Origin of the sequence: Haloparvum alkalitolerans, assembly GCF_050122995.1 — an archaeon.
Taxonomy (GTDB): Archaea; Halobacteriota; Halobacteria; order Halobacteriales; family Haloferacaceae; genus Haloparvum; species Haloparvum alkalitolerans.
On record NZ_JBNLIA010000012.1, the window covers coordinates 1 to 54,004 of the forward strand.

Annotated in this window: 56 protein-coding genes (1 of these 56 cut by a window edge); 25 read left to right on the forward strand and 31 right to left on the reverse strand. The window is 70.7% G+C overall.

The window, feature by feature from the left end:
* The first annotated feature begins 603 nt into the window (after positions 1-603).
* Positions 604-1,341: a sugar phosphate isomerase/epimerase family protein gene (locus tag ACQE3L_RS11280; RefSeq protein ID WP_426963898.1), complete on the forward strand. Its 738-nt coding sequence runs from the start codon at positions 604-606 to the stop codon at positions 1,339-1,341.
* A gap of 39 nt (positions 1,342-1,380) precedes the next feature.
* On the opposite strand, the gene ACQE3L_RS11285 is transcribed toward ACQE3L_RS11280, so the two are convergent.
* Entirely contained in the window at positions 1,381-2,406 is a 1,026-nt protein-coding gene (locus ACQE3L_RS11285) for an NAD-dependent epimerase/dehydratase family protein (RefSeq protein ID WP_426963899.1), read from the reverse strand.
* 818 nt (positions 2,407-3,224) lie between these two features.
* Between ACQE3L_RS11285 and glmU the strand changes: the two genes are divergently transcribed.
* The gene (glmU, locus tag ACQE3L_RS11290) at positions 3,225-4,412 is read left to right on the forward strand and encodes a bifunctional sugar-1-phosphate nucleotidylyltransferase/acetyltransferase (RefSeq protein WP_426963900.1); all 1,188 of its coding nucleotides are present in this window, start codon (positions 3,225-3,227) and stop codon (positions 4,410-4,412) included.
* Between the two features lie 99 nt (positions 4,413-4,511).
* Here the strand turns inward: glmU and ACQE3L_RS11295 are convergent, their stop codons facing one another.
* On the reverse strand, positions 4,512-5,684 hold the full coding sequence (locus tag ACQE3L_RS11295) for an MFS transporter (RefSeq protein WP_426963901.1): 1,173 nt from the start codon (positions 5,682-5,684) through the stop codon (positions 4,512-4,514).
* Positions 5,685-5,897: 213 nt separating this feature from the next.
* Between ACQE3L_RS11295 and ACQE3L_RS11300 the strand changes: the two genes are divergently transcribed.
* A complete protein-coding gene (locus ACQE3L_RS11300; protein WP_058366531.1) occupies positions 5,898-6,095 on the forward strand; it encodes a hypothetical protein in 198 nt (65 codons plus the stop codon).
* A gap of 26 nt (positions 6,096-6,121) precedes the next feature.
* Here ACQE3L_RS11300 and ACQE3L_RS11305 read toward each other — a convergent pair whose 3' ends face one another.
* The 4 genes from ACQE3L_RS11305 to ACQE3L_RS11320 all read right to left on the reverse strand — a co-directional run bounded on the left by ACQE3L_RS11305 (position 6,122) and on the right by ACQE3L_RS11320 (position 10,920).
* Positions 6,122-6,532, reverse strand: coding sequence for a RidA family protein (locus tag ACQE3L_RS11305; protein WP_426963903.1), 411 nt, complete (start codon positions 6,530-6,532; stop codon positions 6,122-6,124).
* 100 nt (positions 6,533-6,632) lie between these two features.
* On the reverse strand, positions 6,633-8,684 hold the full coding sequence (locus tag ACQE3L_RS11310; protein WP_426963904.1) for a TRAP transporter permease: 2,052 nt from the start codon (positions 8,682-8,684) through the stop codon (positions 6,633-6,635).
* Between the two features lie 93 nt (positions 8,685-8,777).
* The gene (locus ACQE3L_RS11315) at positions 8,778-9,947 is read right to left on the reverse strand and encodes a TAXI family TRAP transporter solute-binding subunit (protein ID WP_426963905.1); all 1,170 of its coding nucleotides are present in this window, start codon (positions 9,945-9,947) and stop codon (positions 8,778-8,780) included.
* 193 nt (positions 9,948-10,140) lie between these two features.
* Positions 10,141-10,920 (reverse strand): HpcH/HpaI aldolase family protein, encoded by a 780-nt coding sequence (locus ACQE3L_RS11320; protein WP_426963906.1) that lies wholly within the window; start codon positions 10,918-10,920, stop codon positions 10,141-10,143.
* 76 nt (positions 10,921-10,996) lie between these two features.
* Between ACQE3L_RS11320 and ACQE3L_RS11325 the strand changes: the two genes are divergently transcribed.
* Positions 10,997-11,584: a carboxymuconolactone decarboxylase family protein gene (locus tag ACQE3L_RS11325; RefSeq protein ID WP_426963907.1), complete on the forward strand. Its 588-nt coding sequence runs from the start codon at positions 10,997-10,999 to the stop codon at positions 11,582-11,584.
* A 27-nt stretch (positions 11,585-11,611) separates the two neighbouring features.
* Here ACQE3L_RS11325 and ACQE3L_RS11330 read toward each other — a convergent pair whose 3' ends face one another.
* From ACQE3L_RS11330 to ACQE3L_RS11340, 3 genes are all read right to left on the reverse strand, one after another.
* Positions 11,612-11,953, reverse strand: coding sequence for a cupin domain-containing protein (locus tag ACQE3L_RS11330; protein ID WP_426963908.1), 342 nt, complete (start codon positions 11,951-11,953; stop codon positions 11,612-11,614).
* A gap of 132 nt (positions 11,954-12,085) precedes the next feature.
* Positions 12,086-12,634: a thiamine pyrophosphate-dependent enzyme gene (locus tag ACQE3L_RS11335; RefSeq protein ID WP_426963909.1), complete on the reverse strand. Its 549-nt coding sequence runs from the start codon at positions 12,632-12,634 to the stop codon at positions 12,086-12,088.
* Positions 12,634-13,143 (reverse strand): thiamine pyrophosphate-binding protein, encoded by a 510-nt coding sequence (locus ACQE3L_RS11340; RefSeq protein WP_426963910.1) that lies wholly within the window; start codon positions 13,141-13,143, stop codon positions 12,634-12,636. The genes ACQE3L_RS11335 and ACQE3L_RS11340 overlap by 1 nt, the downstream gene beginning before the upstream one ends.
* A gap of 151 nt (positions 13,144-13,294) precedes the next feature.
* On the opposite strand from ACQE3L_RS11340, the gene ACQE3L_RS11345 reads away from it, so the two are divergent.
* The 4 genes from ACQE3L_RS11345 (at position 13,295) to ACQE3L_RS11360 (ending at position 17,166) form a co-directional block, all read left to right on the forward strand.
* Positions 13,295-14,389, forward strand: a complete 1,095-nt coding sequence (locus tag ACQE3L_RS11345; protein ID WP_426963911.1) for an Ldh family oxidoreductase — start codon at positions 13,295-13,297, stop codon at positions 14,387-14,389.
* Between the two features lie 78 nt (positions 14,390-14,467).
* Positions 14,468-15,661, forward strand: coding sequence for an iron-containing alcohol dehydrogenase family protein (locus ACQE3L_RS11350; protein WP_426963912.1), 1,194 nt, complete (start codon positions 14,468-14,470; stop codon positions 15,659-15,661).
* Positions 15,662-15,728: 67 nt separating this feature from the next.
* Entirely contained in the window at positions 15,729-16,682 is a 954-nt protein-coding gene (locus ACQE3L_RS11355) for a D-2-hydroxyacid dehydrogenase (RefSeq protein WP_426963913.1), read from the forward strand.
* Between the two features lie 58 nt (positions 16,683-16,740).
* Positions 16,741-17,166, forward strand: coding sequence for a universal stress protein (locus tag ACQE3L_RS11360; protein ID WP_426963914.1), 426 nt, complete (start codon positions 16,741-16,743; stop codon positions 17,164-17,166).
* A gap of 37 nt (positions 17,167-17,203) precedes the next feature.
* Here ACQE3L_RS11360 and ACQE3L_RS11365 read toward each other — a convergent pair whose 3' ends face one another.
* The 4 genes from ACQE3L_RS11365 to ACQE3L_RS11380 form a co-directional block, all read right to left on the reverse strand.
* On the reverse strand, positions 17,204-17,932 hold the full coding sequence (locus tag ACQE3L_RS11365) for a fumarylacetoacetate hydrolase family protein (RefSeq protein WP_426963915.1): 729 nt from the start codon (positions 17,930-17,932) through the stop codon (positions 17,204-17,206).
* Positions 17,933-18,036: 104 nt separating this feature from the next.
* Positions 18,037-19,503 carry a succinyl-CoA:acetate CoA-transferase ScpC gene (gene scpC, locus ACQE3L_RS11370; RefSeq protein WP_426963916.1) on the reverse strand — a complete coding sequence of 489 codons (1,467 nt, stop codon included), beginning with the start codon at positions 19,501-19,503 and terminating at the stop codon, positions 18,037-18,039.
* Positions 19,500-20,045 carry a MaoC family dehydratase gene (locus ACQE3L_RS11375; protein WP_426963917.1) on the reverse strand — a complete coding sequence of 182 codons (546 nt, stop codon included), beginning with the start codon at positions 20,043-20,045 and terminating at the stop codon, positions 19,500-19,502. Before ACQE3L_RS11375 ends, scpC begins: the two co-directional genes overlap by 4 nt.
* On the reverse strand, positions 20,045-21,247 hold the full coding sequence (locus ACQE3L_RS11380) for an acyl-CoA dehydrogenase family protein (protein WP_426963918.1): 1,203 nt from the start codon (positions 21,245-21,247) through the stop codon (positions 20,045-20,047). The genes ACQE3L_RS11375 and ACQE3L_RS11380 overlap by 1 nt, the downstream gene beginning before the upstream one ends.
* A 135-nt stretch (positions 21,248-21,382) precedes the next feature.
* On the opposite strand from ACQE3L_RS11380, the gene ACQE3L_RS11385 reads away from it, so the two are divergent.
* Complete coding sequence (locus ACQE3L_RS11385) at positions 21,383-22,156, forward strand: IclR family transcriptional regulator (protein WP_426963920.1); 774 nt, start codon at positions 21,383-21,385, stop codon at positions 22,154-22,156.
* A 443-nt stretch (positions 22,157-22,599) separates the two neighbouring features.
* On the opposite strand, the gene ACQE3L_RS11390 is transcribed toward ACQE3L_RS11385, so the two are convergent.
* Positions 22,600-23,586: a DUF7551 domain-containing protein gene (locus ACQE3L_RS11390; RefSeq protein WP_426963921.1), complete on the reverse strand. Its 987-nt coding sequence runs from the start codon at positions 23,584-23,586 to the stop codon at positions 22,600-22,602.
* Positions 23,587-23,798: 212 nt separating this feature from the next.
* Here ACQE3L_RS11390 and ACQE3L_RS11395 point away from each other — a divergent pair, with 212 nt between their 5' ends.
* The 4 genes from ACQE3L_RS11395 (at position 23,799) to glmM (ending at position 27,254) form a co-directional block, all read left to right on the forward strand.
* Positions 23,799-24,218: a TRAM domain-containing protein gene (locus tag ACQE3L_RS11395; RefSeq protein WP_426963922.1), complete on the forward strand. Its 420-nt coding sequence runs from the start codon at positions 23,799-23,801 to the stop codon at positions 24,216-24,218.
* 87 nt (positions 24,219-24,305) lie between these two features.
* Positions 24,306-24,911 (forward strand): helix-turn-helix domain-containing protein, encoded by a 606-nt coding sequence (locus tag ACQE3L_RS11400; RefSeq protein ID WP_426963923.1) that lies wholly within the window; start codon positions 24,306-24,308, stop codon positions 24,909-24,911.
* 77 nt (positions 24,912-24,988) lie between these two features.
* A complete protein-coding gene (locus ACQE3L_RS11405; protein ID WP_426963924.1) occupies positions 24,989-25,168 on the forward strand; it encodes a hypothetical protein in 180 nt (59 codons plus the stop codon).
* A 727-nt stretch (positions 25,169-25,895) separates the two neighbouring features.
* A complete protein-coding gene (gene glmM / locus ACQE3L_RS11410) occupies positions 25,896-27,254 on the forward strand; it encodes a phosphoglucosamine mutase (RefSeq protein ID WP_426963925.1) in 1,359 nt (452 codons plus the stop codon).
* A 19-nt stretch (positions 27,255-27,273) separates the two neighbouring features.
* On the opposite strand, the gene ACQE3L_RS11415 is transcribed toward glmM, so the two are convergent.
* On the reverse strand, positions 27,274-27,720 hold the full coding sequence (locus tag ACQE3L_RS11415) for a pyridoxamine 5'-phosphate oxidase family protein (RefSeq protein ID WP_426963926.1): 447 nt from the start codon (positions 27,718-27,720) through the stop codon (positions 27,274-27,276).
* 131 nt (positions 27,721-27,851) lie between these two features.
* Between ACQE3L_RS11415 and ACQE3L_RS11420 the strand changes: the two genes are divergently transcribed.
* The gene (locus ACQE3L_RS11420; RefSeq protein WP_426963927.1) at positions 27,852-28,799 is read left to right on the forward strand and encodes a TIGR03571 family LLM class oxidoreductase; all 948 of its coding nucleotides are present in this window, start codon (positions 27,852-27,854) and stop codon (positions 28,797-28,799) included.
* Positions 28,800-28,815: 16 nt separating this feature from the next.
* Here ACQE3L_RS11420 and ACQE3L_RS11425 read toward each other — a convergent pair whose 3' ends face one another.
* The 3 genes from ACQE3L_RS11425 to ACQE3L_RS11435 form a co-directional block, all read right to left on the reverse strand.
* Positions 28,816-28,992, reverse strand: a complete 177-nt coding sequence (locus tag ACQE3L_RS11425; RefSeq protein ID WP_426963928.1) for a hypothetical protein — start codon at positions 28,990-28,992, stop codon at positions 28,816-28,818.
* A complete protein-coding gene (locus ACQE3L_RS11430; RefSeq protein WP_426963929.1) occupies positions 28,992-30,212 on the reverse strand; it encodes an ABC transporter substrate-binding protein in 1,221 nt (406 codons plus the stop codon). The genes ACQE3L_RS11425 and ACQE3L_RS11430 overlap by 1 nt, the downstream gene beginning before the upstream one ends.
* Before the next feature lie 62 nt (positions 30,213-30,274).
* A complete protein-coding gene (locus tag ACQE3L_RS11435) occupies positions 30,275-31,387 on the reverse strand; it encodes a HEAT repeat domain-containing protein (RefSeq protein WP_426963930.1) in 1,113 nt (370 codons plus the stop codon).
* 242 nt (positions 31,388-31,629) lie between these two features.
* Between ACQE3L_RS11435 and ACQE3L_RS11440 the strand changes: the two genes are divergently transcribed.
* From ACQE3L_RS11440 to ACQE3L_RS11450, 3 genes are all read left to right on the forward strand, one after another.
* Positions 31,630-32,820: an ABC transporter substrate-binding protein gene (locus ACQE3L_RS11440; RefSeq protein WP_426963931.1), complete on the forward strand. Its 1,191-nt coding sequence runs from the start codon at positions 31,630-31,632 to the stop codon at positions 32,818-32,820.
* A 132-nt stretch (positions 32,821-32,952) separates the two neighbouring features.
* On the forward strand, positions 32,953-33,921 hold the full coding sequence (locus ACQE3L_RS11445; protein WP_426963932.1) for an aldo/keto reductase: 969 nt from the start codon (positions 32,953-32,955) through the stop codon (positions 33,919-33,921).
* 153 nt (positions 33,922-34,074) lie between these two features.
* The gene (locus ACQE3L_RS11450; RefSeq protein ID WP_426963933.1) at positions 34,075-34,605 is read left to right on the forward strand and encodes a hypothetical protein; all 531 of its coding nucleotides are present in this window, start codon (positions 34,075-34,077) and stop codon (positions 34,603-34,605) included.
* A gap of 9 nt (positions 34,606-34,614) precedes the next feature.
* Here the strand turns inward: ACQE3L_RS11450 and ACQE3L_RS11455 are convergent, their stop codons facing one another.
* From ACQE3L_RS11455 to paaA, 5 genes are read right to left on the reverse strand one after another with little or no spacing between them, the layout of a single operon-like run.
* Complete coding sequence (locus ACQE3L_RS11455) at positions 34,615-34,794, reverse strand: PaaD-like zinc ribbon domain-containing protein (RefSeq protein WP_426964104.1); 180 nt, start codon at positions 34,792-34,794, stop codon at positions 34,615-34,617.
* Between the two features lie 2 nt (positions 34,795-34,796).
* A complete protein-coding gene (gene paaD, locus ACQE3L_RS11460) occupies positions 34,797-35,258 on the reverse strand; it encodes a 1,2-phenylacetyl-CoA epoxidase subunit PaaD (RefSeq protein WP_426963934.1) in 462 nt (153 codons plus the stop codon).
* A complete protein-coding gene (gene paaC / locus ACQE3L_RS11465) occupies positions 35,258-36,151 on the reverse strand; it encodes a 1,2-phenylacetyl-CoA epoxidase subunit PaaC (protein ID WP_426963935.1) in 894 nt (297 codons plus the stop codon). Before paaC ends, paaD begins: the two co-directional genes overlap by 1 nt.
* The gene (paaB, locus tag ACQE3L_RS11470) at positions 36,144-36,482 is read right to left on the reverse strand and encodes a 1,2-phenylacetyl-CoA epoxidase subunit PaaB (protein ID WP_426963937.1); all 339 of its coding nucleotides are present in this window, start codon (positions 36,480-36,482) and stop codon (positions 36,144-36,146) included. Before paaB ends, paaC begins: the two co-directional genes overlap by 8 nt.
* Positions 36,483-36,484: 2 nt before the next feature.
* Positions 36,485-37,432 carry a 1,2-phenylacetyl-CoA epoxidase subunit PaaA gene (gene paaA, locus ACQE3L_RS11475; protein ID WP_426963939.1) on the reverse strand — a complete coding sequence of 316 codons (948 nt, stop codon included), beginning with the start codon at positions 37,430-37,432 and terminating at the stop codon, positions 36,485-36,487.
* Positions 37,433-37,518: 86 nt separating this feature from the next.
* Between paaA and ACQE3L_RS11480 the strand changes: the two genes are divergently transcribed.
* The 3 genes from ACQE3L_RS11480 to ACQE3L_RS11490 all read left to right on the forward strand — a co-directional run bounded on the left by ACQE3L_RS11480 (position 37,519) and on the right by ACQE3L_RS11490 (position 38,907).
* Positions 37,519-38,160, forward strand: a complete 642-nt coding sequence (locus ACQE3L_RS11480; RefSeq protein WP_426963940.1) for a helix-turn-helix domain-containing protein — start codon at positions 37,519-37,521, stop codon at positions 38,158-38,160.
* Positions 38,161-38,226: 66 nt separating this feature from the next.
* A complete protein-coding gene (locus ACQE3L_RS11485; RefSeq protein ID WP_426963941.1) occupies positions 38,227-38,472 on the forward strand; it encodes an AbrB/MazE/SpoVT family DNA-binding domain-containing protein in 246 nt (81 codons plus the stop codon).
* Positions 38,473-38,907 (forward strand): type II toxin-antitoxin system VapC family toxin, encoded by a 435-nt coding sequence (locus ACQE3L_RS11490; RefSeq protein WP_426963942.1) that lies wholly within the window; start codon positions 38,473-38,475, stop codon positions 38,905-38,907. It begins immediately after the preceding gene.
* A 45-nt stretch (positions 38,908-38,952) separates the two neighbouring features.
* Here the strand turns inward: ACQE3L_RS11490 and ACQE3L_RS11495 are convergent, their stop codons facing one another.
* The gene (locus ACQE3L_RS11495) at positions 38,953-39,888 is read right to left on the reverse strand and encodes a ring-cleaving dioxygenase (protein WP_426963943.1); all 936 of its coding nucleotides are present in this window, start codon (positions 39,886-39,888) and stop codon (positions 38,953-38,955) included.
* A gap of 92 nt (positions 39,889-39,980) precedes the next feature.
* Entirely contained in the window at positions 39,981-41,483 is a 1,503-nt protein-coding gene (locus ACQE3L_RS11500; RefSeq protein ID WP_426963944.1) for an HTTM domain-containing protein, read from the reverse strand.
* A gap of 142 nt (positions 41,484-41,625) precedes the next feature.
* Here ACQE3L_RS11500 and ACQE3L_RS11505 point away from each other — a divergent pair, with 142 nt between their 5' ends.
* A complete protein-coding gene (locus ACQE3L_RS11505; RefSeq protein ID WP_426963945.1) occupies positions 41,626-41,793 on the forward strand; it encodes a hypothetical protein in 168 nt (55 codons plus the stop codon).
* A gap of 83 nt (positions 41,794-41,876) precedes the next feature.
* Positions 41,877-42,488, forward strand: coding sequence for a (d)CMP kinase (cmk, locus tag ACQE3L_RS11510; protein ID WP_426963946.1), 612 nt, complete (start codon positions 41,877-41,879; stop codon positions 42,486-42,488).
* 33 nt (positions 42,489-42,521) lie between these two features.
* Here cmk and ACQE3L_RS11515 read toward each other — a convergent pair whose 3' ends face one another.
* The gene (locus ACQE3L_RS11515) at positions 42,522-43,676 is read right to left on the reverse strand and encodes an FtsZ/tubulin family protein (RefSeq protein WP_426963948.1); all 1,155 of its coding nucleotides are present in this window, start codon (positions 43,674-43,676) and stop codon (positions 42,522-42,524) included.
* 99 nt (positions 43,677-43,775) lie between these two features.
* Between ACQE3L_RS11515 and ACQE3L_RS11520 the strand changes: the two genes are divergently transcribed.
* On the forward strand, positions 43,776-44,435 hold the full coding sequence (locus ACQE3L_RS11520) for an HAD family hydrolase (RefSeq protein WP_058366872.1): 660 nt from the start codon (positions 43,776-43,778) through the stop codon (positions 44,433-44,435).
* 60 nt (positions 44,436-44,495) lie between these two features.
* On the opposite strand, the gene ACQE3L_RS11525 is transcribed toward ACQE3L_RS11520, so the two are convergent.
* The 4 genes from ACQE3L_RS11525 to ACQE3L_RS11540 form a co-directional block, all read right to left on the reverse strand.
* Positions 44,496-48,173, reverse strand: coding sequence for a UvrD-helicase domain-containing protein (locus tag ACQE3L_RS11525; protein WP_426963949.1), 3,678 nt, complete (start codon positions 48,171-48,173; stop codon positions 44,496-44,498).
* Complete coding sequence (locus ACQE3L_RS11530) at positions 48,166-49,542, reverse strand: hypothetical protein (protein WP_426963951.1); 1,377 nt, start codon at positions 49,540-49,542, stop codon at positions 48,166-48,168. The genes ACQE3L_RS11525 and ACQE3L_RS11530 overlap by 8 nt, the downstream gene beginning before the upstream one ends.
* On the reverse strand, positions 49,539-50,399 hold the full coding sequence (locus ACQE3L_RS11535; RefSeq protein ID WP_426963952.1) for a hypothetical protein: 861 nt from the start codon (positions 50,397-50,399) through the stop codon (positions 49,539-49,541). Before ACQE3L_RS11535 ends, ACQE3L_RS11530 begins: the two co-directional genes overlap by 4 nt.
* Positions 50,400-50,541: 142 nt before the next feature.
* Positions 50,542-51,606 carry a CNNM domain-containing protein gene (locus ACQE3L_RS11540; RefSeq protein ID WP_426963953.1) on the reverse strand — a complete coding sequence of 355 codons (1,065 nt, stop codon included), beginning with the start codon at positions 51,604-51,606 and terminating at the stop codon, positions 50,542-50,544.
* Positions 51,607-51,717: 111 nt separating this feature from the next.
* Here ACQE3L_RS11540 and ACQE3L_RS11545 point away from each other — a divergent pair, with 111 nt between their 5' ends.
* The gene (locus ACQE3L_RS11545; RefSeq protein WP_426963955.1) at positions 51,718-52,953 is read left to right on the forward strand and encodes a DUF7544 domain-containing protein; all 1,236 of its coding nucleotides are present in this window, start codon (positions 51,718-51,720) and stop codon (positions 52,951-52,953) included.
* On the opposite strand, the gene ACQE3L_RS11550 is transcribed toward ACQE3L_RS11545, so the two are convergent.
* Positions 52,954-53,838 (reverse strand): VOC family protein, encoded by an 885-nt coding sequence (locus tag ACQE3L_RS11550; protein WP_426963956.1) that lies wholly within the window; start codon positions 53,836-53,838, stop codon positions 52,954-52,956.
* A gap of 109 nt (positions 53,839-53,947) precedes the next feature.
* Between ACQE3L_RS11550 and ACQE3L_RS11555 the strand changes: the two genes are divergently transcribed.
* Positions 53,948-54,004 carry the start of a profilin-fold protein gene (locus ACQE3L_RS11555; RefSeq protein WP_426963958.1) on the forward strand. It continues 666 nt past the right edge of the window, so 57 of the gene's 723 nt are visible here — the first part of the coding sequence; the start codon lies at positions 53,948-53,950; its stop codon lies beyond the right edge, outside the window.

The window sequence follows — 54,004 nt, forward strand, 5'->3', positions numbered from 1 at the left end:
CGATACTGAGTGTTACAGACCGATTCAGAAGTTTTGTTTTTCTGAAACTCGCGGCGGTGCTGTGCGGTCGCGGAGCGGTGCGGTTGCGGTGCTGTGTTGTCGGCGCGCGCCGCGGCGACCCTGCGTCGCCGCGACCGCGCGAGGGAGGCGGCGGCGCGGCCGCATTGCGGTGCGGTTTCGCGGCCGCGCCACCGCCGAGGCTGGGGAGGTGCGAGGCCTGCGGTGCGGTTGCGGGGCGGGGTGGGGCTGAAAGGGGCAGTCGGCTCGATCCCGCCCGGACGACGCAAGCACCGCAGCGGGCGGTGTCTCCAGCGCGCTACTGCACGCTGGAGGCTCGCGAGACGCGGGTTGTCTCGCCAAGCGGAGAGCGAGGAGCGCAGCGAGGCCCGGCGCGGTCGAGCCGGCTGGGGCTTTCTGGGTGTTACTGTCCCGATCAGCAGGACCCGCAACAGACACAGAAACATCATCTTCTGACAGAAAAATGGAACAACGCACGTAGTAGACCCAGTATCGGTGTTCACGCGGGAACGCACCGGTCGCGTCGGGCTGACCGGCCGATCCAGTGCGGAGGGATTTATTGCGGCTCCGTGCTGCCGTTCGCGTATGGCGCGCACTGCGGTCCAGCTCTACACCCTTCGCGACATCGACGAACCGCTCCCCGCACTGCTCGACCGCGTCGGAGGCACGTCCTTCGAGGGCGTGGAGTTCGCCCACCGCGTCGGCGAGGCCGACCCGGGAACGGTCGCCGACGCGCTGACCCGCAACGACCTCTCGCCGGCGGTGGCACACGTCGGGCTTGCGGCGCTGGAGGAGTCGTACGACGAGACGACCGCGCGATACCGGACGCTCGGCGTCGAGACGCTGGTCGTCCCGTGGCTCGACCCCGAACACTTCGAGAGCGGGGCCGCGGTCGCCGACGCCGCCGAGCGGCTGAACGCCGTCGCGTCCGACCTCGCCGCCGACGGCTTCGCGCTCGCCTACCACAACCACGACCAGGAGTTTGCCGATCTCGACGGCCGGCCCGCGCTGGAGGAACTCCTCGCGCGCACCGACGACCGCGTGGGGCTGGAACTCGACCTCGGGTGGGCCGCCGTCGGCGGCGTCGACCCCGCCGCGTACCTCGAGCGCCACGCCGACCGGATCACGCACGTCCACTTTTCGGACGCCGACGCCGCGTCGGGTACGCCGGTCGAACTCGGCGAGGGCGCCATCGACCTCGACGCGTGCGCCGCTGCCGCTCGCGAGGCCGGCGCCGAATGGTTCGTCTACGAGAACGACGATCCGAGCGACGCCGCAGCGTCGCTGACTCACGGCGCGGCGACGCTCGACCGCCTGCGGTAGCGGGCGGACGCTCGGTTCGGTCTCGTTCGCGTCTCCGCTTCAGTTCAACCAGTTCGCGACGACCTCGGCGGTCCCCTCGCGCCACGCTGCGACGAACGCGTCGTCGTTCTCGGCGTTCCACGGTTCGACGGCGCCGCGGGCGTCCATGTCCGCGACCGTCCGCCGGACGCCCTCCTCGAAGCCGACCTCGTAGCTGAAGCCCAGGTCGCGTTTCGCCTTCGCGTTGTCGAAGACGGTGCTGAACCGGAAGTGGTCGCGGAGCATGTCCGTCCGCTCGGGGAACGCCTCGCGGAGCACGTCGGTCGGGACGTGAACGAGGTCCGGGTCCGGCGCGTCGAGCGCGCGGGCCACCGTGCGGTGGTACTCGTTCCACGTCATGCACTCCTCGCTGGTGACGTGGTAGGCCTCGCCGTGCGCGTCGGGGTTGCCGACCGCGCCGACGAACGCGCCGGCCACGTCGTCGCGGTGACACGGCCCCCAGACCGAGGTGCCGTCGCCGTGGACGATGACTGGCTTCCCCTCGCGGATCCGGTCGACGTAGTAGCTCCCCGTACCGAGCGTGTGCAGGACCGGACCGCCCTCGCCGTAGGTGCTCCACGGTCGGACGATCGTGGTCGCGAAGGCGTCGCCGTGCGCGTCGAGGAAGACGTCCTCGGCGGCCGCCTTGTTCGCCCCGTACGCGCTCACGGGCTCGCCCTCGCGGTCCGACTCGCGGACGGCCTCCGCCTCGGTGACCGGCATGCGGTCGAGCGGACGATGGTAGGCGTCGACCGTCGAGCAGAACACGTACTGGTCGGCGACGCCGCCGAACGCCGCGACCGCGTCCCGGGCCGTCTCCGGGTCGAAACAGACCATGTCTATCACGCAGTCGGGGGACACCTCGCGCGCCGCCCGGTCGAGCACCGCGGGGTCGTTCCTGTCGCCGCGGCGGAACTCGACGCCGCTCGGGAGGTCCGCGCTCGTCTCGCCGCGAGTCAGACAGGTCACGTCGTGGCCGACCGCCGCGAGCCCGCGCGTGACGCCCGTGCTTATGAGTCCCGTGCCGCCGACGAGGAGTACGTCCATGCGCTCCGGTCGTGGTGGGGCGCCGTAAATGCGACGCTAGAGCCGTCGTACGTGCTGGCTCTGCTCGATCCGCGACCGAACTGTTCGAGCGGTTCGATGTTTCCACAATTTCAAGACACTTCACCAACTCCAGAAATTCTGCGTTTGTCGCGTATTTTCATCGCGGCTCCCTCTCCGGGTTCTCGCGACTCACGCAGTCTGCAAACTCGGGACTGTCCACGGTGTCTCCCGATCGTGGGATATTCACAATTTCTACAATTTGCATAAATTTGGAACGGTCTGGACTTCTCACCGTGTTTCCGATGCTCGAACGGGGTACACGATGTCCGTCGGGTGCGCCGTTTCCCGCTGTTCGTCGTGTTCCCGCGCCGGCGTTCACTACCGGTGATGAACTCGGCGTGGCACCCCGCGAGGTTCGCGACCGCTTTCGACGCGATCCCGCGTTCGTCTGGATGAACGATTTCCGAACATTTCAAAATTCAATATAACTGACTATATTTAAAATTCTAAAATTCGCCTTTACATTCGTTGATACTACTTTACCCTCGGCTACTACCGTGGAAATATCCTACTATTTATGACTTCTGTCTGGTTCTCCTACTGTAGACATTTCTAAGTTTGTGAAAATTCTACAATGTTTAAAAGGTCGAAAAAGTGTCAGATCTGTCCACTTCGCGAACCGTTCGCGAGGTGTACGCTTCGTGGACCGTGAGGCCGGTGGCGTAGCCGACCACGACCGCGGTTCGGTCCGTTCCGCTCGCCCGCCGGCGAGCGGTCGCCGTCGCAACCTCTTTGCCGGCGCGGACGGATGCCCGGATATGCAAACCGTCGTGCTCGCGGCCGGACAGGGAACGCGGATGCGTCCGCTCACGGACGCGCTCCCGAAGCCGATGCTCCCGGTCGCCGGCAAGCCCCTCGTCGCGCACACGGTCGAGACCGCCGTCGCGGCCGGTGCGAGCGAGATCGTGCTGGTCGTCGGCTACGAGGCGGCCGCGGTCCGTGACTACTTCGGGAGCCACGACCCGGGCGTTCCGGTGACCTTCGCCGAACAGACCGAACAGCGCGGGACCGCGGACGCGGTCCGTGCGGCGGCGCCACACCTCTCGGACGCCCCGTTCGCGGTGCTCAACGGCGACGCGCTCTACGACGAGGCGTCGCTCGCCGCGCTGTACGACGCGGGGCCGGCGGTCGGCTCGTTCCGGGTCGACGACCCCTCTTCGTACGGCGTACTGGAACTGGACGGTGAGGGGGCCGTCGAGGGCGTCGTCGAGAAGCCCGACGACCCGCCGTCGGACCTGATCAACGCCGGCGCGTACGTCTTTCCGGCGGTCGCGCGGGACTGGCTCGACGTCCCCGAGAGCGAACGCGGCGAGGCCGAGTTGACCGACGTGCTCCAGCGCTGCTGCGAGGCGGCGACCGTCGAGGCCGTCCCCTTCGAGCGGTGGCTCGACGTGGGTCGACCGTGGGAACTGCTGGCCGCCAGCGAGTGGAAGCTCGCGGCGCTCGAGGGCCGGATCGACGGTGCGGTGAGCGAGGACGCGCACCTCTCGGGGACCGTCGTCGTCGAGGCGGGCGCCACCGTGAAGCCCGGCGTCGTGATCGAGGGCCCCGCCTACGTCGACGCGGACGCGACCGTGGGACCGAACGCGTACGTCAGGGGGGCGACCTACGTCGGCGAGGGGGCAAAAGTGGGTCACGCCGTCGAGGTGAAAAACAGCGTGCTGATGAGCGGGGCGAGCCTCGGCCACCTCTCGTACCTCGGCGACAGCGTGCTCGGGCGCGAGACGAACTTCGGCGCGGGGACGAACGTCGCCAACCTCAGACACGACGGAGGGAACGTACGCCTGACGGTCAAGGGCGAGCGCGTCTCCACCGGGCGCCGGAAGTTCGGCGTCGTCACCGGCGACGGGGCCAAGACCGGGATCAACAGCGCGCTCAACGCCGGCGTCACCCTCTCCTCGGGGGCGAGGACGTCCCCGGGCGAGACGGTGACGCGGGACCGGTAGCCCGGTCGGAATCGTGCGCCCGGGGCGTCGGCCCGGGTACGTGCGCTCGGTGCCCCTGGGAGCAGCGGGAGACGCGCCCGTCGACTCCGGAGGCTCGCCTCAGTAGCCGAGCCGGAACAGCGTGTTCGCGCCGATGGCGACCGCCGTCACCGCGAACAGCGCCGCCATGACGCCGAACGACACCGACCACCCGAACAGGTCCGCGAGCAGGCCGACCGTCGCGGAGCCGGTCGATCCGAGCATCGTGTACACCGTTCGGACCAGGCCGAAGCCGGCCCCGCGCTCCGCCTCGGAGAGGTTGTCCATGAACCGCGGGTCGAGCGCGGAGAAGAAGCTCGAGCCGACCCCGGCCAGGACCACGGCGACCGTGACCGCGGCAGTCGGGGGACCGGCGACGAGGAGGGCGACGCCGGCCGCCCCGGCGACCATCGACACGCCGAGCGCGAGGTCCCGCCCGAACGCGTCCGAGAGCTCCCCGAGCGCGATCTGGCCGACAGCACGGACGACGAAGAACGCGGAGAACACCGCTCCCGCGAAGGCGGGCGTCACGTCCCGGAACTCCACGAGGAAGGTGGGCAGGAACGAGAGCAGCCCCTGCGCCACGAACGTCCCGCACGTGGCGATGAGCAGCGTGAACGCGATTGGGGGCCGCGAGACGACGCGCGCCAGCGGTCCGAGCTCCAGCCGGTCGCGCACGGGCTGGTCGGGCCGCCGTGGCTCGGTCGGCCGGACCCGCCGGGCGAACAGGACGAAGACCGGCAGCCCGACGAGCGCGGCGAGCGCGACCGCCGGCCGCCAGCCGTATCGCGTCCCGACCCACGCGGCGGTGACGGGTGCGAGCAGCCCCGCGAGTGGCGCCCCGAGCGAGTGGATCCCGACCGCGCGACCCATGTCCTCGAACGTCCGGGAGAGCAGCGTCGTCGCGACGCTGTAGTGGAGGCCGGCGACGGCGCCGAGCGCGACCGCACAGAGCACGAAGGCGGCGAACACCGGTACGACGGCCAGGAGGAGGCTCGTCGCGGCCGTTCCGCCGACGGCGACGAGGATCACCCGCCGCTCCCCGAACCGGTCGGCGAGGATCCCGCTCGGGAACTGGGCGAGCCCGTAGGCCATCCACATGCCGGTCAGGGCGAGACCGACGCTCGCGTTCGTGACCGCGAAGTCCGCGCGGATGAACGGGATGACCGGGCTGATCGCGAGCCGCGCGAAGAAGGTCACGAAGAACGCCAGCATGCACGCCGCGAGCACGGTGTGTCGGTAGTGCCAGCCCATTCGATAAGCGACCGGTTCGCGGCCGCGGTAAATGAGCCTGTGGGTCCCCGAGATCCGTGCACGGGACGACGCAGTCGCCCGAATTCGGACGCGGTTCGCGCGATTCGCTTTCGGTCGAGTCGGCCGCGTCTCGGGGGCGGTCCCGCCCGGCCCGGGGGGCGGTGTCCCTCGTCTTGGGAAACGTTCACGCCCGTTCGGGTACTACTGCCGGGCATGGATACGGATCACCTGCTGGCGGTCGTGCCGCACTACGTGGCGCTGTTCCTGCTGCTGGCCGGCAGCCTCGCGGTTATCAACGCCCTCGCCGGCCCGATCGGGTTCTGGGCCGAACTCGCCGTCGTCGTCGTGATCGCCTTCCTCTACCGGCCGCTCGTTCTCCGACTCGGCGTCGCGCCCGAGCCCTGGCGCTGAGAGGCGCTCACGCGCCCGCGCCGTCGTCAGTTCGGACCGTCCGACCTCCCCGCGGCCCGGTCCGGCTCGACCGCGACCGCCTCGATCTCCACGTCGGCGTCGACCGCGAGATCCGCCACCGCGACGGCGCTCCGGGCGGGCATCGGCGCGGCAAAGCGGCGACGGTACGCGTCGTTGAACGCGTCGAAGTCGGACAGGTCGGTCAGGAACACGGTCACTTTCACCACGTCCGCGAGCGTCAGCCCCGCGGCCGCGAGCACCGCCTCGAGGTTATCGAGCGTCCGCTCGGTCTGGACGCCGAGGTCGCCGTTCACGATGTCGCCGTCGGCCGTTCGCGGGACCTGCCCGGAGACGTATACGGTGTCGCCGGCCCGGACGGCCTGTGAGATCGGGGAGTCGCTCCGGGGCGCGTCGTCGGTATCGATCGCGGTACGCATGCGTGTCCCTTCGGCACGCGGGGGATAAAGGTGAGCGCCCGGTGCGCCGTGGTGCCGGTGCGCCGCCGGGCCGCTTAGCGGCGGACCGCCGCGCGGTTCCTCACCGCGCCGCGCCCGGGAGCTTCGCCTGCACCGATTCGGGGAGGTACTTCCCCTGCCAGGCGACGAGCCCGATGACGAGCACGCTCGCGATCAGGCGGAGCACGCCCGCGGCGGGCACGAGCGGCGCGAACAGCAGCACCGCAGCGAGCGCGAGCAGCGCCGCCCGCACGGGCAGCGGGACGGACCCTTCGAGGTGGTTGACCAGCGCCACGGCCATCGCCACGAACCCGACGAGCACGACGAGGAACGTGGTCGCCGTCGTCGGGAACTCCCAGAACAGGAGGCTGTCGTTGAGGACGAACACGTACGGGAGGACGAAAAGCGGCGCCGCGAGGATCAGCGAGCGGCGCGCGGTCTCCCAGAAGCTCCCCCCGCTGATCCGCGAGGTGACGAGACACGCGATGGCCACCGGCGGCGTGATCGCGGACAGGATCGCGAAGTAGAACACGAAGAAGTGCGCCGCCAGCAGCGGGATCCCCGCCTCGGCGAGCGCGGGCGCGATCAGCAGCACCGCGGTGATGTACGCCGCGACGGTGGGCATCCCCAGTCCGAACAGCAGCGCGGCGACCATCGTCAGCATGAGGAGGACGACGGTGACGCCGCCGGACAGCGACAGCAGGCTGTTCGCGAACACCTGCGTGAAGCCGGTCAGGTTCAGGACGCCGACGAAGATGTTCATCACGCCGATGGCGACGCCGATCGGGGCCGCGTTCTCGAGCCCGCGGCCGAAGCCGTCGAGCGTGTCGACCCCGAAGTCCTTCAGGTCGTAGTCGTCACGGAGGCCGACGCTCTGGATGAACGCCGCCGGGATCGAGGAGGCGACGGCCCAGAACCCGGCGTACAGCGGGTCCCAAGTGAGGATGATCATCGTGTACAGCAGCACTCCGACCGGGACCCACAGCGAGATCCCCTCGACGACGAGGTTCCGCACCGTGAGGTTATCGAAGGAGATGGAGTCGGTCGACCGGCCGAACAGCTGCGCGACCGCCTCCTCGCGCTGGAGGCTCACCGACTCGAGTTCGAGCTGGGTCGGGTCGACCTCCTCGATCCCCTCCTTCATCGTCGTCAGGTGAACCCCGACCGCGACGGAGAAGTAGAACAGGAGGGCCGGCAGCGCCCCGACCACGATGATGTAGAGGTAGCTGTTGCCCGTGATCTGCGCCATGACGAACGCGGCCGCGCCCATGATCGGCGGCATGATCTGTCCGCCGCTCGATGCGACCGACTCGAAGGCGCCGGCCGTGTCCTCGTCCAGCCCGTGCCGCTTCAGGAGGGGAATGGTGAACGCGCCGGTCGTCGCCGCGTTGGCGGCCGCGCTCCCGTTGATCGACCCCATGCCGAGGCTGGCGACGACGGTCATCTGCGCGAGCCCGGACCTGATACGCCGGCCGACGATCGTCCCCAACTGGAGGAAGTAGTCGAGCGCGCCGTACGCCTCCAGCATTCCGGCGAAGATCATGAAGATGATGATGTACGTCGCCGAGACGCCGGTGATGACGCCGTAGAGCCCGCTTCCGTATTCGATCGTCAGGCCCTGGATCAGCCGGTTGATGCTGACGCCGTTGTGGTTGAGGATGCCCGGGAAGTAGGGTCCCCAGTAGGCGTACGCGAGGCCGCCGACGCCGACCACGGAGAGGATGGGGCCGTAGACGCGCCGCGTCACGTCGAGAACGACGACCATCATCAGCAGGCCGGCGAGCATGTCGGTGGTGGTGTACACGCCGAGCTGTTCGTACACCATCCGCTCGTAGCCGAGCACGAGGTAGAGCGTCGCGCCGACGCCGACGAACCCTTCCAATAGGCCGATGTAGTTCCCGATGCGCTGTTTTGTCGTCTGCGGATCCACGTCGAAGGCGACGACCGCGGCCCCGAGGGTCATCGTCCCGACGTGGATCAGGCGGTGTTGGTTCTGCTCGACGAAGAACGTCCGTACGTAGCTGAGGTGATACCCGGCGATGAGCACCCCGAGCACGATCAACACGCCGTACTTGATCATCCGGCGGCGTGCGGCGGGGCTTTGTTCGGTCTGTGTGTCTGCTGTCTCAGTCATGTGTCGTGATGTGTGTCCGCTCGGGCCACGTCGGGGGAACGAACTACGTGAGGGGTTATCAAAGCGGGGGATCGAGCGTCGGTCGGAGCGGGGTTACTGGTTCGACTCGTACTCTTCGAGCGTCGTCAGCTCGTCGCTCCAGAGGCCCTCCTCCTTCATGAACTGCTCGGCCCCGGGGTGGACGGGGGCTTCGGGCGAGGCGAGCGTGAGCTGCTGGGTCAGCTCCGGCCCCGCACCCTCCAGGACGGCGCTCGCGCTCCGGACCTGGTCGATGTTGTCGTTGACCACCGAGACGAACTCGTACGCGAGCTCCTGGCTGATCTCCGCCGGGAACACCGTCTCGTACCCGACGCCGAGCGACGGGACCTGGTCGACCGAGATCTCCTGTTCCCACACGTCGGCGGGCGACTCGAGGTAGACGTAGGGCATCCCCGACTCGGCGATGTCGGACTCGTCGAACTCCCACTGGACGACGTCGATGTCCGTCGTCGCGTCGACCTCCTGCTCCCAGCCGACCGTCGTCACCTGGCTGACGGTGTACCCCATGCAGATGTCGAGGCGGCCGTCGCGGATCGCGGCGCTCTGGCTGCCCCAGTCCATCGAGCTGATGTTGTACTTCTCCTCGGGGTTCTCGATGCCCGACAGCTCGAACGCGTCGACGCCCGCGAAGTAGTTCGTCCCGCCGCGGTTGCCCCACGCCATGTCGATCGAGCCGTCCTGCGGGATGTCCGAGACGGTCTCGATGTCCGAGAGCTCCTCGACGTCCCGCTTGATGAGGAAGTACTCGATGGACATGAAGGGGAGCACCTGCGTCATCGTCTTCGAGAGCTGCTCGTTGTACGGCGGGTTGCCGGCGTTCCCCTGAACGACGCCCCACGAGGTACTCTGTGCGATGTCGAGTTCGCCGTCCGCGATGAGCGGCAGGTTGGCGGCCGTCCCGCCCGTCGTCTGCGCGCTCATGTCGATGAGGTCGGAGTTCTCCGAGATGACCTGCGACATCGCGACGCCGGACGCGTGCGTCGCGGAGTCCGGACCGGACGTGCCGATCGTCCAGCTGACGGAGTCGCTTCCGCCGTCGCCGCCGCCGCCGTTCTCTTCGGTGTCTCCGCCGCCACCGTTCTCCTCGGTGTCCTCACCGCCGCCGTCGCCGCCGTCGCCACCGCCCGTACAGCCCGCGATGCCGGCGATACCGAGCGCGCCGGTTGCCTTCAGGAACTTTCTCCGATCGCTGCCGTTACCGATAGCCGATCTCCAGTCTTCCATTGTGGTACTGCCTCACATAATTAGAGGGATCCATCACTATTTATTGGTTTCGTAATGATGTACAGTCGCAGGGAAGGAAAAATACATACGGGGACGGATTCCGCGTCGTCGGCTCACGGCCGAGTCGCGGTTATCGTTCCGCGGTCGAGTCGGGTCGAGTTTTCGCGGTCTAGTCGGCGCTCGGGATCGAGGATCAGCGGTCGATGGCGTCGAGCCGATCGGAGAGCACCTGTCGCGCGGCGCTCAGCTCTCCGCCCATGCGGACGATCCGGTAGCCGTCGTCGACCGCCTCCCGGATCGCGTCGGGGTCGTTGTGGATGCCCGCAAGCGCCACGTCCGACGCGGCGATGGCCGTCTCGGCCCGCTCCACGAGCGCCTCGACCTCGGGGTGATCCTTCTGCATCGGACGACCGACGGAGACGGAGAGGTCCGCCGGCCCAAGGAAGGCGAAGCCGAGCCCTGACACGTCGAGGATCTCGTCGAGGTTCTCGACGGCCGTTTCGTTCTCGATCATGACGCCGACGAACGTCTCCGCGTCCTCGCGGGCGGCGTGGTCCGCGAAGTCCGCGCCCCACGTCGAGCCGCGACCGACGCCGATCCCGCGGTCGGCCGGCTCGCCGTCGACCGCGAACCGCGCCGCCGCCACGGCCTCGCGGACCTCCGCGGGGGTCTCGACTCGCGGGATCAGGATCGTTCTGACGCCCGCGTCGAGCACCTTCCGCACGAGCGGCGGGTCGCCGGAGGGAAGCCGGACGAACAGTTCGATGTCCGCCGCCTCCGCGGCGCGCGTCAGGTCCTCGAAGACGGTGCTGTCGTAGGGGCTCGGCCCGGCGTGCTCGAAGTCGAGCCAGACGAAGTCGAGCCCGAGCGCGCCGAACGTCTCGACGGCCGCCGGCGAGAACGTCGCCGCGCTCGCGCCGAAGACCGGGTCGCCGCGCTCCACGCTCCGCCGTAAGGTGTTTGCTCGATCCACGCGTTCGCCTCGTCGCGTCCGCGTATCAACCTTCCGCCGTGCATAAGGCTAAGTGCGGCGGCGAGACTCTGTGGGTATGGCTCGCATACGCCTCGCGGAGCGCTCGGACCTGCCCGAGGAGCACCAGCACCTGATCGCCGCCTTCCGGGAACCGGAGGACCTCGCGCCCGAGTACAGACACCTGATGTCCGGCGCCGAGCGCAACGTGTACGCCGCCTTCGGCCGGAACCCGCCCGCCCTCGTCGCGTTCCGGGAGTTCGCCGGGTCGCTGTGGAACGACGCGGACCTGGACGCGCGAACGCGGGAGCTAGTGATCCTCCGGGTCGCCCGCGAACTGGACTCGCGGTACGTCTGGCACCAGCACGGCCGCATCGCGCTGAGCGCCGGGCTCCCGGCCGACGACGTCAGGGCCGTCGGCGCGAACGCGCTGGAGCGGTTCGACGAGGGCGAGGCCGCGCTGCTTTCGTACGTCCGCGCGTATCTCACCGGCGCGGTCGACGACGACCTCCACGACCGCGTGAGCGCGCACTACGACGACGGAACGATCGTCGCCGTCGGCATGCTCGCCGGCACGTACGCGACCATCGTCCGGTCGATGCAGGCGCTCGACGTGCCGATCGAGGAGGGGTTCATCGGGTGGGACCTCGCGAACGCGCCGGAGTAGCCGCGGTCGTGGGATCCGAGACGGTCCTCACTCCGGGATGTAGTCCTCGCGGACGGGATGGAAGATGTCGAGCACCTCGAGCGGCTCGTCCCCGTCCGCGCGCATCGCGTGCTTCTCGCCGGAGTCGAGCAGGTAGCAGGTACCGGGCGTCAACTCGTACTCCTCGCCGTCGACGATCTGAGTGCCGGTCCCGCTGACGACGTAACCGATCTGCTCGTGAGGGTGGTTGTGGTACGGCGACTCGGCGCCGGGCTCGATGACGTTGTGGGTCAGCATCTGGTTGTAGCTGTACAGCAGGACGTGCTGCTCGAAGCCGTCGTGGTCCGCGGCGTTGTCCGGGACCTCCGTGTACGCGAGGTGTTCTACCATGACGACCGGTAGGACGCGGACCGACAAAAAGGCGTAGCCGGTCGCGGCGGTTTCCGCCGGGAACGGCGCGAGCCGCGCGCGGGCGTCGGCTCGCAGACGACTCGCGGTCAGCCGACTTCGCGATCCCGCGAGCTACTCCGTCAGCGAGTCGCGGACGCGCCGCGGGATGTGCGGGAAGTCGAACGTCGGACGCGCCTCGGGGTCGGTCGGTTCGACGGTGCACTCGATCAGCGAGGGGCCGTCGCGGTCGACGGCGTCGGCGTAGGCCGCAGCGAACTCGTCGTCCGAGTCGACCCGCTCCGCGGGGAGCCCCTGCGCCTCCGCGGCGGCCGCGAAGTCGATGGAGGGGGTCGGCTGGCCGCCGGTCGTCCCGTAGATGCCGTTGTCGAAGCAGACCACGGTGAGGTTCGACTGGTCGGCGGTCGCGACCGTCGAGCAGACGCCGAGCGACATCGTCAGCGACCCGTCGCCCGCCAGCACCGTCACCTGCTCGTCGGTGCCGTGGGCGACGCCGACGCCGGTCGCCGTCGTCGACCCCATGCTCCCCCAGAGGTAGAAGTTGCGCTCGCGGTCGCCGACCTCCGCGAGGACGTAGGAGGCGACGCCGAGGTTCGAGACGACGACCGCGTCCGGCGTCTCCTCGATGACCGCGGCCGTGCAGGCGAACTGGTCGGCCGCCATCACTGCGCCTCCTGTCCGTAGCCGGTGACGGTCGCATCGAGGAACACCACGTACGGCGTCCGCGTCGAGAAGGCGGAGTCGGCCGCCATCCGCACCGTCTTCCGGAGCGTCCCCGGCTCCTCGACCACGGTGTGTCTGACCCCCATCTCGTCCATCATTCCCGGCAGGCCGTAGCCCGCGGGCACCTGCGCGACGTTGAACTCGCCGAGGTCGCCCCGGCGGGTCACCAGCGCGAGGAACGGCAGCCGCGCCGGCGCCGACAGCGAGCCGATGGCGTTGATCGCGTTCGCGAGGCCGCTCGACTGACACATCACGGCCGCGCGCTCGCCGGTCACCCACGCGCCGGAGGCCGCCGCGATCGCGCTCTCCTCGCGCTCGACGCGCAGCGTGTCCACGTCCGACTCCTGTAGCCCCTCCAGGACCGCGCCCATCGCGCCGTCCGGGAGCTGCGTCACGAGGTCGATCTCGGCGTCGAGCAGTCCGTCCACTATCTCCGCTTCCCAACTCATACCCGTCAGTCGGATCGGAGCGGCTTGACTGTTGGGGCTCCGGCCGTTCCCCCCTCCTCGTGCGGCAGCGTGCGCGGCCCGCGCTCCCGGCTCGCACGCTCCACCGCCCCCGCGCCGAAAACGCTTCATTCCCCGCCGCGTATGCGGAGGTATGCCACGGATAGCCCCCGCCCGGCTAGAGGCGGGAGCGACGGTGCTCCTCGAAGCGCTCGGAACGCCCGACCCAGCGGCCGCGAAGGTGGCCGCCTCGCTCGTCGACGCGGACCTCTGCGGGCACGCCTCACACGGCGTCGTCCGCCTCGCGACGATGTACGCGCCGATGGTCGACGAGGGGACCCTCGACCCGGCGGCGAGCCCGACCGTCGACGACGCGGACCCGGGAGCGCTCCGCGTCGACGGTAACCGAGGGTTCGGCCAGCTGACGGGGCGGGCGGCCGTCGACGCGGCGGTCGAGGTCGCCGCGGAGCGCGGCGTCGCGGCCGTCGGGGTCAAAAACGGCGCCCACATGGGCCGGATCGGCGAGTGGGCCGAGCGCGCGGCCGCCGAGGGGTTCGCTCTCCTCGCGTTCGTCAACACCGGACTGGCGGGGCGAACGGTGACGGTTCCGGGCAGCGCCGAGCGCCTGTTCTCGACGAACCCCATCGCCGTCGGCATCCCGACGTTCGGCGCGACCCCGCACCCGGTCGTGCTGGACATCGCCACGAGCCAGGTCGCTCACGGCAAGGTGACCAAGCGGAGCGTCGAGGGCGACCCGCTCCCGCCCGCGTGGACGGTGACCGCGGAGGGCGGTCACGTCGCCGACGCGGACGCGTTCGAGGACGGCGCCGGCGCGCTGCTCCCGCTTGGCGGTCGCTCCGCGGGCCACAAGGGGTTCGGGCTCTCGGTCGTCGCGGAGCTGCTCGCGGGCGTCGTGGGCGGCGGCGAGGTGTTCGGCGAGGGCACGCCGGGGTCGGTGAACAACGCGGCGGCGTTCGTCCTGATCGATCCGGCGCGGTTCACCTCCCGCGAGCGCGTCCGCGAGGCCGTGACCACCCTTGACGACTACCTCGCGGACGCGACGCTCTCTGCGGCGATCGAGCGTCCGGACGCGATGGACGGGGACCGACCGCTACTCCCCGGCGCGCCGGAGCACCGGACGCGATCGGACCGCGAGCGGGAGGGGGTCCCGGTCGGCGACCGCACGCTCGACGCCCTCGCGGCTCTCGCGGCGGACCTCGGCGTGGCCGACGAGTTCCGGCTCGGCTGAGGGCCGCCTCACGGCCACCGGCAGCGCGACGCCTGTGCCCAACCGCACAGTTAAGACCGCTTCGGCCGACGTACGACCGTGTTCCAGCCAGCAGACACCTTCGAGTTCGAGTACCTCGGGAGCGACGTGATATACGGCCGCGGCCGCGTCGCGGAGCTCGGCGACCGGCTCGGTGCCGCCGGGATCGACCGCGCACTCGTGGTCTGTGGGTCGAACGTCGGCGCCAACGAGGCCGTGATGGGGCCGGTGCGCGAGGGGCTCGGCGACCGGCTCGCCGGGGTCTTCGACGAGACGAGTTCGGCCAAGTCCATCGAGACGGCCGCCGACGCCGTCGAGGCGCTCCACGCGGCCGACGCGGACGCCATCGTCGGCGTCGGCGGGGGCAGCAGCCTCAACGTCGCCAGGCAGATGAGCGCGCTCGCGGCGGACGGGCGGTCGGCGGACGAACTGCGCGCGGCGGCCGAGGCCGACGGGACCGTCGCCACCCCTGACCCCGACGGACCGCTCACGCCCGTCGCGGTCGTCCCGACGACGCTGACCGGCGCCGATCTGTCGGCCGGCGGGAGCCTCGTCGTCCTCCCGCGGGAGGCGTCGCCGACGGGCCAGCCGGTCGTCGCCAGTTGGAGCGTCCCGCCGACGCTCGTCGTCGAGGACCCCGCGCTGTTCGAGACGACGCCGCACGGTCCGCTCGCGGGCTCGGCGATGAACGGCTTCAACAAGGGGCTCGAGACGGTCTACGCGGCGGGCGGCTCGCCCGTCACGGACGCGACCGCCACGCACGGCCTCCGCCACCTCGTCGCCGGCCTCCCGGGCCTCGACGGGGAGGGCCCGACCGCGGTCGACCGCGCCGTCGTCGGCATGATCCTGGTGCAGTACGAGAGCCGGATCAACGTGATCCACGCGTTCGGGCAGGCCCTCTCGCGCCGCTATCCGGTCCAGCAGGGCGTCGCACACGCCGTGATGGCCCCGCACGTCCTCCGGTTCGTTCTCGACAACGTCGACGGGCGCCGGCGGCTCCTCGCCGAGGGCCTCGACGTGGAGGCGGAGGGCCGAACGGACGAGGAGGTGGCGGACGCGGTCGTCGCGGCGGTCCGGGAGGTCCGGGACTCGCTCGGTGTGCCGACCCGCCTCCGCGACCTCGGGGGTGTCTCCCACGACGACCTCCGACCGATCGCGGAGTACGTCGCCGACCACGGCGTGCTGGCGGCCGCGCCGCCCGGACTGACGGTGACGGTCGAGGACGCGGAGGCGGTTCTGGAGCGGGCGTGGTAGGACGGCACCGTCGGAGCGAAGGCCTTCCACCCGTGAACATTAGTAATCCGGCGTCGACGGGGACTGCATGGCAGACATCGTCGTTCTGAACCACAGCGTCCACGGGGTCCCGGCCGCGGAGTGTGCCGACGCCCTCCGCGAGCGAGTCGACGACAGGAGCGTCGCGCTGGCGGAATCGGCCGCGGCGGAGCGCGAACTGGTGCCCGAGGCGGAGGTGATCGTCGGGAGCGACCTCGACGCGGACCTGCTCGCGCTCGCCGACGACCTGCGCCTGTTCGCGTGTACCTCCGCCGGCACCGACCGGCTCGACATGGACGCCTTCCGCGAGCGCGGCGTCGCCGTGACCAGCGCCTCGGGCGTCCACGGTCCGAACATCGCCGAGCACGTCATCGGCTGGATCCTGCTGATCACCCGGCGGCTCGACGAGGGGCTCCGCCGGCAGGAGCGCGCCGAGTGGCGCCACTTTCAGGCGTTCGGCGAGCTCCAGGGCTCGCGGGTCTGCGTCGTCGGCCTCGGCGCCATCGGGACCGCCGTCGTGGAGCGCTTGGAGGGGTTCGGCGTCGAGACGGTCGGCGTGCGGTACACGCCCGAGAAGGGCGGCCCGACCGACGAGGTGTACGGGTTCGACGAGCTACTGGAGGCGTTCGTCGGCGTCGACTACGTCGTCGTCGCCTGCCCGCTGACGGAGACGACGCGGGGACTGATCGGCGGCGACGAGCTCGCTGCGGTTCCGGTCGACGCCGTCCTCGTCAACATCGCGCGCGGGCCGGTCGTGGACACCGACGCGCTCGTGACGGCGCTCCGGAAGAACGACCTCCACGCCGCGGCGCTCGACGTGACCGACCCCGAACCGCTGCCCGCGGACCACCCCCTCTGGTCGCTCGGGAACGCCTACGTCACCTCCCACGTCTCGGGCTACACGCCGCGCTACCTGGAGCGCGTCGCGGACATCCTCGCCCGGAACCTCGACCGCGTGGACGAGACGGGGTCGTACGCGGACCTGGAGAACAGGGTCGACTGACCGGTGTTCGGCCCCGCCCGGAGGTGCATTTATGGGGTCGCGCCGCGAGCGGTCACTCATGTATCGCGTACTGGTGGCTGTCGACTCGAACGAAGAGCGTGCGGAAGCCGTCGCGCGGGCGGTCGCGGACCTCCCCGGGGACCCGGGGTCGGTCGAGGCCGTCCTGTTGAACGTGTTCGAGGACTTCCAGGGGACCGACGAGGGACGTCAGATCAGCACCGACGACATCTACGACCCCGAGGAGTTCCCGGAGAGCGTCGACGCGGCGACCGAGATCCTCGCCGGCGCCGGACGCGACCCCGAGCGCCGGCGCGAGCACGGCGACCCCGCGGAGCGGATCACCGAGGCGGCCGACGAGGTCGACGCCGACCTGATCGCCCTCTCGGGACGCAAGCGGTCCCCGGCCGGAAAAGTGCTGTTCGGGAGCGTCACGCAGTCGGTGCTTCTGTCCGCGGAGCGGCCGGTACTGGTCGCGATGGGGTAGCGAGGTCCGAACCGGGGCCTCGCGGCCCCATCCGGCGTCACTCCGCGACGTAGTGCTCCAGCGTGCCGACGCCCTCGACCTCGATCTCGACGCGGTCGCCGTCACCGAGCGGGCCGACGCCCTCGGGCGTCCCCGTCGCGATCACGTCGCCGGGTTCCAGGGTGAGGTACTCCGTGATCTCCTCGATCAGCTCGGGGATCTCGAAGATCATGTGCTCGATGGTCGACTCCTGGCGCGTCTCGCCGTTGACGCGCGCGCTGACGGTCGCGTCCGCGGGGAGTTCGTCGGGCGAGGCCAGCACTGGGCCGAGCGGGGCGGCGTTGTCGAACGCCTTCCCGCGCACCCAGTTCTTCTCCTTGCGCTGGTCGTCGCGGTTCGAGACGTCGTTCATGCAGGTGTAACCCGCGATCACGTCCTCGGCGTCCGCGGCGTCGACGTTCCGGGCCTGCTCGCCGATGACGACGCAGAGCTCGGCCTCGTGTTCGACCTTCTCCTTGCCCTCGGGCAGCGTGACAGTGTCGCCGTGTGCCGACAGCGCGTTCGGCGGCTTGAGGAACAGGAGAGGACGGTCCGGCACGTCGTTGCCGAGCTCCTCGGCGTGTTTCGCGTAGTTGCGGCCGATGCAGACGATCTTCGTCGGCTCACACGGCGGGAGCACCTCGACGTCGTCGACGGCGTACGTCCGCCCCGCGGCGGTGATCGTGCCGTAGTCGTACTCGCCGGTGCGCGTCGTGCCCGCCTCGTCCCGGAAGCGTATCTGTTTCACGTTCGCGTATTGGCGGATCGGCACATATTGGTTGGGAATTCGGCGACCCGCCTCGTCGGCAAAAACCTGCGCCGCAGCGGTCGATCGGTCCGCGCGGTGGACGGTCAGCGGTCGCCGCGCCAGTCGAAGGCGGCGTCGAGGTCGTGGGGGACGTGACCGTCGGCCCGACCGGCCTCCTCGAGGTACGCTCGGAGGTCGGCCGCGTAGTCGGGGTGCGCGCAGGCGTCGACCAGCGCGCTCGCGGTCTCCCGCGGGTCGTTGCCCCGCAGGTCGGCGACGCCGCGCTCGGTCACGACCACGTCGACGTCGTGTTCGGTGTGATCGACGTGGGGGACCATCGGCACGATACGGGAGACGTCGCCCCCCTTCGCGGTCGACGGGAGCGCGAGGACCGACAGCGCCGCGTTGCGGTTGAAGTCCCCGCTCCCGCCGATCCCGTTCAGCATATCCGTCCCGCCGACGTGCGTCGAGTTCACGTGGCCGAACAGGTCGACCTCCAGCGCGCTGTTGACGGCGACGACGCCGAAGCGGTCGATGAGGCTCGGGCCGTTCGAGAGGTCCGCCGGCCGCAGCACCACGTCCTCGGCGTAGCGCTCCACCTCGTCGAACAACCGGTCCTGGCCCTCGGCCGAGAGCGCGAGGGAGGTCGCGCTGGCGGCCGCCAGTTCGCCGTCGTCGATCAGGTCCAACAGGCCGTCCTGGATCACCTCGCCGAAGTAGATCAGGTCCCTGTCGCCCAGCTCCGCCTCTCCGAGCGCCGCCATCAGCGCGTTGCCGAGGCTGCCGACGCCGAACTGGATCCGGAGCGACTCCGCGAACAGGGGGGAGCGCTCGACCTCCGTCTCGATGAACGCGCGGAGGTTCTCGGCGATCGCGCGGTCGTCCGCGGTGGGTTCGCGGAACTCGTAGGGCCGGTCCCGGCGGTTCGTCTCCACGACGGCGACCAGTTTCGCGGGGTCGAACCACACGCGGTCGTCGCCGATGCGGTCGCCCGGCCCCGACAGCGGGACCGGTTCGCGGTTCGGCGGCCGTCCCCGCCGATAGATGTCGTGGAAGCGCCGGACGCCCTCGGGGACGGCGGCGTTCACCTCCACGATCAGTCGGTCCGCGGCCGCGACGAACGCGGGCGTCTGGCCGATGCTCGTCGTGGGGATCAGCCAGTCGCCGCCGACGGCGAGCGCCTCGACGATCGCCACGTCCGGGTCCACGAGCCCGCCGTACTGCACCTCGTCGCCGAGCGAACTGATGTTGCGGTCGTGGAAGGCGACCTCGCCCGCGTTGATCGCCTCCCGGATCGTTCCGCCCGCCTGGTAGGGGAACCGGCGGTCGACCGCCCCCGCCTCCACGAGTTCGCGGTCGATCTCCGGGCCGACGCTGCCGCCGCTGACGACGGTCAGTCCCGGGTCGCGGTCGTCCGCGGCCGCCGCGGACGCGAGCGCGGACGGGACCGCCTTGGGGTAGCCCACGCTCCCGAAGCCGCTGACGAGGACCGCGTCGTCGTCCCCGATCTCGGCCGCGGCCTCGGCGGCCGACGCGATCGGAAGCCCGTCCTCGACCCGGCCGTCGCTCATTCGCAGTCCTCTGGCTGGGTGCCGACGCCCTCCGGCCAGCCGGGCGGCTGCGCCGCCGAGGGCTCGGCGTACGAGCGCTTGAGCACCATCGGCGTGCGCTCCAGCGACAGCACGAGGTCGTCGTCCTGGTTGTACGTCCTGAGCTCGGTCGTGACCATGCCGACGTGGTCGCGGCTCTCGGACTCCCGCTTCGAGAGCACCTCGGACTCCGCGAACAGCGTGTCGCCGTGGAAGACCGGCGCGTGGTGTCTGATGTCGTCGTAGCCGAGGTTCGCGGTCGCGTTCATCGATACGTCGACCACGCTCATCCCCACCGCGAGCGCGATCACGAACGTCCCGTCGACGAGGCGCTCGCCGAACTCCGTCTCGGCGGCGTACGCCTCGTTGAAGTGCATCGGGTTCACGTTCATGGTGATGTTCGTGAACCAGACGTTGTCCGTCTCCGTCACGGTGCGTCCGTAGGGGTGTTTGTACACGTCCCCCACTTCGAAGTCCTCGTAGTATCGTCCCTGCCAGCCGGTCTTGAGTCGTTTGTCGGTCATCAGTAGGATCTCGGTAACCCGAGCACGTTCTCGCCGATGTAGTTCAACGCGAGCTGCTGGGTGATCGGGACCAGCCGCGTGAGCCGCGCCTCCCGGAAGTAGCGCTCCACGTCGTACTCGCGGGCGACACCGAAGCCGCCGTGGGTCTGGACCGCGGCGTCCGCGGCGTCGAAGGCCGCTTCCGCCGCGAGGTACTTCGCCATGTTCGCGCGGGCGCCGACCGCCTTCGCGTCGGCGTCGTCGTCCGCGTCGCTCGCGGCGCCGTACACCATCCCCTTCGCGGCCTGCACGTGAGCGTGCGCCTCCGCGAGGGGGTGCTGGATCGCCTGATTGGCGCCGATGGGGCCGCCGAACACTTCGCGGTCGTTCGCGTAGGAGGCCCCCGCCTCGATGGCGGCCTCGCCGAGGCCGACGCACTCGGCCGCGATGGCGAGCCGCTCCTCGTTGAGGCCGTCGAGCATCTGGTAGAACCCGCGCCCCTCCTCGCCGATCAGGTTCTCCGCGGGGACCCGGAGGTCCTCGAAGAACAGCTCGTAGGAGTGGACGAAGTTGCTCGCGGTCTTGTCGATCTTCTCGATCTCCAGCCCGCCCTGCTCGTAGGCGTCCTCCAGGTCGACGAGCAGCATCGAGAGCCCGCGGGTCCGCTTTTCGACCTCCTCGCGCGGAGTCGTCCGCGCCATCAACACGAGGTAGTCGCTGGCGTCGACCCGGGAGATCCAGATCTTCTGGCCGTTCACGACGTACTCGTCGCCGTCGAGTTCCGCGCTCGTCTGGATCGACGTGGAGTCCGAACCCGCGTTCGGCTCGGTGAGGCCGAACGCCTGGATCGAGGTCTCGCCGCGCGCGACCTTCGGGAGGAGGTCGGCCTTCAGCTCCTCGCTCCCGTACTTCACCAGCGGGACCGAGTTGTAGATCGCGCCGTGGACCGCCTGCGCCGCGCTGAAGCCGCCGCCGGAGGCGGCGATCTCCTCGAGCATCACGACGACCTCGTCGGTGCCCATTCCGGCGCCACCGTGCTCCTCCGGCAGGAGCGCGCCGAACCATCCCCCTTCGGCGAGCGCGTCCACGAACTCCTGCGGGTACTCCCCCTGCGCGTCCTTCTCCCGCCAGTACGCGGCGTCGAAGTCCGCACAGATATCCCGAATCGCGTCGCGGACGAGCTGCTGCTGGTCGGTCAGATTGACCGTGTCTCGCTCTACCATTTGCCGACAGAGCGTTTCGCGGGCGGTCGCATAAAGGTGAGGGTGCGGGCGGTCGCAGGTAGCTCCACGTCGTCCGAGGCCCAGCATGCGTTCGACGACACGAAACACTATATGGGTAAAGCGCATATTGGGTGTATGAACGGCGAGACGGACCACGGCGGGCTCGATACGGTCGGTTCGGTGGAGACGCTGTTCGATATCGTCGAATTCGTTCACGGGAACGAGGGCGTGACGCTCGCGGAGGCGGCCGCGGCGCTCCCGTACGCCAAGAGCACGGTGCACCGCCACCTCGCGACGCTCAAGGAGCGCGGCTACGTCGTCGAGGAGGACGGCTACTACACGGGGCTCCGGTTCCTGGAGCTCGGCGAGCGGGCCCGCAGCCGGCGCCGGGCGTACCGGCTGGCTCGCACGAAGGTCGAGGAACTCGCGGCCGAGACCGGCGAACGCGCCCAGTTCATCGTCGAGGAGCACGGGCAGGCGGTGTACGTCCACCGCGCGCTGGGCGAACACGCCGTCAACACCGACGCGGAGATCGGCAAACGCATCCCGCTGCACGCGACCGCGTCCGGCAAGGCCATCCTCGCCGCCATGGACTCGGCCGAATCGTCCCGCATCATCGAACGCTCGTCGTTCGAACGCGTCACGTCGGAGACCATCACCGACCCAGAATCGCTCGCGGACGAGCTCGACGCGATCGCCGACCGCGGCTACGCGTTCAACCGCGAGGAGAACCTCGACGGCCTCCACGCGGTCGGCGTCCCGATCAGCGGTCCAGAAGACACCGTGATCGGTGCGCTGAGCGTTTCCGGCCCCTCCCACCGGCTCACCGGCCACCGCTTCGAGGAAGAACTCCCGACGCTGCTTCTGGGGACGGCCAACGAACTCGAGTTGAACATCGCCCACGCGTAGCGTTCCGCATCGCGGGACGAACGAAAAACTGCGTTTTCCGTCGCGACTCTTCGACGCTTCGCCATTACGAGCTTAGTTCTGTAACGGAGCAAGCTCCGATCGTCGTCGCTGGCGGCGCCACGCTCCGATCAATATATTTCTTTATTCTGAGCATTCAGCAAAAGCCTATGAAATTCAGTATGTAGACACTGGATCCGAATCGTGGAGTAATCACCTCTACTATTCCTGAAAATTCTATTTTCTGGGTAATTGGGGAGGAATTTGTATAAAATCTCTCTTTATGGATGTTATTGGTAGATCTCAGTGGATACTGATTCCAACATCAGGAACAGTCTCAATACTCTATTCATGATAGTGTCACTATAACTTGTCTATCATTTCTTGACTAGTGTATGATTTTCGGAATGACTGCCAGTTCCGTTTTCGGTTCTGATCGCGGCGGGTCACTCCGACCCGCTCGTCACCGCGGGGCCGGCCGAGACGCGCGTCAGCCCTCGCGGGGGTCGCTCCGCGGTCGGGTGGTCGGTCGCGACCGCGATTCGCCACGCCGGGGACCGACCGTCGGCGGGGTCGAGTCGGGTCGCGGCGGTCACGGAGACGTTCGCGGCCGCGTCCGCGTCGCCGACCCGGCTCAGGAGGGCCAGCGTGAACGGGAGCGTGACGAGCGCGTCCCCACCGTCGTCCGCGCTCGCGTAGCCGCGGAGCGTGACCGACCGCGACCGGCGGTTCGCGGTCGTCTCGGGGTCGGCAGTCGGCCCCGACTCGGGGGCGTGTACCGCGAACGCTTCGAGGAACGCGACCGACCGCAGGTCACACAGCGCGCCTTCCAGGGGATCGGCCGCCGCGGTCGAGGGCGCGGGGAGCCGGGCCGCGGCGTCGCACAGCAGGGCCGCCTGTTCGGTCGGGTCGAGTCGGTCGTCGACCTCCCGGGCCACGTGCTCGAGGAGGTGGAGGCAGAGCTCGTCCGGGTCGCTCACCGACTCGGCCGCCTCCAGGTACGCGTCCATGATCGCCGTCTCGACGCCCCGGTGGGGGGAGTTCTCGATCGCCTCGAACGTCGCGCCGGCGGCGGTGTGACAGAAGTCGACCAGGGTCCGCCGTTCGGCGGTCGACGGCCGGCTTCCGGACTCGGTGCGGGAGCGGTCGCGTCCGTCGTCCCCGGTCGCCTCCCGGCCCCGGGGGCCCTGAAGGCGACGCTGACAGGCGACCACGTCGTGGAAGGGGACCTGCGGATCGTACCGGCGCAACGCCGCTCGGTACTGCTCGGTCGCCTTCGCCGCCGCGCGGGCGGTCGGCCGTGAGGGGAACCGGAGCCCGGTCGTCGGGACCGGCCGGTCGCCGGTCCGGGCACACCGGAGCACGTACTCGCCGTCGGCGGTCGCGAGCGACTCGATGTGGCCCCGCACGTCGTCGAGCGTGGCCCCGATCATCGACGGTCCCTCCCCCGGTCCGCGGCCGCACCTGCGGCACGCGACCGCGGCCGTGTGCGAGTCCGATCGTCCATGTGGTTTAGGCCAACCTAAAGAATCATAATCCCATCGGTTCCGGTCGGTCTCGCGGGTCCGTCGGAGGCGGGGCCAATCGGCAGCCGTTCGCCGTGGGAATCGGGGATTTATCTCCCCCCGGCCCGCAATCGGTCAGTATGGTCGAAATAACTGATTCTCTGAAGTGTCTCTATACGGCCACCGTGGACGACGACGGCGAGGGCGGGTACACCGTCACCGTTCCGGACGCCGAAGTCGGGCACGGAACGCTGGCCGAGGGCGAGACGTACCGCGTCGTGCTGCTGGACCACGACGGCGGTGAGTCGACAGATGCGTCCGCGGCCGCGACCGCGAGCGAGCGCGACCGTGCGTCCGCGACGGAACCGAGCGGGCCGCCGGTCTCCGAGGGTGAGGTGCGCGAGGTCACCATCGAGACGCTCGGCGACCAGGGCGACGGCATCGCCAAGATCGAACGCGGCTACGTGGTCATCGTCCCGGACGCGGACCTGGGCGACGAGGTGACGGTGGAGATCACGGCGGTCCGAGAGAACGTCTCCTTCGCCGAGATCGTCGAGTAGAACGGAGCGGGAACGGTCTCAGTCTTTTGCGACCCCATCCCCCGGTGCGAAGGGCTATACTTCTCCGACCGGTATCCTCGCCAAATCATGTCGTCGAACGCCGGTGACGCGGACGGTGGCTGCCTCCGGGTCGACCTCGACGTCGAACCCGGCAGCGCGTGGGAGTGTCCCATCGTCGACGACCACGACGACGTCCGCGAGGTGACCGTCAACGCGGTCGGCGACGACTGCCGTGTGGACCTGACTCCCGCAGACGAGTCGGGCGTCGTGACCGCCACCGGCTCCGTCGACGAGGACTGCCTCTGTCACGTCTTCCAGCGGCACGACTGCGTTCCCCGCATTCGCGGGGTCGACGCCGGGACGATGCGCGTGACGACGTACGTCGACGACCGCTCCGTCGTCCGCGATCTTGTGAGCGCGCTCCGTGATGCGGTTGGACGCGTCGCGCTCGCCCGCCTCGCGGTCGTGGAGGGCCCCGGCACGACCGAGCGCGCGACGGTCGACCTCTCGGCGCTCACCGACGCCCAACGCGAGGTGCTCGACCTGGCGATCCGCCGCGGCTACTTCGGCGACGGGGCCGACCACGCCGCGCTCGCGGCGGAACTCGACATCTCCGAGTCCGCGCTCTCCCAGCGCCTCAGGGCGGGACAGGCTCGCCTCGTCGCTGAAGTGTTCGACGCGACGGCCGACTGATCGGGGCCCGTTCCGACGGTGCTGGGGGCCTGCCCGCCGGGGGCACTTCAAGCCCTTCACTGTGAAGCAGTGGTGCGATGACCGTTCCGTACCTCCCCTCGCACATGGCGACACAGGCTCACTCCCCGGCCACGACGCGCGACCGCGAACAGAGCACGGTGATGGCTGCGGCGATGCTCGCGTGGCTCGTCATCTGGCTCGGTATCATCGCGTTCCTGTTCGGCTACGGGAACGTTGTCTCCTCGATAGTGGTCTGAGAACCCTCCGCGGATCGGGGTTTTCTGAACGAGAGCGATACTTAGTGGAGCGATGTGTTTTTGTCTGTTTTTTGTTACTAGGCGGTGTTTTTGTGACTGCTGTCGGTGCTGCTTCCGGGGACAGAAACACCCAGAAAGCCCCAGCCGGCTCTCTGGACGCGGTTTTTGTGTCTGTTGCAGATCCTGCTGCGTGGAACAACACCATCCAGAAAGCCCCAGCCGGCTCGACCGCGCCGCGCCTCGCTGCGCTCCTCGCTCTCAGCACCGCCCGCTGCGGTGCTTATCTGGCAAGACGGTCCGGGCGTTCCGTTGCGTCTCTCGGCACAGCCCGACGGACGGGTCCGGGCTGCGACTTGCTGACTCTCGCTCGGCAGGCTCGCGAGAGCGTCGTCGGGGCGGGTTCGAATCGGCTGCCCCTTTCAGTCCCACCCACCGCACCGCAACCGCCCCGCACAGCAGCCTCGTACCTCCCCAACCTCGGCGGCGGCGCGGCCGCGAAACCGCACCGCATGCGGCCGCGCCGCCGCCTCCCTCGCGCGGTCGCGGCGCCACAGGGGCGCCGCGGCGCGCACCGACAGTACGGCACCGCAACCGCACCGCTCCGCGACCGCACAGCACCGCACCGCCGCGAGTTTCAGAAAAGCGATGTGTCTGAATCGGTCTGTAACACTAAGTATCGCCATCGATCGTCGGCCGCTTTTTGACGGTTGCCCGCGTGGGCCGGAGTATGTCTCTGTTCGGAACGAGCGGCGTACGCGGACCGGTCGGCGAGACGGTGACGGCGGGCCTCGCGCTCGACGTGGGGCGCGCGGTCGCGGCGGACGCCGACCGCGTGGTCGTCGGGCGCGATGCCCGCGACTCGGGGCGCGCGCTGGTAGACGCGCTCGCGGCCGGGCTGGTCGAGTGCGGGACCGACGTGGTGGACCTGGGCGTCGCGGCGACGCCGACCGTCGCGCGGGCCGTCGCGGGCGAGGACGCTGCCGCGGGCGTCGTGGTCACCGCCTCCCACAATCCGCCCGCTGACAACGGGATCAAGCTCTGGACGCGCTCGGGGCAGGCGTTCGACGCCGACCACCGGGCGACTGTCGAGTCCCGGATCGAGGAGGGGCAGTTCGAGTTCGCGGCGTGGGACGGCCACGGCGTCCGGCGCGAGGGCGCGGACGCCGACGCCCGCCACCGCGTGGCGCTCGTGGACGCGGGCGAGCGCGCCGTCGCGAGCACCGGGTCGACGTTCGACGACCTCTCCGTTGTCGTGGACCTGGGGAACGGCACGGGACGGGTGACGGCCGACGCGCTTCACGAGCTGGGCGCGGACGTGGCGACGCTCAACGCCCAGCGCGACGGGCGGTTCCCGGGGCGGCCGAGCGAACCGACCGCCGAGACCTGCCGCGGGCTGTGCGCACACGTCGCGGCGACCGACGCCGACCTGGGGATCGCTCACGACGGGGACGCGGACCGGATGATGGCGGTCGCGGGCGACGGCGAGTTCGTCCCGGGCGACCTGCTGCTCGCGCTGTTCGCGCGCCGGGAGGCGGGGGCTGGCGACGAGGTGGCAGCGCCGGTCGACACCAGCTTCGCCGTCGACGACGCGCTCGCCGAGGTCGGCGCGAGCGTGACGCGGACGCGGGTGGGCGACGTGTACGTGGCCGAGCGGACCCGCGAGGAGGGCGTCGTCTTCGGCGGCGAGCCCTCCGGCGCGTGGATCTTCCCGGAGCAGACGCTCTGTCCGGACGGTCCGCTCGCGGCCGTGACGCTGGCGGCGATGGCCGCGGCGGAGCCGCTCGCGGACCGACTCGCGACCGTCGAGCGCCACCCGATCCGACGCGCGAGCGTCGAGGTGGCGGACAAGGCGGCCGTGATGGAACGCGTCGCGGAGCGGCTGACCGCGGAGTACGCGGACACGTCCACGCTCGACGGGGTCCGCGTCGACCTCGACGAGGGCTGGTTCCTCGTGCGCGCGTCCGGCACGCAACCGCTCGTCCGGCTGACCGCGGAGGCGCGCGACCCCGAACTCGCCGACGGCATCCTCGCGGAGGCGCGGTCGGTGCTCGACGAGGCGATCGGGGCGGTCGAGCGGTCCGAGTGACTGCGGCGGTGACGCGGTCTCAGACCGCGGTCGAGGACTCCGTGCGCCCCTCCAGCGTGTCCGGAACGAGCCGGTAGAACTCGAAGTCCACCTGCGACGGCGGTCGCTCGAAGATGTCGACGATCGGGATGTGAACGCGTTCGAGCGCCGCGAGCGTCTCCGTCGCGATGTCGGACTCGCTGGTGTGTTCGAGCGTGCCGGTCGCGACGACGCTCCGTGCACCCTCCTCGCCCCGCTCGTAGGTCACGAACGAGACCGGGCGGTCCACGGCGTCCGCCTTCTCGCTCCCGCCGCCCACCGCGAGCCGGAAGAAGAACGCGGTCGTGTCGGCGTCGTAGCCGTACGAGACCGGCACGGTGTGGGGCGGTTCGTCCGGGTCACCCGCGAAGGAAATCACGCCGGTTCCCCCGACGCCGAGGAACGCGTCCCGCTCCCGCTCGTCCATCGTCGCCGCCTCGTTGACCATGGTTCACGGTACGCCGTCGGGTCGGATAAGTGTACAGTGCGGACCGGGACCGACGGCCGGCCGCACGCCCCGCGTCCGCCTCCGGAGACCGACAGGTCGTTGTGTCGCGGTCGCCTCCGGTCCCGTAACCGATGTCCGCACATCACAACGCCGGCTTCCGTCGACTGTTCGAGACGGACCGCCTCTCGTTCGGCACGGGGTTCCCGCTGACGAACGCGGACGAGTCGGCGCCGGACGTCGACGCGGAGGTCCGACTCGCCCGCCGCGCGGAGGAATTGGGCTACGACGCGCTGTGGGCCCGCGACGTGCCGACCTTCTGGCCGTCGTTCGGCGACGCCGGACAGACGTTCGACGTGTGGCCGTGGCTCACCAGAATGGCGACCGCGACCGACGACGTGGCGCTCGGGACCGCCAGCGTCGTGCTCACGCTCAGACATCCCCTCCACGTCGCGAAGGCCGCCGCCTCCGTGGACCGCCTCTCCGACGGCCGACTCGTCTTGGGCGTCGCCACGGGTGACCGCGACCCGGAGTTCCCCGCGTTCGACGTCGATCCCGACGACCGCGGCCACCTGTTCCGGGAGGCGGTCGGCCTCCTGCGGACGGTGTGGGCCGAGGAGTTCCCGGAGGCGGACACCTCGTGGGGGACGCTCGACGGCGACCTCTCCGTCGTCCCGGAGCCGACGACGGAGACGGTGCCGCTGCTGCCGACCGGGCACGCCCGACAGACCGTCGACTGGATCGGCGACCACGGCGACGGCTGGCTGTTCTACCACCTGCCCGAGTCGACGCTGGAATCGTACCTCGACGACTGGCGCGCCGCGGCGGGAGACAAACCGTTCGCGATGGCGATGCAGGTCGACCTCGCGGACGATCCGACCGCGGACCCCGAGCACGTCCATCAGGGGTTCCGCGCGGGGACGGAGTGGTTCCGGGAGTACGTCCGCGACCTCGAGGACGCGGGCGTCGACCACCTGCTGGTCGGCCTCCGCGGCGACGACCCCGAACGCGAGCTGGAGCGGTTCGCGAGCGAGGTGATGGAGCCGGTGCAAGCGACCGGTACTGACGGAAGCGACCGATAGCGCGGCCGAAGTGCGCTTAGCGGCGGACTCGCATCGGGGTTTCGGCGACGATGAACGGCTCCTCGTCGTCCGCGGCGGCGAGCGCGAGGCCACCGCAGTCGGTCCGGATCGCGTGGAGCGCTGGGAGGTCCGGAAGGTCGTAGTCCGCGGGGTCGCCGTACGCGCCCGCGATGGCCCACTCGCGGGCCCGCATCAGGCCTCTCCCGTGATGACCGCAGCGAGCGCGTCGTGGTCGAACAGCCGCTCGTCCTCGGGTACCTCACCGATCCCGTGCCAGTCGCCGAACGTCTCGGGGTAGAACTGCTTGGCGGCCACCTCGGTCTGGAGCAGGTTGATGACCGGCCCCTGGTAGGAGGTCCCGCCGCGGTAGAGGCGGTCGTTCTGCACGGCCGAGAGCTGGCTGCCCACGTCGTCCTCGCGCATGGTCTCCATCCGGGCCTCGAACTCCTCGGTCGAGACGTGCGAGAGGCCGTACTGGAACAGGAGCACGTCCGGGTCGGCCTCCAGCAGCTGCTCGTAGTCCCACTCGGCGTAGCTCCCCTCGATGAGGTCGTCGAACGCGCCCCGGATCCCGAGGTCGCGGTACTGCTTGTGGCCGTTCCCGTCGTGGACCGGGTACGCGTAGAACGACCCGCCCTCGAAGTCGGAGTTGACGGAGAGCAGCCCCACCGTCGGGCGCTCCTCCGCCGGCGGCAGGTTCTCCGCGATGTCGGTCTGCAGCCCGGCGTGTAACTCGGCGACCGCCTCGTAGCGCTCGCGCTCGCGGAAGACCTCCGCCACCTTCTCGAACGCCTCGTAGAGGTCGTAGTAACGATAATCGTGCCAGTCAGCGCCGCGCCGTCGGATGCTGTTCCCGACGATCGGACCGACGTTCTCGGCCACCTCCGCGAACTCCTCGTCCGTCCAGCCGTCGTCCAGTATCTGGACGAAATTCGGGTCGAAGAGGTGGACGTCGCTGTCGAGTTCGTAGAAGAGCTCCTTGTCGATCCCTCCCTCGCCCATGAGCTGGGTGATCCCCTCGAAGTCGACCTCGACGTCCGGGAGCGAGTTCACCAGCTCCGTCGGCCAGTTGTCGGTGAAGATCAGTCCCGTTGCGTCCTCCCAGCGGCCGAGCGCCAGCGCCATGTCGCCGTACGTGCTGAAGTAGGCCATCCACGACTCCGGCGGTCGCTCGAACGTCACCTCTCCCATCGGCGCCATCGACACCGCGTACTCCTCTCCGTCCCCCTCGGTCGCGGACTCCGTCGTCTCCGCGGTCGCGGTCGCCGGATCGGCGCCCGTCGTGTCGGTCGCCGATCCCGACCCCTCGCCGCCGGTACAGCCCGCGAGGAGCCCGGCCGTCGCGACCGCGCCGCCGTATCGCAGATACTCACGTCTCGTCCGCCCTGCCGAACCGATGTCGGTCGGGTCCATGTGGATTAGGCCCGCCTAAACACTCAAAAGCGCATCGGTTTTTAGGCCACCCTAACTATTCTTCATCTGGGTGCGCCGCAGTGCGGGCACATCGGGAGCTCCCCGTCCGGAAGGGGGGCCGCACAGTGCGGACATTCCCCGTCCTCGGGAGTCACCATCGCCTCGACGACCGCGTCCGTGTGCTCGCGGACCGCCGCGACCGAGGCGACGCCGTCCGGGGCGGACCCCTCCTCGGGACCGCGTTCCTCACCGGCTCTCTCCTCCCCGTCGGCGTCCAGCGCCGCCTCGGCGAACCGGACGCGCGTCCGGAGGAACGCCGCCGCCTCGTCGTCGGCGTCCGCGTTCTCGAGGGCGTCGGCGAGCGCGGCACGGAGGTCGACGCTCGGTGAGGGGTCGTCCCCGGTGGGTCGGGACGCCTCGTCCGCGCGGGCGAGGAGTCCCAGCGCCTCCGCCGCTCGGCCCCGGACGTACGGCTCCTCGTCGGCGAGTCGCGCCGCGAGCGCGTCCGCGGCGGCCGACAGCCGCGCCGGCCGCTCGCAGCCGACCACGACGAGCGCGGTACAGAGGTGATAGCGGACGAGCGGCTCCTCGTCGTCGAGGTGATCGGCCAGCGACGCGATCTGATGGGCCAGCCGCGTCGGGTCGCCGATGGCCACCGCCGCCAGCGCCTTCGCCAGCTTCCGGCGGACCTCCGGTTCGTCGAAGGCGAGGCCGACGCGCAGGTCCGCGAGCAGTTCCGGGGTGGCGACCTCCCCCGGACGCTCGACCGCGGCGTAGCCCAGCGCCTCCGCACAGCGCGCCCGCACGTAGTAGAACTCCCCGTCGTCCGCGAGGCGGTCGGCGAGGGTCGGGACCGCGTCGTCGACCGCGGCCGGCGCCGTCGCCGCCACCCGGACGAACAGCTTCGCGGTCGCCAGCCGCACCGACCGGTCGTCGTCGCGGAGAAATCGGGCGAGGTTCGCCCCGGCACCGTGAGCGAGGGCCGTCTCGCCCGCGTCGGGGCCGGCGTCCCCGGGGTCGTCGAGCGCCTCGCGGACCGCCACGATCGCTCGCTTTCGCTCGGTCGGATCGGCGACCGCGAGGCGCTCGCCCAGCGACGCGCGCGCCTCGTCGTCGCCGTCCTCGAGCGTCTCGACCGCCGCCTCGGGGTCGACGGGAGGGGTCTGGTCGGCCATCGGTGTCGGCTAACCCGTCCCGCCCGACCCACTTAACGACCGCCCGATCGACGCGGCCGGAACCGCCGCTCATCGAAACCGCGACACTTTTTAGGCAATCCTAAAATAACGAGTACGAACGTCCCGGGACCGAAGGTATGCGACGAATCGCCGGTCGGACCGCGGACCTGACCGGCGAAACCCGCGTGGACGGACCCAGGGATCGGAATGGTTATTATGTTTTAGGCTGGCCTAAAAAACACATGCCGAACGACGCTACCGAACGCGAGGCATCGACGCGACGAGAGTACGTGAAGTTCACCGGCGCGGCCGCGACCGCGGGCCTGTTGGCCGGCTGTACCGGCGGCGAGGGGGACGACCCCGAGACGGCACAGGAAGCGACCTCGACCGCCGCGGCCACCGACGACGCCACCGACACCGCGACCGCGGACGACGGCTACGAGGTCTCGATGGAGCCGGTCGGGACGGTCGCGTTCGACGAGGTGCCGGCGTCGATCGCGCCGTTCACCGCCGACTACGTCGACATGCTGGTCGCGCTCGGGCACGCGGACGCCGTCGAGTCGATCTGGTTCCGCGGCCGCTACAAGACCCTCCACTACGACCACCTCGACGGCGTGTCGATCGACCTCGACGACCTCACCCAGCTCTGGAACGACGGCGTCTCCAAGGAGGTCTTCTACGAGATGGACGCGGACCTCCACCTGATGGACCCCAACGCCCTGACGAGCTGGCTCGGGGTCTGGAGCGAGGACGACGTGGCCGAGATCCGCGAGAACGTCGCGCCGTTCCTCGGCAACCTGATCTTCCGGCGCACGGACGACTGGCACGACTACCGCTACTACTCGCTGTACGAGGCGTTCGAGAAGGTCGCCGCGGTCGTGCAGGAGCGCGAGCGGTTCGAGGCGATCCGGTCGGTCCACGACGACCTCGTCGCGGACGTCCAGAACCGGCTCCCGCCGGAGTCGGAGCGGCCGGACGCGGCCCTTATGTTCGCCGGCACCGAGCCGGACGAGTTCACGCCGTACCGGATCGACGGCGGGGGCGCGAACAAGGAGCACTTCCGCACGCTCGGCATCTCGGACGCGTTCGCCGGCACCGGCGTCGAGGGCTACTCGGGGTCCGAGTCGCTCGACTACGAGGCACTCCTGGAGATCGACCCCGACTCGCTGCTGCTCCGCTACCACGAGGAGGGGATGAGCCGCGAGGAGTTCGAGGATACCGTCGTCGCGTACATGAAAGACCACGACGTGGGCAGCCAGCTCACGGCGGTCCAGAACGACCGCGTGTTCCGCGGCGGCCCGATCTACGCCGGCCCGCTCCACAACCTGTTCATGATCGAGCGGTACGCGAAGGCCTACTTCCCCGACGAGTTCACCGAGGACGAACTGTTCGACCACGACGCGCTCGCCGACGTGATCACCGACGGGGTCTGAGACGCCCCACGTCGCCCGCCGCGGCTCGTGGCGGCGACTGCTGGTTTTGGATATCGCGCTGAGTGGTTTATGGCGCCCGACCGCGCGCGACGCCTCGCGTAGGTTTAACAGCCCGGCGTCCGCCCCTCGGACATGGAGTACACGACGCTCGGCTCGACCGGCACGACCGTCTCGCGGCTCTGTCTCGGCTGTATGAGCTTCGGCAGCGGCCACGACTGGATGCTGGACCCGGAGGAGGGCCGCGAACTGGTCGAGCGCGCGATCGACCTCGGCATCAACTTCTTCGACACGGCCAACGTCTACTCGAACGGCGAGAGCGAGGAGATCCTCGGCGACGTGCTGGCGGAGTACGACCGCGACGAGCAGGTCGTCGCGACGAAAGTCCGGTTCCCGGGCGCGAGCGAGCACCCGAACGCGGCGGGCCTCTCCCGGAAGACGATCGAGCAGGAACTGGACAACTCGCTGGACCGACTGGGGATGGACGCGGTCGACCTCTATCAGATCCACCGCTGGGATTACGACACGCCGGTCGAGGAGACGCTGCGCGCGCTCGACGACGCGGTGCGGCGCGGGAAGACGCGGTACGTCGGCGCCTCCTCGATGTGGGCCCACCAGTTCGCGGACGCGCTCCACACGAGCGACCGGCTCGGACTGGAGCGGTTCGCCACCATGCAGAACCTCTACAACCTCGCCTACCGCGAGGAGGAGCGCGAAATGCTCCCGCTGTGCGAGAAGGAGGGCATCGGCGTCATGCCGTGGAGCCCGATGGCGGCCGGCTACCTCACCCGCCCTTACGAGGCGGAGACCGCCACGTCCCGCGGCGAGCACGAGGCGGAAGTCGGTCGACCCTATCGCGAGGGCGGCGGCGAGGAGATAAACGCCCGCGTCGAGGAGCTCGCGGCCGAGAAGGGCGTGGAGATGGCGCAGATCGCGCTCTCGTGGGTGCTCCACAAGGACGTGGTGACGGCGCCCATCGTCGGTACGTCCAGCGTCGAGCACCTGGAGGACGCGGTCGAGGCGCTCGACATCGACCTGTCCGACTCCGACATCGAGTGGCTGGAGGAGCCGTACGAGCCGGTTCGGGTCTCCGGACACGAGTAGGGCGTTCGCCGCAGGCTCGGTCGCTCGCGCCGGAACGTACTTGATCCGGTGGGCACAACCTCCGCGTATGGTCCGCCGCCCTCCTCCACACGACGGCCCTCGAACGCTTCCGGCTCGGACGACTGACGGTCGCGGGACCTCGACGACATAAGGATGCCCGGGACGCCCGATCCGGTGCTCGGGAGCGACGCGGCGACGCTCGTTGCGAGCGTGCTGCTCGCCGTCGCTACGACGGCCGCGGCCGCGTGGCGCGCGTCGGGCACGCAACGCGCGTCGCGACCGCTCCGCACGGCGACCCTGCTCGGCGTCGCCCACGGCGCGGTCCTCGTCGGCGGCTGGGCGCTCGTGCGGACCGTCGCCGGCCGGTTCTGGACCGCGCCGACCGCGGCTCCCGGCGAGTTCCTGCTGGTCGTCGTCGGTGGACTGCTCGTGGTGACGCTGCAGGCGGCGGTGTCGCTCGGCTGGCTCGCGGCTCGGGGCGTCGTGAGCCCCACGGTCGGCCTCGCGGCCGCGACGGCGCTGGTCTGGTTCCTCATCCTGCGCGTCGGCGGCGAGAGTGATCCGCTCGGCCTGTACGCGCTGGCGTTTGGTCCGGTCGTCGTCGCCGCGCTCCTCGGACTGGGAGCCGCGGAGTGGGCGGTTCGGCGAGCACTCGACAGCGTCGAGAACGCCGGCGAAACCTGACGTCTGCCGCTACCCGAACCGCTCGAACGGCTCCTCGCAGTTCTCACAGAAATGCATCGAGCGACAGAGCCCCGGCCCCTTCGGGTGCTCCCTGTGCGTCTCGTCGGACCCGCAGTAGGGACAGACCGCCGGCTCTTCGTCCGCGTCGCCCGCGTCGCCGGCCGTCACGCTGGGGTCGCGGTCGCGCACGGTCACACGCTCAGACCGAACTCGCGGAGGTCCTCGCGACCGTCCGGAGTCACCATGTTCACGTTCCACTCCGGCGTGTAGCGGATCCGGACCTCGGCCTCGTGGACGCCGGGCGCGGTCTCGGCGGCACAGCGCACGTCGTTCGTGAGCATGTCCTTGGCCGGACAGCCGGTGTAGGTCAGCGTCATCTCGACCGTACAGCGGTCGCCCTCGACCGTCACCTCGTAGATCAGGCCCAGGTCCACGACGCTGACGGGCATCTCGGGGTCCTCGACCTCGCGGAGCGCGTCCCACACGTCGGCCGCGACGCCCTCGGCGCCCTCGCCGGTCTTGGGGTAGGAGTCGGGCGCCTCGCCGTCCTCGTAGCTGGTGTAGGCGCACGCCTCGCCGTCGGCCTCGCGCGCGGCGCTCGCCGCGTCCTCGCCGGGGTCCGCGCCGCCGCCGAGCGGGGCGTTCGCGGGCATCAGCTCACTTCCTCCGCACGGAGCCGAGCGGGGCGGTCGAAGTCGATCTCGTCGTGGGTCGCGGTGAACGCCTCGTAGAGCTCCGTCCACGCGTCGGTGTGGCTGCCGTCGCGGCCGCGGGCCGCCGGCCGCGGGGCCGCGTCCGGTTCGGGAACGGTCAGCCCGAGGGACTCGAGGTACGGGACCACGGTGTCGAGCCACTCCGCGCGCATGTCAGCGAGCGTCTCTCGGCGCACGCCGGCGTCGAGGATCGCCTCCTCGTTGGGTCCGGGCGCGAACAGCGAGAGCGCGTGCGGGAACAGCTCGTCGACCGCGGCGTCGAGCCGCTCGCGGGCGGTCTCGTCCTCCGCCAGCCGGTCGAGCCAGTTGGCGGCGTGCTCGCGGTGGTACTCCTCCTCGGAGAGCGCCTTGCCGACGCGGTCCGCGAGCGGCGCGTAGCTCGTCTCCACTAGGGCCTCCAGCCGGATGCGCTCGGCCACGTCGTAGAGGTAGCCGCGGACGACCGCGTTCCCCCACCCGTCGTCGTCGAACGGCCGCTCGGCGAGCGTGCTGTGGGTCCACTCGTCGGCCGGCTTCTCCCAGATGCACTCCGCCTCGGTGTAGCCCAGTTCCTGCAACAGGTCGTACCAGAGGCGGGCGTGGCCGAACTCGTCCTGCGCGACGTTCGCGAGCGCCAGGTCCGACTCCAGCGTCGGCGCGAATATCTGCCACTCGGTGAGCCGCTCGGCGTGGACGAACTCGTCGTCCGCGAGCCGGAACAGCTGCTCCTCGACCGCGATCTGCTGTTCGGCGCTGAGCGTGTCGCGGTCGAGGCTGCCGGCGGCGGGCGTCTCCTCCGGGATCTCGTAGCCGCCGGCCGCGTCGTCCGTGGCACCGCGTGCGTTCTCAGTCATCGGCTTCCTCCATCGCCTCGCGGCGCTTGCGGGCGGCCTCGCGCTGTTCGGCCTCGCTGTCGGCGACCTCCTCCGCGAAGGAGGCGTCGATGTCGTTGTACGTCATCGCCCAGCGGTACGACTTGTCGGTGGTGCCGCCGAAGGCGGCGTCCTCGGCGTCCACTTCACCGATCTCCGGCTGCGGGACGACCCACAGGGAGTTCGTCTGCATCCGGCGAGCGTGCTGGATCTGCGCGAACTGCTTGGCCATCTCGCGGTCCGGCGCGTGGACGTTGCCGACGTGTCTGTGGTAGTCGCCGGGCTCCTCCTGTCTGAACACTTCCCAGATCATGGTCAGTCGGCCGCCTCCCCGGTCGCGACGCCGGTCGCCTCGGACTCCCAGGAGTCGAGCGCGTCACGCACCCACTCGACCGCCTCCTGTCGGCGGCGCCGGGAGCCGATCTGCTCTTTGCTGCCCGGGTACTCGTTCTTGGAGATGGTCCAGAACTCGTCCCAGTCGAGCTCGTCGTAGGCGAGTTCGTAGCGGCCGGACTCCTCGTCGTACTCGATCCGGGGCGTGTCCGGGATCTCCAGGCCGTACTTCTCGGCCTTCGGGATGTACATGTTGAGGAACGACTGGCGGAGCTCGTCGTTCGTCGCGGTCTTGAGCCCCACGTCCTGCGCGAAGTCGTTGTGGTGGCTCTCGTCGTTCGGCGGGCCGAAGAACTGGATGATGCGGGGCCACCACACCTCGAACGTCTCCTGGGTGCGCTCCTGGGTCGCTTTCGAGCCGGACATTAGCTCGCGGAGGATCGACTCGCCGTGTTTGACGTGGAACCCCTCCTCGAAGCAGACCTTGTCCATCGCGTGGGCGTAGGGGGTCCAGGAGGTGGACTTCAGCGTCGCCTGCCGGCGCATCGCGCCGCCGTCGACGAAGAAGTCGATCATCGGCGCCTCGTACCAGGTGTCGACCGGGTAGTGGAAGCAGTTGAGGAACTTCCCCTCCCCGTTCGCCAGTTCGTCGAGCATCTCGTCGCGCGTCTTCACGCCGAGCGTCTCCGCGGCGCGGTAGAGCAGCTGCGCGTGGCCGATCTCGTCTTGCACCTTCGCGGTGTTGGCGAGCTTCCGGTCCAGCGACGGCGCCTTCCGCGTGAACTCCTTGTCGAGGTAGCCGCCCATGACCTCGGAGTTGGCGTGGAACTGGATCATCCGGGTCGCCGCTTTCCGATACTCCTCGGGCATGTCGTCGCCCGGACCGAACTGCCGCGGTCCGGCGCGGTCCTTCACTGTCTCGAGGTCCATAATCATTCTTCGGTACGGAGCCACACCACTTTTCGATTCGGCAGTCCATGAGCGGCTTTTATATACTCGCGGCCGAACGTGTGCCCGTGATCGACGAGTGCCTGATCGCGGAGTTCCGCGTGGAGGGCGACGACTGTCCGCTCGCGCGCGCCTCCGCGACCGCGGACGCCGCGGTGTCCGCGGAGCCGCCACAGCTCCGCTCGGACGGGAACGTCCTCCTGCAGTTCACCGCGCCCGCGGACGCCGGTATCGCCCCCGTCCTCGACGCGGACGACGACATCAGGTACCTCCACGTCGCGAACGCGGGCGACCGCGACAACTTCCGATGTCTGTCGAAACACCCCTGCGTCGTCCACGACCTCGTCGACGAGGGGTTCCTCGTCGAGTCGATGCGCTACGACCGCGGCGCGGCGACGATGACCGGCGCGGTCGTCGGCCACGACGTGTTACAGGGCGTGATGGAGCGCGCCGCGGAGACGGTGGGCGTGACGCTCCGCAAGCTCCAGCCGCTCGCGACCGAGGAGGCCGACGCTATCGGCCGCGGCTACGGGTTGACGCCCGCACAGGAGGCGGCGATCCGGACCGCCCACGAAATGGGCTACTTCGCGATTCCGAAGGCCTGCTCGGCCGCGGACGTGGCCGACGAACTGGGGATCAGCAAGTCCGCGTTTCTGGAGCGTCTGCGGCGCGGACAGGACGCGCTGTTCGAGGCGTTGCTGGCGCGGTGAGGGAGTTCGAGCGCGCCAAGTGTGTCACCACACTAGGCTTATGTCGCTCCGACGCGAAGTGAGGATATGGGCAGCGACAGCGTGGACGCCGAAAGCAAGGTGTCCGGCAACCAGGCGAACATTCCCGCCGCGATCCGGCGGGAGCTGGACATCGACGACGGCGATCACCTCCGCTGGAGCCTCTCGGACGACGGCGCCGTCCGCGTGGAGATCGTCCGCCAGCGGTCGGGAACGTTCGCCGAGTTCGACGGGTACTCGGGCGAATCGGAGACCGACGTCGTCGCAGAGCACGACGCGTGGGGCGTCGAGTGAATGCCGCGAGCGCTCGTCGACACCTCCGTACTGTACGCTGCCGCGTATCGGCGTGACCGACATCACGAGCGTGCGCTGCCGATCCTCCGCGGCATCGACAGCGGAGACCTCCCGGAGGCCGTGATCCTCGACTACGTGCTCGCGGAAACGCTGAACGGATTGACGACGAACGCCGGACACGACGCCGCGGTCGACTTTCTGGACCGACTGGAGGAGAACCGGCGGTTCCACGTCGAGTCCCTCTCGACCGAGGGATTTGCACGGGCGAAGTCGCTGTTCCGCGAGCGTCGGAAGCTCTCGTTGGTGGACGCGAGCCTCGCGGCGTACGCGGACGAACGAAAGACGACGTACCTCTACGCGTTCGACGACGACTTCGACTCCGTCGATCGGTTGTCGCGTCTGGACACGCCGACGAACCCGTACTCGCCCGACTGACTCGCCCTCCTCGGGAGCGAAACGGCGTGCGCATTCCGACGCCGATCAGGTCGACAGCGGCGGCAGCGCCGCCTCGATCTCCTCGCGGCGGTCCTCCAGCCACTCGGGCAGGACGAGTTCCTCGCCGAGCGCGTCGAGGGGTTCGTCGACCGCGTAGCCCGGGGACTTCGTGGCGAACTCGAAGAGGACGCCGCCCTGGGTCCGCGCGTACACCGACCTGAACCACTTGCGGTCGATGATCTCCGTGGGCCGAAGGCCCTGCCCCTGCAGGACCTCGCGCCATTCCGCCTGCTCGTCGTCGTCGACCTGGAACGCGACGTGATGGACCGTCCCCGCGCCGGGGCGACCCTGCGGCGCGTTCGGGTCCGTTTCGAGGTCGACGACGTAGCCGCGGTCGCCGTCCGCCTCGAAGCGCGTGCGGTGCTGGTCGGGGTCCTCGGCGGCCCGCTCGAAGCCCATCTCCTCCAGCAGGGCCGCGGTCGGGTCGACGCTCCCCAGCGCCAGCGTCACGCCGAAGAAGCCGCGGATCGCGTGCTCCTCCGGCACCGGGCTCTCGGGCAGGTTCGGCTCGGGGGCGTCCGCGCGGCCGACGAGTTCCAGCGGGAGGCCGTCGGGGTCCTCAAACGCGACGACGGGGTCGCCGAACCGCTCGAAGGTGGAGACGGCGTCGACCTCGTCGGCCGCCTCGAGCCGGTCGACCCAGAAGTCGACCGCGTCAGCCGGGATCAGGAACGCGACGGTCCGGGCCTGGCCGCTCCCGACGCGGCCGGGACGGGCGTCCTCGTAGGGGAAGAACGTCATGCTCGTGCCGGGGCTCCCCTCGTGGTCGGCGTAGAAGAGGTGATAGACGCCGACGTCGTCCTGGTTGACGCTGCGCTTGACCATGCGGAGCCCGAGCGTCTCGGTGTAGAACGCGTGGTTCCGACCGGGATCGCTCCCGATGGCGGTGACGTGGTGGATGCCGGGTGTCGGGTCGACCATATCGGGGGGACGCCCGCGGGGCGGTTAATCGTGGCGGCGGCCACCGCTCATCCAGATCGATCCGCCGGCGGGGCGGGCGGGACGGCGCCGCCTCAACACTCCCGCTCGACCACCTCGACGGCCGTCGGTTCCCCGCGCGGTTCGCCGAGAGCGACGTCGACGTAGACGAACGAGACAGTGACGCGCTCGACCGGCTCGTCGCCGGCGGCGGCCGCGCGCTCACAGAGGTACGCGCCCAGGCGCGCGTCGCGGTCGTCCGCGGGATCGGCGGGCATCGCGGCGAGGTACTTCCGCCAGCGCGCGCTCGGATACGCGCGGGCGTCGCTCGGCGTCCGGTTCCTCGCCACGGGGTCGCCGTGCAGCGCGTCGCGGGCGCCGCCGTCGGCGGTCTCCGCCGTCGCGAGCACGAGCGAGGCGGTGTTCGGCGGGTTCGGCGCGAACATGTCCCAGCGGTTCTCCGTCGGGTCCGCGGCGTCGGCCACCGGGGCCGGTGCGGCGACGAGCCCGAGCGCCATCGCGTTCCACGCCAGCAGCGACACCAGCAGGACCGCGGCGATCCCCTCCGGAAGCCGGCGGCGCACGCGTCCGGGCCCCGACCGGTCGCGGAGCGGTCCCGGAACCGCCGGGAGGCCGGCCGCGACCGCGGCGCTCCCGGCGGCGGCCGCCCCGCGGAGTCGCTCCGCCGGGCCTTCGAGGGAATGCCCGATCGCATCCCAGACGCGCGGGGGGAAGAACGGCAGCAGGGCGGCGACCGACACCAGCGGGAACACGCCGATCGCGAGCGTGAGCGCCATCGACAGGTGCGCGGCGACGAACGCGCCCGCCAGCGCCGTGCGGGCCCGGCCCGCGAACAGGAGGAGCAGCGGCGACGTCAGCACCAGGCCGAGCCACGCGTAGGTCCCGACGGTCAGGAGTCCGTCGGCCCCGGCGAGTGCGCCGCCCAGCGGCCCGTACAGGTGCTCGAGCCGGAACACCTGCGGGACAGCGGTCCCGCCCGGCCAGGCGTCGCCGCGGAGTTTGACGAGCCCGTTCGAGAGGTACAGGACGACGACGAACGTCAACAGAAGCGCCGGCGCGAACCCCGTGACGCGGTCGACCTCGGATGCGCCCCCGTCTCGGTCCCCGCTCCGCCGTCCGTCTCGCCGGGTCCGGCGGACCGCGTCGACGGACCAGCGCCGGCCGAGGGGGAGCAGGCACGCGAGCGCGAGCAGTTGCCACAGCAGCGTGTCGCCGGCGTTGAGAACGAGGGGGTTCCGCGCCTGTAGCGACGCCACGAGCACGAGCGAGAGCAGGGCGGCGGCCCGCGTGCGGTACCCGACCGCGAGCGACGCGGCGACCGCGGCCGCGAGGAGGAACAGGAGCGCGACGGCCCATCCCTCCCCGGACACCGCGTGGAGCGAGTAACGGGAGAAGACGGGGTACAGCTCCGCGAGCGTCGACCGCGGGAGCACGCCCTCGTCGGTGTAGAAGGCCGTCAGTCCCCGACTTCGCAGCGCCAGGTCGACGATCAGGACCGTCCCCAACGCGATCCGAAACGCCGCGAGTCCGCGCGCGTCCGCTCCGAGGCGCGCGCCCAGGTGCTCGCGGACGGTCATTGCTGTTACAGGGTCTCCCGCTGGCGCGGATAGGTTTTGTGGAGCGGCGGCCGGCCTTTCCTATCGGGGGTCGACGCTCGGATCAGCGGGACGCTCCGACGCCTTCGACGGACCTTTGACCGCGAGTCTCCACCCGTGGCACATGCTCGACGCACTCGCTGGATCGCTTTTGCACGTCGGTACCGAACACCCGGACGCGCTGTGGATCGCCGCCGTTGGGGTCGCGACCTTCGCCGCCGGCCTCGGGGCGGGGCTGCTCGCGCGCGGACGCCGCGACGACGCGACCACGGACGCCAAGGCTGAGAGCTAACCGGGGACGCGATTTTCCGGACGGCCCCGACTCCGGACGAAGCCCCTCATCTTTTGACGGCGTCCGTCGAAGGCGGAAACGTCATGGCGCCCTCGAACGCGGCCGACCGCCGGATCGACAGCAACCTGTTCGTCACGGTGTCGGGGCCGCCGGGTTGCGGCGCGACGACGCTCTCGGAGGCGCTCGCGGACGCAATGGACTGCGGCTGCGTCTCCGGCGGCGACATCTTCCGTGAGATCGCCGCCGACCGCGACATGAGCCTCTCCCAACTCGTCGCGAAGGCGGGCGAGACCGACGAGATCGACCGCGCGCTCGACCGACGACTCCAGACCATCGCCGAGAAATGGGGGGCCGCGAACCGGGCGTTCGTGCTCGAGTCCCGGCTGGCGGGGTGGCTGGCGGGCAACCGCGCCGACCTCCGGATCCGACTGGACGCGCCCGAGGAGGTCCGACTCCAGCGAACCGAGGACCGCGAGGAGTGGGCCGCCGAGATGCAGGTGCGCGAGGTGATCGAGAAGCAGCGCTACGAGTCCTACTACGGCATCGACCTCGACGACCAGTCCTTCTACGACCTGACGATAAACACCGGGCGCTGGACGCCGGAGTCGACCGTGGAGGTCGTCCTGACGGCCATCGAGCAGTACGAACCGGAGCTCGACGAGGGCGCCTTTCCGACCCCGGACCTGGACGTCTGAGCCGGCCGCCGGGGATCTCTCGCGGCCCCGCTCTCAATCCCCCGACGCGCCGCGTATCTCTCGCAGTCGCTCGGTCGGGTCGACGCCGGCCCGGAGGACGACCGCGTAGACCGCCTCGGCATCGGGGTCCGGCGCGTCACCGCTCAGGATGGCGTCGGAGCCGGTCTCCTCCGCGAGCCAGCGGCGCCCCTCCGCGATGGCCTCGCGGTTGAGCCACGCGGGCGGCCCGCCGATCAGGAGCAGCGTCCGGTCGGCGCCGCCCTCGACGGTGCCGAGCGTCCCCTTTCCGCGAGCCGCCTTTCTGATCACGGTCTCGATCGCGCTGACCGCCTCGCTGGTGTCGACGTCCGCGGGTTCGGACGCGGAGAACAGTCCGAGCCCGAACCGCGAGCCGCCGTCCGGCGTCTCGACCTCCTGTTCGGCGTAGCCGATGTCCGCAACGTCGGAGCGGTCGCCGAGCGCCCGGTTTACGTCGCTGGCGTCGACCACCTGCTGCGGGACCGACCCGCCCTCACCGCCCGCCGCGTCGCCGGCGCCGAAGACGGCCGCGATCCGGTCGGCGGCCGCGGCGTTGAGCCGCCCGCGCGCCTCGGCGAGCGTCTCGTCGCGGCGGAGCCACGCGTCGTTGTCGAACCCGATGATCGCGTTCGCGAGGCCGTCAAGCCCGTCGAGCGTGCGGGCGGCGTTCGCGACCGCGAGCGGGCGGTCGGCGGTCCGCTCGCCGTCCGCGTCCGCCCGGCGGCCCCCGGCCTGCTCCGCGAACGACTCCGCCTCGGGGTCCGCCGGCAGAACTCCGAAGACGTAGACGGGGACGTCGTGAAGTCGTCGGAGGTTGCGGACCAGCTCCGGCGCGGCGCCGGCTCCGGTGCCGCCACCGAGCCCGACCACGACCAGAAACGCCTCCGCGCGGGAGGGCGTCGCGGCGTCGAGCGCGCGGCTCAGCTCGTCGACGTGCTCCGCGCCCAGGTCGAGCCCGCGCCGGAGGTCGCCGTCGAGCCCCTCGCCGCCGGTCCGGTCGCCGAACCGATGTCGGTGCTCGTCGGGCACCGCGTCGAGCGCGTCGAGCGCGCCGGCGTCGGTGTCGAACGCGACGGTCGCGTCCAGGAACGGCTCGTCGCCGTGGTCGGCCGCGAGCCGGTCGACGATCCGACCGCCGGCGCCGCCGAGGCCGAGTGCGTGCAGGCGCATGGTCGCCGTGTCGCGGACCGGAGGCATATCCCTTCCGCCGTCCGCGCGCGGTCCCCGTCGGGCTGAAACACTTATCAGTGTGACCACCCTCGGGACGGTATGAGCTACGATACCGTCGTGTTCGACAACGACGGTGTCCTTGTCGGCCGCACGAGCTTCGACGTCCTGCAGGAGGGCGTCCGGGAGACCTTCTCCCGGCTCGGCGTGGACGATCCGGACCCCGAACATGTCGAACGACTGACTGTTGGCGCCACGCCCGACGTGGTTGTGAGCCTCTGTAACCTGTACGACCTCGAACCGGACACCTTCTGGGAGACGCGCGACACGACGCTCGCGGAGGCCCAGCAGGAGGAGGCCCGCGCCGGTCGCAAGACCCCCTACTGGGACATCGACACGCTGGCGGATCTGGACGTGGAGATGGGCATCGTCAGCTCGAACCAGCAGGAGACCGTCGACTTCCTCGTCGACCACTTCTCCGTGTTCGAGCCGTTCGGCGCGGCCTACGGCCGCGAGGCGACCATCGAGAGCCTGAACCTGCGCAAGCCGAACCCCCACTACCTCAAGCGCGCGCTGGAGGACCTCAACGGGGAGAACGCGCTGTTCGTCGGCGACAACGAGTCGGACATCCGCGCCGCCGAGCGCGCGGGCGTCGACTCCGCGTTCATCCGGCGTCCCCACCGCACGGACTGGGAGCTGAACGTCTGGCCCACCTGGGAGATCGACACGCTGGAGGACCTCCACGACATCTGCAGGGCCTGATCGGTCCGGATTCGGGACGCCTGTTCGCTCCCCGCGACCTGCAAGCCGGCGCGCCACCGATCAGTCGAGGAACGACCGGAGCATCGTCGACACGGCGTTGGTGCTGAGCCGCCACGGCGTCGTCTCGGCGCGCACGCCGAACGTCGAGAGCCACGCGTCCACGGCCGGCTCCTCGCCGACCTGCCGCCGCAGCGCCCAGACGTACGTCGCGAGCTGGAGCTGGTAGCGCGGCTCGGCGGCGTCGTCCTCGGACAGCGCCACCTTCACGTCCTCGACGACCCAGCGCCCGTCGGGCATCTCCAACAGGAAATCCGCCGTCCCCGGTACCTCGACCTCGACGCCGTCGACGCGGATCACTCCTTCCAGCGGCTCCTCCGCGTAGACGGTCTCCGCGCGGCGGAGCCGGTCCGCGAGCGCGGACGCCGCGAACTGGGGGAGCACCGTCTCCGCCACGAACGACCGGATCGCCGCCCGCTCGTCGGGGTCGGCGGCCCCCGCACCGCGGCGCACGCGCTCGCGGACGATCGACGCGACGTCCTCGCTCGCGGGATCGACCGCACCGTCGGCGGCTCCCCCGCCGTCGGAACCACCTGCAGCACCCTCATCGCCCGCGAGCGCGTTCTCCGCGACGGCCGCGACCACCGAGTGTGCGATCCGGCCGACGGCGTCCGGACCGACGGCGTCGAACGGCAGGTCCAGCGCCGGCGACACCTCGTCGGTGTCCGTGTGCAGCGCACGACCCATGAGGTGGTCGACGACGTGCGCCGCCGGGTTCTCCTTCAGCGGGTAGAAGGTGCTCGGACGGACGAACCGCGGGATCCACGGGAGGTACTCCGGTGACGCTGGCGGTGCGGCGGGCGGCACGCGGTCCGGGCGAGTCGTCCGGATACGGTCGACCATTCGGACGTCGTTGACCGCCACCGAGAACTCGCCGACCCGTCCGTCCGGGTACGTGAACGACGCGCTGTGTGTCGTCCGTGGCGCCCCGCGGCCCATCTCCATCGCCTCGTGAAGCGCCGCGACCCAGGAGTTCGGGGACCCTTCGTAGTCGGCCTTCGGCAGCGGCAGGACCAGGTGCTCCTGCGCGCGAGTGAGCGCGACGAACAGCAGACGCCACGACTCCGCGCGGCGCTCGGCGGCCGCCGCACGCAGGGGTTCGTGGCCCACGAGCTCCGTGACGTCCCCGCCGATCGGTGCGTGGAGCTCGACCGTCCACCGCAGCCCGGCGTCGCGGTCCGTCCGTTCCGGGGCCGGATCGTAGAGCCCGCCGTCGAACCCCGGGACCGGCGGGAGCGAGGGGGACTCATCGCCGCCGTCTCCGCCGTCTCCGCTGTCTCCGCCGTCTTCGACCGCAGCCGACTCCTCGACCTCGAGCGCGTTCACCGGCGGTGCCAGTCCGACGCCCTCGCCGTCGGTGACGAACCGGTCGGCGTCGGACGGGCGCCCGCCGACCGAGCCGACGGGGTCCGCCAGCACGACCACCTCGTCCTGGTCGCCTTTCATCCCGTGGATGGTCTTCAACACCACGTCCACGTCGTCGTCGACGAGGGAGCGGTCCGGCCCCAGCGACGGGTCGGCGAGGAACGGGTCGAGCAGCTCCGCCAACTCCGCGAGACCGTACGCGTCCTCGCCCTCCCACTCCTTGACCGCGGCGACGAGGGCGTCGAGGTTGGCCAGCCGCTGCCGGCGCGAGGGGTCCGGGTCGATCCCCAGCGGGTCCGTCTCGAAGCCGACGGCCTCCACCGTCTCCCTGAGGACCGCCGTCGCGGGGCGCGAGCGGAGCCGCGCCTCGTCGGCGGCGAGGTCGGCGAGTGCCCGGACTACGCGCCGCCGCCCGGCCGCGAACCGGTCCGCCTCGGTCTCGGCGACCGCCGGGAGCGACCAGTCGTGGCTCCGGAACGTGGCCGCGACCGCGTCGAGGCCGTAGGTCCCGTCCGCGAGCGGCGACTCGGTCACCAGCCGGCGCGTGCGCTCCGGGTCGGTCGGGTCCGCGAGCCACCGCAGCACCGCCACGGTCGCCCGGACGGACTCGGTGGCGAACAGGGGGACCCGGGCGTTCCCGACCGTGAACCCGCGGGCCTCCAACGCCTCCCGGTACGGCTCCATGTTCGCCTTCGACCGGAACAGCGCCGTCACGCTCGGCAGGTCGTTCTCCCCTCGCTCGTCCCCGCCATCGCCTCCAGCAGCGCCGTCGACGAAACACCCGTCCGCGACGCCACCGGCGAGGAGGTTCGCCACCGCGTCGGCGGCACCCGGAGCGCGGCCGGTCCCGGCGACCCAGCCCGCGGACCCCGGCGTCCCGCCGTTCGGGACCGTGGCGACGTGAACGGGTGCGCGCTCGGTCGGCGGACGTGTCGCCTCCAGCGGCGGGTAGGACACCTCGAGCGTCCCGGCGTCGCCCCGCGTCGGGTCGGGGAGCGTCGACGTCGCGACGGCGTTGATCGCGTGGACCAGACCGGGGCGGGAGCGGTAGTTCCGCGTCGCCGTGCCGGTGACCGGGTCGGGCCAGTCGATCCCGAAGTACCGCCCCTCCCGGACGGCGCGCTCGAACAGGGCCGGCCGCGCGTCCCGCCAGACGTAGACGCACTGCTTGAGGTCGCCCACCAGCAGGACGCGCATCTCGTCGGTGACGAGCGCCGACAGCGCCGCGTGCTGGACCGTCGACACGTCCTGCGCCTCGTCCACGATGACGCTCCCGACCTCCTCGTGGAACCGGTCCCGGATCCGCTCACGGCGGGCTGCACGGGCGTCTCCCTCGTCGGACGTGGCCCCGTCGCTCCCCCCGCCGCCGACCTCCCCGGCGAAGTACGCCGCGACCAGGTGCGCGCAGTCGATGTGCGCGATCACGCCGCGCTCTCGCGTCAGCTCGTCGTACCGGTCGCGGTAGGCCGCCAACAGGGTACAGAAATCGTCCACGGCCGCGCGCCACGCGTCGTGGAGTCGCCGGTCGGCCGCCAGCAGGGCCGCCCGGTCGTCGGGATCGAGCCCGTCGACGCGCTCGGCCGTTTCGCGGCCGCGACACCGGGCGATTCCCTCGCGGAGGCAGTCGGCCGTTCCCGGGTCGCCGCCGTCGTACACGTCCGCGACGGTCGCGCGGAGCTCCCGGTGGAACGCTCCCACCGAGAGCCGGCGCTGGCGGCACGTTCGGAGCGCGTTCCGCAGCAGCGTCCGCAGTCCGTCAACGTGCGCGCCGCCCTCCGGATAGGCGGCCTCCAGCCGCGCGACGCGGTCGGCGTGGTCGGAGGTCGAAGCGAGCGTCGCGTAGCAGTCCTCGTGGAGCCGCGCGAGCAGCGCCTCGTTGCCGACGGCGGGCATCTCCGCGAATCCGATCTCGGTGGCGAACGCCTCGAGGACGGACCGGAGCACGCTGTCGACGGTCCCGACCGTCGCGACGCCCCGGAGCCGCCGCTCGAGTTCGCGGACGTCCGCGGCCGTCACGTCCCCGTCGCCCGGGACCTCGTCCCGGTCGTACAGCTCCCACAGCCAGTCGACGACGTCGGGGACGATGTCCGCCGCGTCCTCCCTCGAGAAGGAGGTGACGAGCAGCCGCCGCTCCGGGACCGGATCGCCCGCGAGCAGCCGCTCGTACAGACACAGCGCCGCCGCCTTCCCCGTGGCCGTCGACTTGCCCGCGCCGGGATGGCTGTCCATCGTGAACAGCCCGGCGTCGGCGTCGCGAAACGCCTCGACGACGGCGCGCTGCGTCTCGTCGAGTTCCGGGAGGGACCGATCAGGCATCCGAACCGCCCTCCTCGGGGGCTGCCGTCCGATCGACCATCGCCACGATGGGTTCGGGGAGCTCCCGGTCGGGACCGACCAGTCGGTCGAGGGCGTCACGGCCGACCGGCGTCCCGTCGACTGCCTGGACGTACGGCGACGGTCGGACGTCGATCCCGTCCGCGTCGGCGGCGAAGCGCGTGCAGACGAGACCCTCGCTCGCCGCCGCGACCGTGTCGGCGAACTGGTCGAGTTCGCCGGCCTCGGTCCAGCCCGCCCGCGGCCGAAGCGCGGCGCCGGGTCCGTCGGTCGTCCCCAGCAGCCGCCGAAGCGCGGCGGGGAACGCGCTCTCCGGGGGTCGCGGCCACTCCCCGTCGACGAGCCCCGCAGCGACGACGTACGGGAGGTCCAGCCCCCACACGTCGTTCGCCTCCATCACGTCCACCGACCGGGCGGTCGCGTACTCGCGCCGGCCGGGGACCGTCGTCGCGATGGCGTCGAGCAGGTCCGCGACCGTCGCCCACGACCGCGGGGCGTAGCCGTCCGCGATCCAGTCCCCGTACTTGTCCGCGAGTTCGCCGGTCAGCTCGCCCATCCGGTCGAGCGCTCGCGCGGTCCGCGCCGTACCGGTCAGCGTGGCGTCGTCGGCGTCGCGGCGCGCCGGCATGACCCGGGTCCGGTAGGCCTCGAAGACGGGCGAGAGGAGCGCGTCGAGGTCGTGCGGGCCGGGAGTCGCGGACGCCGGTTCGACCCACGCCGCGTAGCGCTCGAGCGCGTCCGCGAGCCCCGCGAGCTCCTGGGGGGACGACCCGGGGGCGTCAGCCTCCGGCGTCCCATCCGCGTCAGGCCCACTCGCGTCCGTCCCGTCGGCGATCCGTCGGACTTCGTCGGACCAGCCGGCGACCGGGTGCTTCGCCTCGCCGGTTCGCCGCGCGAGCGCGCCGAGCGCGGCGGAGTCGACGGGGAACGGGTCGGACAGCCCCGAGTTCGCCTCGTCGGCCGGCGGGACCCACTCGAACCGGAGCGGGGCCAGCAGCGCATCGGCCCCGACCGCGCCGCCGGTTCGCTCCCGCTCGGCCAGCAGCGAGACGACCGCCCGGGTCAGCCGGTAGGGGATCGTGCGCTTCAGTCGGAGCTGTGTCCAGACGGAGAGCGTCACCTCGTAGCGTCGCGCCGCCCGCCGGAGCGGCGCCTCGTAGGCGTCCACGTCCCGGACGACGACGGTCACGTCGGACGGCGAGACGCCGGCCGAGACCAGCCCGTCGACGCAGGCGACGACCGCGCGCGCCTCGGCCGCTCGCGTCCGCGCGACGAGCGTCGCGACCGGCGCGTCGGCGAGCGCGTCGAGGCCGTCCTCGCCTCCCGCCGGGGACGTACCGGGACCGGTCACTCTCGGACCCCCTCGGGATCGAACCGCTCCCCTGCGGCGGCCAGCTGGTCCCCGATCTGCGGGCCCGTCCCGTGTCTGAGATAGAGGTGCACGTCGATCGACGTCTCGCCGCCGAGGACGAACAGGAAGTCCTCCAGCGACGCCGTGAGCGTGCTGACGCCGGCGACCGAGAGCGTGTCGGCGTCGGGATACGCGGCCTCGATCGCCTCCGGGGCCGCGGCGGCCGTCGCGGTCGCGACGCGAAGCAGCGCCGCGTCAGAGACGGCCACCGGGCTCCTGTCGTCGAGCTCCCGCTGGAGCGCGAGGAGCCCGCCCACGAGGTCCCGCGCGTCGGCCCGCGCGGTGCCGTCGAGGGCGTCGATCGCCGCCTCCAGGGCGTCGAGTCGGCCGGGGTGGAACGCCGTCACCATCTCCAGGCCGACCCGGGCGCGCTCGATCCGCTCCGCGTGGTCCTCGACCGGCGTCCCCACCGTGCGACCGAGCGGCCCCGCCACGCCGGAGGAGCCGCCGCGCAGCACGCGCCGCGTCAGCGCGAGCCGGTCGAGCCGGTCGAGCGACTCCGTCTCCGGGCGCTCGTCCGGCCCCGCCTCGATCGCCGTCGCCGCCTCGTTCACGCGCCGGGCCACGTCGACCAGTCGCAGGAACTCGAACCCGCTTCGCGGCTCCCCGTCCTCGCGGAGCCGTCGCTGGACGTTGCGGCGGTGGAGCCGAACCGGCGTGACGACGAGGTGCCGGGGGCTCCGCGCGCGGTCGGCCTCGCGACGGATGGCGTCCGCCTCGCCCACGTGGACGGTGAACGGGAGGGCCGTGTCCGCCGCGTCGTCGCGAGCGGCCGGTGTTGTGTGTCTGTCTGTCACGGTGTCGGTCCATGACGGACGGCCGTCGTCCGTCGGTTCGTGACGCCGTTGGGCGGCATCAGGTAAAAGGGCTCGCGGAGCGCGGCGAAGGTGGTCGGCGCCCGGGGAGGCCGGCGATCCGCGCCTCGTCCGCGACCCGCCCTCACTCGCCGCTTCGGCGGTCCAGGGGATCCTCCAACTGGCCCATGACGGTCTCGAGCGCGTCGGTCGCGGTGAGGAGGCCGACGACCGCATCGTCCCGAGTCACGAGCGCCAGCTCCTGGTCAGCCGCCTGAAACCGGTCGAAGGCGTCGCTCACGTTCGTCTCCGCCGCGATCGTCATCGGCGGCGCCGCGATCTCGGAGAAGGAGAGCCGCCCGTCCCGCAGCGCCTCGAAGTGGTCGATGATCGACGGCGCGTAGACGATCCCGTGGAAATCGGTGAGCTCCGCCCCCACGAGCGGGAATCGGGTGTGTGGCGTGTCCCGGATCCGCTCGAGGTTCTGCGCCACCGAGGCGGTCGTCGTGAGGGCGACGATCTCGTCCGCCGGAACCATGACCTCCTCGACCGCGAGCGTGTCGACGTCGAGCGCGCTGAGTACCTCGTCGCGGCGCTCCTCGGGGATTTCGCCCTCCTCCAACAGCGAGTGGACCCGGTTCCGGAGCTGTGCACGCGACTCGAGGACGTCCTCCTCCGTCTCGAGCCACGCGCCCGTCATCTCGACGCCGAACAGGTTGAGCGTCCCCTTCGCGACCCAGTCGCCGAGCGTGATCAGCGGCGAGATCAGCCAGTTGAACCAGTAGAGCGGGCGGGCCCCGTACCGACACACCTGCCGCGATCGCTCGACCCCGAGGTAGGTCGGGGTCTGCTCGCCGTGCGTGAGGTGGAGGAGGTTGATGATGCCGAACGCGATCAGCGCCCCTGCACCGACGGACGCGAGCGGGGTATCCGCGAAGTAGGGCTCGAACAGCGCGGCCAGCGCCGGCTCGGCGACGATCCCCACCGCGATGCTGGAGGCCGTGATCCCGACCTGACACGTCGTCAGGTAGATCTCGAGATCGTTCGTCATCTCCCACGCCCGTTCGAGCGCCCGGCTGTCGTCCACGAACTCCGACTCCGTGAACTGCCGGGCGCGGGTCAGCGCGAACTCGATCGCGACGAAGAACCCGTTCGTCAGGATCAACAGGAGTCCCGCGACCAGTCGGACCGTCAACTCGATCGGGGTCATCACGCCACGCTATCGCGCCGCAGGTGAAGAAGCTGCGGGCCGGTTCCCGGCGGGCCACCGGCCGCGGGTCGTGGACCAACGTATTTACGCCCGCCCGCAGAAGCCGACCCCATGAGTTGGTCCGCGCTCGACGCCCTCTCCGATTCGGTCGACGCATCGAAGCGCCTGCTGTTGCCCTTCGACCTCCGCCGGTGGCTCACGCTCGCGGTCATCGTTTTCTTCGTCTCCGGCGTCTCGGGGCCGTCGGGACTCAACCTCAACGCCGGCGGCAGCACCTCCGATCCCGGCGGCGGAGGAACCGGAATCCCCGGAACGGGGCAGATCCCCACGGACGCCGCTCCGGGAGCGTTCGATCCCGGACTCGGGCTGGTCCTGCTCGTCGTCGGCCTCGTGCTGGCGGTCGGGATCGCGTTCGCGTTCGTCGGCGCCGTGATGCAGTTCGTCTTCGTCGAGGCGGCCCGGACCGAGGAGCCGCGCGTGCGGGGCGTCTTCGGTGACTACCTCCGGGAAGGCCTCCAGTTGTTCCTCCTCCGGCTGGCGGTGTGGCTCCTCGCGGTCGGTTCGCTGGTCGCCGCGGTCGCGCTGGTTGCGGTCTCGTTCGGCGCGTTCCTGTTGGTCCTGCTGCTGGCGTCCCCCGTGCTGTTGCTGCTGGCGCTTCTCACGTGGCTGTTCCTGCTGTTCACGACTGACTTCGTCGTCCCGATCATGGTCGCGGACGACGTCGGGATCCTCGCCGGCTGGCGGCGGTTCTGGGGCGAGCTCCGGGCCGAGTGGCGCGAGTACGCGGTGTACGCGCTCGCTCGCGTCGTGGTGTCGATCGGCGCGGGGATCGTCGCCGGGATGGGCGCCGCGCTCGTGGGCATCGTACTCGCGATCCCGTTCGTCATCGTCGGGATCGTCGGGTATCTGGCGTTCCAGGTCGTCGGACTGACCCTCGTCGGACTGGCGGTCGCCGCGGTCGTGGCCGCGGGCTTCGTCGCGGCGTTCCTCGTCGCGTCGACGACGCTCGTGCAGGTGCCCGTCGCGACCTACCTGCGGTACTACAGCCTGCTCGTGCTCGGCGACGTGTCGCCGCAGTTCGACCTGATCCCCGAGATCCGCGCGGACGTCGTCGATGCCGACGAGGGCGAGGCGGCCGCCGAAAACGGGAACGGCGGCAACGACGCCGAGAGCGAGAACGACCGCGCCGACGAGAACGAAAACGACCGCGCCGACGAGAACGAAAACGACCGCGCCGAGAAGAGTGAGAACGACCGCGCCGACGAGGGTGAGTTCGGTAGCAACGCCGGGAGTGAAACCGGTGGCGACGACGGGGAAGAGAACGACCGCGACGACGGCCGCCCCTGATCAGTCCTCGACGACGATCCGAACGCGGATCCCGTCGGGGTCCGTGACTGCGAGCGCCCCGTCCGCGGGACCGTCCTCGATGTCGATGCCCGCGGTGTCTGCGAGGCGCTCGGCGACCGCCTCCAGCGCCACCGCGTCCGGGACCGCTATCTCGTACGCCACGAGGCCGCGGCCGTCCTCGCGCTTGGGCTCGCGGCGCCCCTGCCACGTGTTGAGTCCGAGGTGGTGGTGGTAGTCGCCGGCCGCGAGAAACGCCGCCTCGTCGCCGTGCTCGTGCGTCACGCCGAACCCGATCCCGTCCCGGTAGAACCCGACGGCGGCGTCGAGGTCGGTCACCTCGAGGTGGACGTGACCGAGTTTCGTCTCCGGTGGGACGGACTCCTCGGAGGCCGCCGCGTTCCGGTCGGTGTGCGCCGCTCGGACCGCGTCGAGGTCCAGCGGGAGCGTGTCGATGCCGACCCGGCCGTCGGAGCGCGGCCACGTCTCCGGCGGCGTGTCGCGGTATATCTCGACGCCGTTCCCTTCCGGGTCGCGGAGGTACAGCGCCTCGCTCACCACGTGGTCGGACGCGCCCGAGAGCTCCCAGGTCCCCTCGATCCGCTCCAGCGCCGCGCCGAGTGCGGCCCGCGAGGGGAGGAGGAACGCGAGGTGGAACAGCCCCGCCTCCCCGCGGCCGCGTGCCGGCGCGTCGGGCGCCGCTCGGAGGTCGAGCAGGCGTCGCTCCGGGGTCCCGAGCGTCGCGTCCGTCTCCGTGCGGTCGCGGACGGTCAACCCCACGACGTCGCGGTAGAAGTCGACGGTCGCGCCGAGGTCGGAAACGCGGAGTTCGGCTCGAGCGACCCCGGTCTCGGACGGTAGCGACGACTCGGTCGGATCGGCGTTCATGGGTCATCTTCGCGGTCGGGCGTGAAAACCGCCGCGGCGCCGGCAGTCGTCGCGGGGTGGGCGGAACGCGGTCCGGGAGGCTTACCTCCGGGCGGCCCCTCGCTCGACCATGACCGAGTTCGCGGATCTGGACGTGCGCGACGTCGACGCGGTCGCGGCCGACCGC

Excerpts from the sequence above, each read along its gene's own strand:
- ACQE3L_RS11280 (WP_426963898.1), top strand. The coding sequence starts at position 604 with ATGGCGCGCACTGCGGTCCAGCTCTACACCCTTCGCGACATCGACGAA.
- ACQE3L_RS11285 (WP_426963899.1), bottom strand. The coding sequence starts at position 2,406 with ATGGACGTACTCCTCGTCGGCGGCACGGGACTCATAAGCACGGGCGTC.
- glmU (WP_426963900.1), top strand. The coding sequence starts at position 3,225 with ATGCAAACCGTCGTGCTCGCGGCCGGACAGGGAACGCGGATGCGTCCG.
- ACQE3L_RS11295 (WP_426963901.1), bottom strand. The coding sequence starts at position 5,684 with ATGGGCTGGCACTACCGACACACCGTGCTCGCGGCGTGCATGCTGGCG.
- ACQE3L_RS11300 (WP_058366531.1), top strand. The coding sequence starts at position 5,898 with ATGGATACGGATCACCTGCTGGCGGTCGTGCCGCACTACGTGGCGCTG.
- ACQE3L_RS11305 (WP_426963903.1), bottom strand. The coding sequence starts at position 6,532 with ATGCGTACCGCGATCGATACCGACGACGCGCCCCGGAGCGACTCCCCG.
- ACQE3L_RS11310 (WP_426963904.1), bottom strand. The coding sequence starts at position 8,684 with ATGACTGAGACAGCAGACACACAGACCGAACAAAGCCCCGCCGCACGC.
- ACQE3L_RS11315 (WP_426963905.1), bottom strand. The coding sequence starts at position 9,947 with ATGGAAGACTGGAGATCGGCTATCGGTAACGGCAGCGATCGGAGAAAG.
- ACQE3L_RS11325 (WP_426963907.1), top strand. The coding sequence starts at position 10,997 with ATGGCTCGCATACGCCTCGCGGAGCGCTCGGACCTGCCCGAGGAGCAC.
- ACQE3L_RS11330 (WP_426963908.1), bottom strand. The coding sequence starts at position 11,953 with ATGGTAGAACACCTCGCGTACACGGAGGTCCCGGACAACGCCGCGGAC.
- ACQE3L_RS11335 (WP_426963909.1), bottom strand. The coding sequence starts at position 12,634 with ATGGCGGCCGACCAGTTCGCCTGCACGGCCGCGGTCATCGAGGAGACG.
- ACQE3L_RS11340 (WP_426963910.1), bottom strand. The coding sequence starts at position 13,143 with ATGAGTTGGGAAGCGGAGATAGTGGACGGACTGCTCGACGCCGAGATC.
- ACQE3L_RS11345 (WP_426963911.1), top strand. The coding sequence starts at position 13,295 with ATGCCACGGATAGCCCCCGCCCGGCTAGAGGCGGGAGCGACGGTGCTC.
- ACQE3L_RS11355 (WP_426963913.1), top strand. The coding sequence starts at position 15,729 with ATGGCAGACATCGTCGTTCTGAACCACAGCGTCCACGGGGTCCCGGCC.
- ACQE3L_RS11360 (WP_426963914.1), top strand. The coding sequence starts at position 16,741 with ATGTATCGCGTACTGGTGGCTGTCGACTCGAACGAAGAGCGTGCGGAA.
- scpC (WP_426963916.1), bottom strand. The coding sequence starts at position 19,503 with ATGAGCGACGGCCGGGTCGAGGACGGGCTTCCGATCGCGTCGGCCGCC.
- ACQE3L_RS11375 (WP_426963917.1), bottom strand. The coding sequence starts at position 20,045 with ATGACCGACAAACGACTCAAGACCGGCTGGCAGGGACGATACTACGAG.
- ACQE3L_RS11380 (WP_426963918.1), bottom strand. The coding sequence starts at position 21,247 with ATGGTAGAGCGAGACACGGTCAATCTGACCGACCAGCAGCAGCTCGTC.
- ACQE3L_RS11385 (WP_426963920.1), top strand. The coding sequence starts at position 21,383 with ATGAACGGCGAGACGGACCACGGCGGGCTCGATACGGTCGGTTCGGTG.
- ACQE3L_RS11390 (WP_426963921.1), bottom strand. The coding sequence starts at position 23,586 with ATGATCGGGGCCACGCTCGACGACGTGCGGGGCCACATCGAGTCGCTC.
- ACQE3L_RS11395 (WP_426963922.1), top strand. The coding sequence starts at position 23,799 with ATGGTCGAAATAACTGATTCTCTGAAGTGTCTCTATACGGCCACCGTG.
- ACQE3L_RS11400 (WP_426963923.1), top strand. The coding sequence starts at position 24,306 with ATGTCGTCGAACGCCGGTGACGCGGACGGTGGCTGCCTCCGGGTCGAC.
- ACQE3L_RS11405 (WP_426963924.1), top strand. The coding sequence starts at position 24,989 with ATGACCGTTCCGTACCTCCCCTCGCACATGGCGACACAGGCTCACTCC.
- glmM (WP_426963925.1), top strand. The coding sequence starts at position 25,896 with ATGTCTCTGTTCGGAACGAGCGGCGTACGCGGACCGGTCGGCGAGACG.
- ACQE3L_RS11415 (WP_426963926.1), bottom strand. The coding sequence starts at position 27,720 with ATGGTCAACGAGGCGGCGACGATGGACGAGCGGGAGCGGGACGCGTTC.
- ACQE3L_RS11420 (WP_426963927.1), top strand. The coding sequence starts at position 27,852 with ATGTCCGCACATCACAACGCCGGCTTCCGTCGACTGTTCGAGACGGAC.
- ACQE3L_RS11425 (WP_426963928.1), bottom strand. The coding sequence starts at position 28,992 with ATGCGGGCCCGCGAGTGGGCCATCGCGGGCGCGTACGGCGACCCCGCG.
- ACQE3L_RS11430 (WP_426963929.1), bottom strand. The coding sequence starts at position 30,212 with ATGGACCCGACCGACATCGGTTCGGCAGGGCGGACGAGACGTGAGTAT.
- ACQE3L_RS11435 (WP_426963930.1), bottom strand. The coding sequence starts at position 31,387 with ATGGCCGACCAGACCCCTCCCGTCGACCCCGAGGCGGCGGTCGAGACG.
- ACQE3L_RS11440 (WP_426963931.1), top strand. The coding sequence starts at position 31,630 with ATGCCGAACGACGCTACCGAACGCGAGGCATCGACGCGACGAGAGTAC.
- ACQE3L_RS11445 (WP_426963932.1), top strand. The coding sequence starts at position 32,953 with ATGGAGTACACGACGCTCGGCTCGACCGGCACGACCGTCTCGCGGCTC.
- ACQE3L_RS11450 (WP_426963933.1), top strand. The coding sequence starts at position 34,075 with ATGCCCGGGACGCCCGATCCGGTGCTCGGGAGCGACGCGGCGACGCTC.
- paaD (WP_426963934.1), bottom strand. The coding sequence starts at position 35,258 with ATGCCCGCGAACGCCCCGCTCGGCGGCGGCGCGGACCCCGGCGAGGAC.
- paaC (WP_426963935.1), bottom strand. The coding sequence starts at position 36,151 with ATGACTGAGAACGCACGCGGTGCCACGGACGACGCGGCCGGCGGCTAC.
- paaB (WP_426963937.1), bottom strand. The coding sequence starts at position 36,482 with ATGATCTGGGAAGTGTTCAGACAGGAGGAGCCCGGCGACTACCACAGA.
- paaA (WP_426963939.1), bottom strand. The coding sequence starts at position 37,432 with ATGGACCTCGAGACAGTGAAGGACCGCGCCGGACCGCGGCAGTTCGGT.
- ACQE3L_RS11485 (WP_426963941.1), top strand. The coding sequence starts at position 38,227 with ATGGGCAGCGACAGCGTGGACGCCGAAAGCAAGGTGTCCGGCAACCAG.
- ACQE3L_RS11490 (WP_426963942.1), top strand. The coding sequence starts at position 38,473 with ATGCCGCGAGCGCTCGTCGACACCTCCGTACTGTACGCTGCCGCGTAT.
- ACQE3L_RS11495 (WP_426963943.1), bottom strand. The coding sequence starts at position 39,888 with ATGGTCGACCCGACACCCGGCATCCACCACGTCACCGCCATCGGGAGC.
- ACQE3L_RS11500 (WP_426963944.1), bottom strand. The coding sequence starts at position 41,483 with ATGACCGTCCGCGAGCACCTGGGCGCGCGCCTCGGAGCGGACGCGCGC.
- ACQE3L_RS11505 (WP_426963945.1), top strand. The coding sequence starts at position 41,626 with ATGCTCGACGCACTCGCTGGATCGCTTTTGCACGTCGGTACCGAACAC.
- cmk (WP_426963946.1), top strand. The coding sequence starts at position 41,877 with ATGGCGCCCTCGAACGCGGCCGACCGCCGGATCGACAGCAACCTGTTC.
- ACQE3L_RS11515 (WP_426963948.1), bottom strand. The coding sequence starts at position 43,676 with ATGCGCCTGCACGCACTCGGCCTCGGCGGCGCCGGCGGTCGGATCGTC.
- ACQE3L_RS11520 (WP_058366872.1), top strand. The coding sequence starts at position 43,776 with ATGAGCTACGATACCGTCGTGTTCGACAACGACGGTGTCCTTGTCGGC.
- ACQE3L_RS11525 (WP_426963949.1), bottom strand. The coding sequence starts at position 48,173 with ATGCCTGATCGGTCCCTCCCGGAACTCGACGAGACGCAGCGCGCCGTC.
- ACQE3L_RS11540 (WP_426963953.1), bottom strand. The coding sequence starts at position 51,606 with ATGACCCCGATCGAGTTGACGGTCCGACTGGTCGCGGGACTCCTGTTG.
- ACQE3L_RS11545 (WP_426963955.1), top strand. The coding sequence starts at position 51,718 with ATGAGTTGGTCCGCGCTCGACGCCCTCTCCGATTCGGTCGACGCATCG.
- ACQE3L_RS11550 (WP_426963956.1), bottom strand. The coding sequence starts at position 53,838 with ATGAACGCCGATCCGACCGAGTCGTCGCTACCGTCCGAGACCGGGGTC.